General features: G+C 46.7%; 51 protein-coding genes and 2 pseudogenes (1 of these 53 running past the window's edge). 13 read left to right on the top strand and 40 right to left on the bottom strand.

What is annotated here, in order from left to right; genetic code table 11:
- The 5 genes in view from BP95_RS0112870 to BP95_RS30295 are tightly spaced (at most 24 nt apart) and all read left to right on the top strand, a layout consistent with a single transcriptional unit that may run on beyond the window.
- A protein-coding gene (locus BP95_RS0112870) for a YheC/YheD family endospore coat-associated protein (protein ID WP_028532388.1) crosses the window boundary here: on the top strand, positions 1-1,121 show its 3' portion. The gene continues 247 nt to the left of window position 1, outside the view; only the last 1,121 of its 1,368 coding nucleotides appear in the window; its start codon lies beyond the left edge, outside the window; it ends in the stop codon at positions 1,119-1,121.
- Positions 1,122-1,134: 13 nt separating this feature from the next.
- A complete protein-coding gene (locus BP95_RS0112865) occupies positions 1,135-2,301 on the top strand; it encodes a YheC/YheD family endospore coat-associated protein (protein ID WP_028532387.1) in 1,167 nt (388 codons plus the stop codon).
- Positions 2,298-3,674, top strand: coding sequence for a YheC/YheD family endospore coat-associated protein (locus tag BP95_RS0112860; protein ID WP_028532386.1), 1,377 nt, complete (start codon positions 2,298-2,300; stop codon positions 3,672-3,674). Before BP95_RS0112865 ends, BP95_RS0112860 begins: the two co-directional genes overlap by 4 nt.
- The gene (locus BP95_RS0112855; RefSeq protein ID WP_021252180.1) at positions 3,671-4,777 is read left to right on the top strand and encodes a YheC/YheD family endospore coat-associated protein; all 1,107 of its coding nucleotides are present in this window, start codon (positions 3,671-3,673) and stop codon (positions 4,775-4,777) included. Before BP95_RS0112860 ends, BP95_RS0112855 begins: the two co-directional genes overlap by 4 nt.
- A 24-nt stretch (positions 4,778-4,801) precedes the next feature.
- Entirely contained in the window at positions 4,802-5,968 is a 1,167-nt protein-coding gene (locus BP95_RS30295) for a YheC/YheD family endospore coat-associated protein (protein ID WP_051614076.1), read from the top strand.
- Positions 5,969-6,030: 62 nt separating this feature from the next.
- Here the strand turns inward: BP95_RS30295 and BP95_RS30290 are convergent, their stop codons facing one another.
- The 3 genes from BP95_RS30290 to BP95_RS0112835 all read right to left on the bottom strand — a co-directional run bounded on the left by BP95_RS30290 (position 6,031) and on the right by BP95_RS0112835 (position 8,606).
- On the bottom strand, positions 6,031-7,080 hold the full coding sequence (locus tag BP95_RS30290) for a S66 family peptidase (protein WP_021252182.1): 1,050 nt from the start codon (positions 7,078-7,080) through the stop codon (positions 6,031-6,033).
- A gap of 116 nt (positions 7,081-7,196) precedes the next feature.
- A complete protein-coding gene (locus BP95_RS0112840) occupies positions 7,197-7,748 on the bottom strand; it encodes a hypothetical protein (protein WP_021252183.1) in 552 nt (183 codons plus the stop codon).
- 147 nt (positions 7,749-7,895) lie between these two features.
- On the bottom strand, positions 7,896-8,606 hold the full coding sequence (locus BP95_RS0112835; protein WP_021252184.1) for an HAD family hydrolase: 711 nt from the start codon (positions 8,604-8,606) through the stop codon (positions 7,896-7,898).
- A gap of 215 nt (positions 8,607-8,821) precedes the next feature.
- On the opposite strand from BP95_RS0112835, the gene BP95_RS0112830 reads away from it, so the two are divergent.
- The gene (locus tag BP95_RS0112830; protein WP_028532385.1) at positions 8,822-9,802 is read left to right on the top strand and encodes a YpdA family putative bacillithiol disulfide reductase; all 981 of its coding nucleotides are present in this window, start codon (positions 8,822-8,824) and stop codon (positions 9,800-9,802) included.
- A gap of 47 nt (positions 9,803-9,849) precedes the next feature.
- Here the strand turns inward: BP95_RS0112830 and yfkAB are convergent, their stop codons facing one another.
- From yfkAB to BP95_RS0112810, 4 genes are all read right to left on the bottom strand, one after another.
- Complete coding sequence (gene yfkAB / locus BP95_RS0112825; protein ID WP_028532384.1) at positions 9,850-11,013, bottom strand: radical SAM/CxCxxxxC motif protein YfkAB; 1,164 nt, start codon at positions 11,011-11,013, stop codon at positions 9,850-9,852.
- Between the two features lie 69 nt (positions 11,014-11,082).
- Positions 11,083-13,329 carry an MMPL family transporter gene (locus tag BP95_RS0112820; protein ID WP_028532383.1) on the bottom strand — a complete coding sequence of 749 codons (2,247 nt, stop codon included), beginning with the start codon at positions 13,327-13,329 and terminating at the stop codon, positions 11,083-11,085.
- A gap of 102 nt (positions 13,330-13,431) precedes the next feature.
- Positions 13,432-14,526, bottom strand: coding sequence for an HD-GYP domain-containing protein (locus BP95_RS0112815; RefSeq protein WP_021252188.1), 1,095 nt, complete (start codon positions 14,524-14,526; stop codon positions 13,432-13,434).
- Between the two features lie 298 nt (positions 14,527-14,824).
- Positions 14,825-15,649, bottom strand: a complete 825-nt coding sequence (locus tag BP95_RS0112810) for an undecaprenyl-diphosphate phosphatase (protein ID WP_028532382.1) — start codon at positions 15,647-15,649, stop codon at positions 14,825-14,827.
- Between the two features lie 231 nt (positions 15,650-15,880).
- Here BP95_RS0112810 and BP95_RS0112805 point away from each other — a divergent pair, with 231 nt between their 5' ends.
- A complete protein-coding gene (locus BP95_RS0112805; protein ID WP_028532381.1) occupies positions 15,881-16,951 on the top strand; it encodes an HD-GYP domain-containing protein in 1,071 nt (356 codons plus the stop codon).
- A gap of 108 nt (positions 16,952-17,059) precedes the next feature.
- Here the strand turns inward: BP95_RS0112805 and BP95_RS0112800 are convergent, their stop codons facing one another.
- Both BP95_RS0112800 and BP95_RS34415 read right to left on the bottom strand, forming a co-directional pair.
- Entirely contained in the window at positions 17,060-17,770 is a 711-nt protein-coding gene (locus BP95_RS0112800) for a polysaccharide deacetylase family protein (RefSeq protein WP_051249834.1), read from the bottom strand.
- Between the two features lie 312 nt (positions 17,771-18,082).
- Positions 18,083-18,640, bottom strand: a pseudogene (locus tag BP95_RS34415) (Y-family DNA polymerase); the annotation flags it as partial.
- A 58-nt stretch (positions 18,641-18,698) separates the two neighbouring features.
- On the opposite strand from BP95_RS34415, the pseudogene BP95_RS33895 reads away from it, so the two are divergent.
- Positions 18,699-18,840, top strand: a pseudogene (locus BP95_RS33895) (IS110 family transposase); the annotation flags it as partial.
- Between the two features lie 49 nt (positions 18,841-18,889).
- On the opposite strand, the gene BP95_RS0112795 reads toward BP95_RS33895, so the two are convergent.
- The 9 genes from BP95_RS0112795 to BP95_RS0112755 all read right to left on the bottom strand — a co-directional run bounded on the left by BP95_RS0112795 (position 18,890) and on the right by BP95_RS0112755 (position 27,517).
- On the bottom strand, positions 18,890-19,753 hold the full coding sequence (locus tag BP95_RS0112795; RefSeq protein ID WP_051614075.1) for a DUF6544 family protein: 864 nt from the start codon (positions 19,751-19,753) through the stop codon (positions 18,890-18,892).
- Positions 19,731-20,195 carry a MarR family winged helix-turn-helix transcriptional regulator gene (locus BP95_RS0112790; RefSeq protein WP_051614074.1) on the bottom strand — a complete coding sequence of 155 codons (465 nt, stop codon included), beginning with the start codon at positions 20,193-20,195 and terminating at the stop codon, positions 19,731-19,733. Before BP95_RS0112790 ends, BP95_RS0112795 begins: the two co-directional genes overlap by 23 nt.
- A gap of 677 nt (positions 20,196-20,872) precedes the next feature.
- Positions 20,873-22,270 (bottom strand): Fe-S cluster assembly protein SufB, encoded by a 1,398-nt coding sequence (sufB, locus tag BP95_RS0112785; RefSeq protein ID WP_021252192.1) that lies wholly within the window; start codon positions 22,268-22,270, stop codon positions 20,873-20,875.
- Positions 22,271-22,311: 41 nt separating this feature from the next.
- Positions 22,312-22,734: a Fe-S cluster assembly sulfur transfer protein SufU gene (gene sufU / locus BP95_RS0112780; RefSeq protein WP_021252193.1), complete on the bottom strand. Its 423-nt coding sequence runs from the start codon at positions 22,732-22,734 to the stop codon at positions 22,312-22,314.
- On the bottom strand, positions 22,721-23,947 hold the full coding sequence (locus tag BP95_RS0112775) for a cysteine desulfurase (RefSeq protein ID WP_028532378.1): 1,227 nt from the start codon (positions 23,945-23,947) through the stop codon (positions 22,721-22,723). The genes sufU and BP95_RS0112775 overlap by 14 nt, the downstream gene beginning before the upstream one ends.
- Positions 23,944-25,260 carry a Fe-S cluster assembly protein SufD gene (gene sufD, locus BP95_RS0112770; RefSeq protein ID WP_028532377.1) on the bottom strand — a complete coding sequence of 439 codons (1,317 nt, stop codon included), beginning with the start codon at positions 25,258-25,260 and terminating at the stop codon, positions 23,944-23,946. The genes BP95_RS0112775 and sufD overlap by 4 nt, the downstream gene beginning before the upstream one ends.
- 40 nt (positions 25,261-25,300) lie before the next feature.
- Positions 25,301-26,083, bottom strand: coding sequence for a Fe-S cluster assembly ATPase SufC (gene sufC, locus BP95_RS0112765; protein ID WP_021254151.1), 783 nt, complete (start codon positions 26,081-26,083; stop codon positions 25,301-25,303).
- Between the two features lie 345 nt (positions 26,084-26,428).
- Complete coding sequence (locus BP95_RS0112760; RefSeq protein ID WP_028532376.1) at positions 26,429-26,872, bottom strand: Dps family protein; 444 nt, start codon at positions 26,870-26,872, stop codon at positions 26,429-26,431.
- A gap of 342 nt (positions 26,873-27,214) precedes the next feature.
- The gene (locus tag BP95_RS0112755; RefSeq protein WP_021254153.1) at positions 27,215-27,517 is read right to left on the bottom strand and encodes a YunC family protein; all 303 of its coding nucleotides are present in this window, start codon (positions 27,515-27,517) and stop codon (positions 27,215-27,217) included.
- A 177-nt stretch (positions 27,518-27,694) separates the two neighbouring features.
- Here BP95_RS0112755 and BP95_RS0112750 point away from each other — a divergent pair, with 177 nt between their 5' ends.
- Positions 27,695-28,321, top strand: coding sequence for a hypothetical protein (locus BP95_RS0112750; protein ID WP_028532375.1), 627 nt, complete (start codon positions 27,695-27,697; stop codon positions 28,319-28,321).
- 84 nt (positions 28,322-28,405) lie between these two features.
- Here BP95_RS0112750 and BP95_RS30285 read toward each other — a convergent pair whose 3' ends face one another.
- The 6 genes from BP95_RS30285 to map form a co-directional block, all read right to left on the bottom strand.
- A complete protein-coding gene (locus tag BP95_RS30285) occupies positions 28,406-30,382 on the bottom strand; it encodes a sensor domain-containing protein (protein WP_231515109.1) in 1,977 nt (658 codons plus the stop codon).
- 39 nt (positions 30,383-30,421) lie between these two features.
- A complete protein-coding gene (locus tag BP95_RS0112740; RefSeq protein ID WP_028532374.1) occupies positions 30,422-30,790 on the bottom strand; it encodes a DUF423 domain-containing protein in 369 nt (122 codons plus the stop codon).
- Positions 30,791-30,918: 128 nt separating this feature from the next.
- Complete coding sequence (locus BP95_RS31920; RefSeq protein WP_051614073.1) at positions 30,919-31,476, bottom strand: nitrous oxide-stimulated promoter family protein; 558 nt, start codon at positions 31,474-31,476, stop codon at positions 30,919-30,921.
- Positions 31,477-31,715: 239 nt separating this feature from the next.
- The gene (locus tag BP95_RS0112730) at positions 31,716-32,099 is read right to left on the bottom strand and encodes an ArsR/SmtB family transcription factor (protein ID WP_028532372.1); all 384 of its coding nucleotides are present in this window, start codon (positions 32,097-32,099) and stop codon (positions 31,716-31,718) included.
- A gap of 1 nt (position 32,100) precedes the next feature.
- A complete protein-coding gene (locus BP95_RS0112725) occupies positions 32,101-32,526 on the bottom strand; it encodes an SRPBCC family protein (RefSeq protein WP_028532371.1) in 426 nt (141 codons plus the stop codon).
- Between the two features lie 262 nt (positions 32,527-32,788).
- Positions 32,789-33,532, bottom strand: coding sequence for a type I methionyl aminopeptidase (gene map, locus BP95_RS0112720; RefSeq protein ID WP_028532370.1), 744 nt, complete (start codon positions 33,530-33,532; stop codon positions 32,789-32,791).
- A gap of 428 nt (positions 33,533-33,960) precedes the next feature.
- On the opposite strand from map, the gene yhbH reads away from it, so the two are divergent.
- From yhbH to BP95_RS0112700, 3 genes are all read left to right on the top strand, one after another.
- On the top strand, positions 33,961-35,115 hold the full coding sequence (gene yhbH / locus BP95_RS0112710; RefSeq protein ID WP_021254161.1) for a sporulation protein YhbH: 1,155 nt from the start codon (positions 33,961-33,963) through the stop codon (positions 35,113-35,115).
- Positions 35,112-36,560, top strand: coding sequence for a SpoVR family protein (locus tag BP95_RS0112705; RefSeq protein ID WP_021254162.1), 1,449 nt, complete (start codon positions 35,112-35,114; stop codon positions 36,558-36,560). Before yhbH ends, BP95_RS0112705 begins: the two co-directional genes overlap by 4 nt.
- Before the next feature lie 146 nt (positions 36,561-36,706).
- Complete coding sequence (locus BP95_RS0112700) at positions 36,707-36,901, top strand: hypothetical protein (protein ID WP_021254163.1); 195 nt, start codon at positions 36,707-36,709, stop codon at positions 36,899-36,901.
- 5 nt (positions 36,902-36,906) lie between these two features.
- On the opposite strand, the gene BP95_RS0112695 is transcribed toward BP95_RS0112700, so the two are convergent.
- Positions 36,907-37,716 (bottom strand): hypothetical protein, encoded by an 810-nt coding sequence (locus BP95_RS0112695; protein WP_028532369.1) that lies wholly within the window; start codon positions 37,714-37,716, stop codon positions 36,907-36,909.
- A gap of 250 nt (positions 37,717-37,966) precedes the next feature.
- Here BP95_RS0112695 and BP95_RS32480 point away from each other — a divergent pair.
- A protein-coding gene (locus BP95_RS32480; RefSeq protein ID WP_231515108.1) for an IS3 family transposase occupies positions 37,967-39,293 on the top strand; the annotation gives its coding sequence in 2 pieces (ribosomal slippage) (positions 37,967-38,332 and positions 38,334-39,293; 1,326 coding nt in all).
- Positions 39,294-40,110: 817 nt separating this feature from the next.
- Here BP95_RS32480 and BP95_RS33890 read toward each other — a convergent pair.
- From BP95_RS33890 to BP95_RS32475, 15 genes are all read right to left on the bottom strand, one after another.
- A complete protein-coding gene (locus BP95_RS33890) occupies positions 40,111-40,470 on the bottom strand; it encodes a Uma2 family endonuclease (protein ID WP_021254165.1) in 360 nt (119 codons plus the stop codon).
- Positions 40,461-40,601, bottom strand: a complete 141-nt coding sequence (locus BP95_RS33885) for a Uma2 family endonuclease (RefSeq protein ID WP_231515107.1) — start codon at positions 40,599-40,601, stop codon at positions 40,461-40,463. Before BP95_RS33885 ends, BP95_RS33890 begins: the two co-directional genes overlap by 10 nt.
- 157 nt (positions 40,602-40,758) lie before the next feature.
- The gene (locus BP95_RS0112670) at positions 40,759-41,511 is read right to left on the bottom strand and encodes a PIG-L deacetylase family protein (protein ID WP_028532367.1); all 753 of its coding nucleotides are present in this window, start codon (positions 41,509-41,511) and stop codon (positions 40,759-40,761) included.
- 31 nt (positions 41,512-41,542) lie between these two features.
- On the bottom strand, positions 41,543-42,535 hold the full coding sequence (locus BP95_RS0112665; protein WP_028532366.1) for an N-acetylglucosamine kinase: 993 nt from the start codon (positions 42,533-42,535) through the stop codon (positions 41,543-41,545).
- Complete coding sequence (gene argH / locus BP95_RS0112660) at positions 42,535-44,043, bottom strand: argininosuccinate lyase (RefSeq protein WP_028532365.1); 1,509 nt, start codon at positions 44,041-44,043, stop codon at positions 42,535-42,537. Before argH ends, BP95_RS0112665 begins: the two co-directional genes overlap by 1 nt.
- A gap of 3 nt (positions 44,044-44,046) precedes the next feature.
- Entirely contained in the window at positions 44,047-44,811 is a 765-nt protein-coding gene (locus BP95_RS30270) for a creatininase family protein (RefSeq protein ID WP_021254169.1), read from the bottom strand.
- 137 nt (positions 44,812-44,948) lie between these two features.
- Positions 44,949-47,489 carry an NEW3 domain-containing protein gene (locus BP95_RS0112650; protein ID WP_028532364.1) on the bottom strand — a complete coding sequence of 847 codons (2,541 nt, stop codon included), beginning with the start codon at positions 47,487-47,489 and terminating at the stop codon, positions 44,949-44,951.
- A 114-nt stretch (positions 47,490-47,603) separates the two neighbouring features.
- Entirely contained in the window at positions 47,604-49,304 is a 1,701-nt protein-coding gene (locus tag BP95_RS0112645; RefSeq protein WP_028532363.1) for an ABC transporter permease, read from the bottom strand.
- Positions 49,305-49,363: 59 nt separating this feature from the next.
- A complete protein-coding gene (locus tag BP95_RS0112640) occupies positions 49,364-50,443 on the bottom strand; it encodes an ABC transporter ATP-binding protein (protein WP_021254172.1) in 1,080 nt (359 codons plus the stop codon).
- A 70-nt stretch (positions 50,444-50,513) separates the two neighbouring features.
- The gene (locus BP95_RS0112635) at positions 50,514-51,611 is read right to left on the bottom strand and encodes an extracellular solute-binding protein (RefSeq protein WP_028532362.1); all 1,098 of its coding nucleotides are present in this window, start codon (positions 51,609-51,611) and stop codon (positions 50,514-50,516) included.
- A gap of 704 nt (positions 51,612-52,315) precedes the next feature.
- Positions 52,316-53,494, bottom strand: coding sequence for an ROK family transcriptional regulator (locus BP95_RS0112630; protein ID WP_028532361.1), 1,179 nt, complete (start codon positions 53,492-53,494; stop codon positions 52,316-52,318).
- A gap of 288 nt (positions 53,495-53,782) precedes the next feature.
- Positions 53,783-54,454 (bottom strand): hypothetical protein, encoded by a 672-nt coding sequence (locus BP95_RS0112625; protein WP_231515106.1) that lies wholly within the window; start codon positions 54,452-54,454, stop codon positions 53,783-53,785.
- A 1,051-nt stretch (positions 54,455-55,505) separates the two neighbouring features.
- Entirely contained in the window at positions 55,506-55,916 is a 411-nt protein-coding gene (locus BP95_RS0112605) for a hypothetical protein (RefSeq protein WP_028532357.1), read from the bottom strand.
- A 483-nt stretch (positions 55,917-56,399) separates the two neighbouring features.
- A complete protein-coding gene (locus BP95_RS0112600) occupies positions 56,400-56,804 on the bottom strand; it encodes a hypothetical protein (protein ID WP_021254184.1) in 405 nt (134 codons plus the stop codon).
- Positions 56,805-56,823: 19 nt separating this feature from the next.
- Positions 56,824-57,671 (bottom strand): RHS repeat-associated core domain-containing protein (locus BP95_RS32475; protein WP_197035289.1); only part of this gene is annotated, 848 nt, incomplete at its 5' end.

Genomic DNA, 57,671 nt, shown 5'->3' with positions numbered 1-57,671 from the left:
ACAAGACATCGAGCCAAATCTTGAGCCTTGGACCGCTTATTGGTGTATTAGTAAGCCGTGATTATCCGAGCATGCCGGATAAGCCATTCGGTTCTATTACCTCTTTCTGCAAGGAATTGGTTGATGCATGCCAGCTCCAAGGAGCATGGGTATGCTTCTTCACACCCGATCATATCCAAGACCTCCACAATGTCAAAGCGTGGGTCAATACCAATGGTAGCTGGCAACGGGTTACGATGCCGATACCGGATATTATCAACAACCGGTTGACGTCACGCAAGCTGGAGAACAAACCTAGCGTACAGCATTTTATGAAAGAAGTAAAATCCCGATATCAGTCCGTTGTCTTCAATGAAAAATTCTTGGATAAAACAGAAGTGTTCGAAGCACTCAGACCTCATGCAGAGCTATCCAAGTATTTGCCGGAGTCTTACTCGCTCCGTACCTTCTCCACCTTAAAAAGCATGTGCAGCCGTTATACCACTGTGTTCTTAAAGCCCGCACGCGGCAGCCTTGGCAAAGGCATTATTCGCATCACTCGGCTCCCGGATCACAGTTATCAAGCCTTATATTCCACCTTAAACGGAACAAAACGACAGCAGTTTAGCAGTCTTACTAAGGTCTTCTCCAGCCTATCTGGCAAGTTGAAGACAAACCACTACCAAATTCAGCAGGGACTGACGCTGATCGATCACAGCAAGCGTCCCGTGGATTTCCGAGCACTCGTCCAGAAAAACGCTTCTGGCAAATGGACGATCACTTCGATCGTCGCCCGCATAGCGAGCAATCAGCACTTTGTATCCAACCTGGCACGCGGCGGCTCACTCAGTACCGTGAAGGAAGCCATATTCCGCACGAACCTGCCTCCTTCGGTAAAGAATGATGTAAGTGCACGGCTGAGGCGAGCTGCACTTGATATCGCTCAAGGAGTAGACACTTATATTCCCGCTCATTTCGGTGAGCTCGGCATCGATCTTGCTGTAGATAGCTCGGGGAAGGTCTGGCTCCTCGAGGTCAATTCCAAACCATCCAAAAACGACAACACACCTTTAGGTGATCGAAAAATACGGCCCTCTGTGCGCAAAATCGTGGATTACTCTCGATTTCTAACCGGGATCTAAGGAGGTGGCAGCAATGAACATGTCAGAACCTTCCGCGCTGACGCTTGGCGTTCTGCAATGTGAAGGCACAGGAACGCTGCCATTCGCGGAGGCAGAATACTGCCGCAAACTTTGCATCGCCGGTCGCAAGCATGGTATCCGTGTTATCGTGTTCTCCCCGTTATGGATACATTGGGGTGACTGCACCGTTCATGCATTTGTATATGAGAAGTCTGGATGGGAACGGCGTACATTCCCCCTTCCCCGGATCGCTTATGACAGATGCTCCTACAGCAATCCGCAGCAATACCGTAAAACACAAGCTGCCATCATCCGTATGAAGCAGTTGGCGAATGTCACGCTTCTCGGCATTGGCTTACGAGGAAAATGGGATATCTATCGTTCAATGCGCAAGGATTTATCCCTATCCCCTATACTGCCTCCCACTCGGTTGTTCGCAGGCATCTCCAGTCTTGCTGCTCTGCTGAATCGTTATCATGGCGGCCTATTTCTGAAGCCACATGGCGGCACTCATGGAAAGTCTACACTGCATGTTCGCTACCGCGACAACGATAAGGAGAAGATTGATTCGATATCAGCTGCTCTTCCCGGCACTTTGGAACTTCGTGGAAGGGACGATGATAATCATCCCGTACAACACAGCTTCTCCCGGCCTCAGGAAGGATTCGCTTGGATCGAACAATTTGTCGGCAAGCGCAGATTTGTCATACAACCCTATTTATCATTGGTTACCCAAGAAGGAGAGCCGTTCGATGTCCGCGTTCTTATGCAAAAAAACGGAAACGGCCGTTGGGTTCTAACCGGTATGGCAGCAAGGGTCGGCCAGCCTGACAGCGTCACATCTAATCTGCACGGAGGCGGTCGCGCCGTCTCGGTCATACCATTCTTGGAAAGCCAATTCGAACCGAATCATGTTCATCGGCTTATAGAACAACTGAGTACGTACAGCGAATACATTCCACCGCTTCTGGAAGCCCAATATGGGCGAATAAGCGAGATCGGCCTCGACTACGGGATTGACCGCAAGGCTCGCCCTTGGCTGCTCGAGGTCAATTCCAAACCTGGCAGATCCGTATTCAGACACACCGGAGAATACGAAGCTGCCCTGCAATCAGTGGAAAATCCCATCTTGTACGCACGCCATGTGTTGGTTCGGTACCTTAGGAGGGTCAGTTCATGAGTTTGACGGTATGCAACGTCCATTTGACGCCAAATTCCGAAAAAATTTTATATGTATCCAACTCCTTATTAAAACAGCTCAAACTTGCCGGCAAAAGATCGGTACGGCTCAGGCTCGGAAAGACGATCATTCCTGCTTCAGTCAGACCGATCCAGAAGCCCGGCAAGCATCTCTATGTAACGGCAGGATTACGGTCAGCCGTACGCGTCCCTAAATCTGGTTCTGTATTTCTGTTGAATGAAGCTGAAGGCGACATTCACATCGGCCCTCTCATTGGCATAATGTCTGACGGAACGTCCCGCTCATCTTCAGCCCCCTTCGGCAGCCGTACAGGATTTATTAGACAGATCCTTCGCACTGGCAATAAGAAGGCATACGTGTTCGCATTCGCTCCCCGCGACATTAATTGGAATAACGATACGGTGCTTGGCTATTTTCTTGGTCCTTCGGGAGGCTGGATAAGGCGAACCGTACCGCTGCCTGATGTCGTATACAACCGCTTGCCTAGCAGACGTGCCGAAACATCCGGCTCTTACAATACGCTTCGTGAACGGTTCACTCGCAAAAAAATTCCTTTCTTCAACTGGAGCTTCTTCAATAAATCGGATGTATATGCCCTGCTTAAGAATGAATTAGAAGCCAATCAGCATGTTCCAGAATCCGTCATGAATCCTTCATCAGACACGATCCGAACCATGCTGGAACGACATCAGTTTGCTTATTATAAGCCTTCTGGAGGCAGTCTTGGCATCGGTATCTACCGGCTGACCTACTTGCCGAAGAAGGGGTTCTTCGCCCGGTATACTTCAAATGGCAAGAACGTACTCCTTCGCTTCCGCTCCTTCTCCAGTCTGATGCGCATGCTCGAAGCGAGACATGGACGCAGCCTGCGCAATTATGTGATTCAACAGGGCGTTCGCCTGATCGAGATCGACGGATGTCCAATTGATTTCCGTTTCCATATGCATAAGAACGGAGAAAACAAGTGGGCGGTGGTGGGCGTAGGGGCCAAGAAGGCCGGCAAAGGCAGTGTAACAACTCACGTCAAAAATGGCGGTAGACTCATGACCCCTTCCCAGGCGCTTCAACGTGCATTCGGAGAACGTTCAGACGAAGTGCTCGACAAGGCGAGGAAGATCGCCATCCAGTTGGCAGAAGCAATTGAGCGCAATCATCCGCATTTGATCGGAGAGCTCGGCTTCGATATTGGGATTGACCGTGATGAGCAGGTCTGGATGTTCGAGGCAAATGCGAAGCCGGGACGCTCGATATTCAAGCACCCTTCCCTTAAGAATGAAGGGCAAGCTTCCATTGAACATATTTTGGATCACTGCCTGTACCTAAGCAAATTCCGCAGGGGGGAGATCACGTGAGTGGGAACGAGCAAACGACACAAACACCTGTCATTGCAATACTAACGATGGATGATGACAGAGAGTACTTCCGCGGCAACCGAGATAATTTTGCCGATATTATCAAAAAGGGCCGAGAAATGGGGTTTACTGTTTTTCTTCTAACAGTTCGGGATTTGAAGCTTCACGCGAAGCGTGTCATCGGTTATTCCTATGAGAATAATGTGTGGAAGCAGGAGTGGTTCCCGCTTCCGCACGTTATCTATAATCGCATCCCCCTTCGTGAGGATGAAAGTCTTCCAGCGGTTCGCAGCAAGATTAAAGAGGTGCTCGCACATCCTTCGATCAAGTTGTTCAACCCATACTTTTTCAATAAATGGCACTTATTCGAATGGCTGAAAAAATCAAAAATTACGAAAAAGTATATCCCTTCAACCAGACGGCTGAAAACCTCGGCCGCATTAGGTAAAATGCTGCATAAACATCCTTACTTGTTCTTGAAGCCGGAATCCGGCAAAGCAGGCGCAGGGATTATGACTCTTCGCGTGAATCATACCAAGGCACTCAAGTACCGTCTGAAGATCCAGGAAAAAAAGAAGAGCGTATCGTATAAATGCGCTACGATCTCGAAGCTATGGAGCCGTATCCGTAAGGAAGCCGGCGCCCACGACTATATTGTGCAACAAGGCATCCCACTTGCAGCCAGCAATCGTCGCCCCTTCGATCTTCGTGTCCTGATTCAGAAGAACGGCCGGGGACAATGGGAGGTTACAGGCGTGGGCGCACGTGTCGCAGGTACAATGAGCATTACGACACATGTACCTCGCGGCGGTAGTATAGACGACCCGGAGAAGCTCTTAATCTCTGTGTTCGGTAATGAGCAATCTAAGCGCATCATGATTCGTGCCAGACATGCTTCGCTGATTATCGCAAGACAGATCGAGCGTGCATCCGGGCATCTACATGGAGAGATGTCTATGGATTTAGGTGTCGATGCTGGCGGAAGCATTTGGTTCTTCGAAGCAAATGCCAAACCGATGAAGTTCGATGAGCCTCATATCCGCCAACGTTCGCTCGAGCGTATATTTCAATACTGCCAATATCTTGCCAAATTAGGCGGTTAAGGGACGGGAAGAAGGTGATACAGCTTGAGTCAACCGACACTCGGTATATTGACGCTATACTTGAATGAACGAAAGCATCTGGAAGAGCGCCTCATCTATCAGCGCATGATCACTGCCGGCAAAAAAATAGGACTCGACGTGTATGTGTTCACACCACAGGATGTAGATGACCAACATCGACGCATTCACGCGATGTGTTATCATCCAGAAACGAGGCGCTGGACACGGAAATGGACGCGTTTTCCGAATATGATATTTGATCGATGCCGTCTCCAAAACAGCCATCGCTTCACTCAGCTTCGCCGATTCCGCAGCAAGTACAATCACCTGCTATTCTTAAATCGGCCGCTGCGCAACAAATGGACGATTCACCAGGTGCTGTTGACCGTCCCTTCGGTCAAGGGGCACTTGCCAACTACCCGCTTATATCAGTCAATGCAGGATCTGCAGAGTATGCTGCGCTCTCATTCCTTAATCTATTTGAAGCCGATAAACGGTACAGGTGGAAGGGGCATTATGCGTATCGAGCGTTCGTCTCTCAATCCCACCATCGTATTCGTACAAGGGCGTGATCATCAGCGCCGGATTATTCGTCCGCAGAAGCTCACGATTGGCCAACTAGCAAGGAAACTGGCTGCCTGGAGAGCTAGAGACCGTTATCTCGTCCAACAAGGGATTGCACTGAAGCTGCCGAACGGACGCGTGCATGATTATCGCATGCTCGTGCAAAAAAATGGCGAAGGTAAATGGGAAGTGACAGGCTGTGCAGGTCGGGTTGGAGCAAATAAAAGCATCACTTCCAACCTGCATGGCGGCGGCGAGGCGGTTCGAATGGATGAACTGCTCCGCAGATGGATTGGCGATGAGCAACGAATTGCAGAAGTGAAAGATGACGCAGAGAGAATCAGTCTCGAGATCGCACAGTTCCTAGAAGAGAAATATGGAGCCTTATGTGAATTGGCACTGGATCTCGCGATCGACCGCAAGGGGCATGTATGGCTGCTCGAAGTAAATCCGAAGCCTGCACGAGAAGTGTTCCATCGAATCGGGGATCGAGATACTTATCGGAATGCAATCGCACGACCAATGGAATATGCATCATGGCTATATCGCCAGAAGGGGAAGCGCCAAGGAGATGCGGCTATCTCCATTGTTGAAGGAGCACTCTCATCCGGTAAAGACCAGAAATAAAATAATAGCGCTCAACCCACATCGCGCGTACCTATGGATACGGTGATGTGGGTTGTTCGCATCTAGTCACGAAATGGGTTTTCGAGAAGCACTACCTCATTGGTATGAGGGCGAAGCTCCACTCTTCCGCCTAATGGCAAGATAAGCTTCGGATCCGTATGGCCGAAGTCGAAGTTCACAACAATCGGCAGATCTCCGGCACCGAATTCCCCTTCTACAATATTGACGATAATGTCGTACAATTGTTTATTTTCTTCCTCACTATAGTCCTTGGCTCTACCGAATATAATTCCCTTCACCATCTCATATACACCCTGCATCCCATAGTTGCGCAGCATGTAGCCTACATGCATCGGTGAAGGCTTCTCCTCAGAAGTTTCGAAGCAGAGAATCTTATTGTCCCAGAACGATGGATCAGGCCAGTACGTTGTCGATTTCATAAATTCCAGTACTTCGATGCAGCCGCCCCATACTTCACCCTGCTGGACAGAACTTCCTTGCAAGAACCTCCATCCATCCCCATTAGGGTAAAACTCCTGGCACTCTCCAAGCGTATCGAGGTTGCCCCAATCCTTGTATCCATTGGTCCACCGACGATATGGAACATAGTTGTAGGGAAATTGATCCGAGAATAAGAAATCACGAAGATGCTCTGAATACGCTTCAGGCAGATGCTTCAATTGGGCTATTCCCGCCAATATTGATGGGCCGTAGAAGGTGATCATTCCGAGCTGATTCAAGTACGAGAGGAACGTTGTTGCATCGGAAAATCCCATAATGAACTTTGGATTGTTCATGATGATTTCAGTATCCAAATAGGGCAATATTCGAATTGATTCATAACCGCCAATGGAACAAATGATGCCGTCAACGCTCGAATCACCGAAGCATCGGTTGATATCCTGTGCTCGCAGCTCAGGATGGCGATACAGTTCAGTCGGCTCCATCCGAGCTGTCGGCATTTCGATAATGTCAAATCCGAACATCTCCCGCAGATTGCTCAGCCCAAGCTCGAAGGTTTCTGGAAATAAGTATGGGAGTCCACTCGATGGAGATATCACCGCAAGTTTCGAGCCTTGCTTCAATCTTTTGGGTTTCATCATACGAATCATTCATCCGCCTCCCTAAAGTTTTCCACCCATCTTACCCCTACTCACCACTTGGGTCAACCCTATTTATGTTCACATACATAGCAAAGATGCCGCACAAGTGTGCGACATCTCCTCTCTTACTTCGTATACAGTTGATACATCATCGTATCCTCGTCCACGACACGAGCAAGATCATAAGCCTGCTGAACGCTTCGTTTGTTCTGGATCAGTTCATAACAGAAACGGGTGACGAACATCAACGTGCTGTTCCCATATGGATAATCATCAGGCCCAATATAAGTCTGGCAGCCACCATACAAGAATGCCTCAGCCATCTCCTTATTGCCCAGATCACATCCGTTGCAGACGACCGTCCGGCCATCGAGCTTGGCAAATTGCCGAACTGCCTCGCTGCCGAAATCACCGCGCGGCTCCCCTTCCTCATATGCCTCGTCCCCAATCTCAGGCATCACGAAGCGACCCTCGTCGCCGTGAAAGTTCAAAATGACGAGATCCGTATTCGGGAACAGATCCTTGCCGGATAATACATCGATAAAGTCATTCGGTTTTCCCACCCAATACATAAACACCCTTGCCCCAAAGTACTCCAAGGTAGCTCGAAGCGCTTGTGTCTCCATATCACAATCCGGTCCACATACGATAGCAACATTCATCTCAGGTTTACTCATTCCAATCAGCCTCCACATGTTTTAAGTAGTTACGCGCGTACGCATTTGTCCAACTACAATAAACATTGGAGGAGGTCTGGCCCACCACGGTACATGCTTACGTTACTTCTTCATTACTATCTTCCCTTCAATAATTGTTAATTGTTGTTATTGATCCGATGAAGCATACAATTCCAGCAGTTCATCGAAGTTATGGATAAGAACGTCCGAGCCCCTCAATTCCTCGTCCGCACCGAAACCTGCATATTGACAGCCGATAACCGTTTGTCCATTTCCTTTGCCGGCTTCCACGTCCGAAGAGCGATCACCAACCATCCATGCTGAGGAGATACCATGCTCCTTCAACAGAAGCTCTACAAGCTCCACCTTCGTCGAAGTCTGCCGTCCTCCAGCACTATACAGCTCCGTGAATAGCTCGGTCAATCCGTGCGCAGCAGCTACACCTTGCACATATTCTTCCAACCCATTACTTGCCACAAATAACTTTACACCAGCTTCCCGAAATTTGGCAAGTGTTTCCTCCACTTGCGGGTACAGCTCCGTTCCACCCTCTTGCAAGCCCTTCAACTCATTTTCGAGCAGCAAATCATCTGCGCGCAGTCTTGCCTCTTCGCTGGACTCTGGCATAACCCGCTCCCAAATATCTGCAAGCAGCATACCAAGAGAGCTTAAGATGCGCTCCTCCGGCGGGGTTGGCCCTTCGAACAGTCCCTCATTGCGAAGCTGGTCAAATGTTCTGTGGTACGCCGGAATCAACAACGTCTCTGTCTTGAACAGCGTTCCATCCATATCAAAAATCATCGCCTCCGGGCGCTTCAAAGTGCTCGCAGTACGAGATACGTCAGAAAATGTAGTCATTACTTTCCCTCCAATTCTATGGTTGACATTGCACAGACTATATATCATTGTACACAACATCGATCGTCGAATCATTAGTAATATTGTAAATGTTTTGTAATCAATATGTCAGGATGAGGATAGCCAATTCCCTTTACGTTCGATATGATAAGGATGTTGAATATACTAGGCACTGGATTATACAGCAACCAACTAGTCATACGGAGGCGAATCAATTGGAACAGGCGATCATCATCGGCGCGGGTCCATGTGGACTGTCCGCTGCTATAGAATTACAACGGATTGGTATGAATCCGCTTATCATTGAGAAGCACTGTGTTGTGAACTCAATATATCGTTATCCTACCCATTTGCAATTTTTCAGTACACCGGAAATGCTCGAAATCGGCGGCATGCCATTCGCCAGCCCGCACGACAAGCCCTACCGGGATGAAGCACTTGTCTACTACCGCAAAGTTGCGGAGCGATATCAGCTGCGAATTCGATCTTATGAAGAAGTGAAGCATGTTCACAAAGAGGAGGATGGCACGTTCACCGTTCATTCTACGACACGCAGCGGCTTATCCAGCTCGCACCGCGCGCGTTATGTAGTCATTGCAACAGGGTATTTTGATCATCCGAACATGCTTGGGATCCCAGGAGAGACACTTCCGCATGTATCGCACTATTTCCAAGAAGCTCACCCTTATGCTGGCATGAATGTTGTTATTATTGGCGGCAACAATTCAGCCGTTGATGCTGCACTTGAACTTATGCGAGTTGGAGCTAAAGTGGCGGTTGTATACCGCGGTGATGAGTTAACTGCTCATATTAAGCCATGGGTACGTCCCATTTTCGAGAGTATGATTGCGAAGGGACATATTGACATGCACTATCATTCTCGGGTCGTATGCATCGAACCTGATAAGGTTCATATTGAGCGTAATGAGGGGGGCACCGATGTCATCGCAAGCGACTTCGTCCTCGCCTTGACCGGATTCAGACCGGATCGAACGATGCTGACTGCTAGCGGAATTGAGCTGCAGAGCGATCGCGAGAAACCGGTATTCGATCCTGATACGATGGAGACGAATGTCCCTGGATTGTATGTAGCTGGAGTCATCTCATCAGGCCGGGATGCCAATGAGATATTTATAGAGTCTGGCCGCCATCATGGTAAGCTGATTGCGAATCATTTGGAGCAGCAATCCCGTTAAGAGCAGCGGGTGGGTACAATGAACCCACCCGCTTCCTTATGGATGAACTAAGACATCACCGCTGTCCGTTCTTTGAAATTAACACCTCGATAGTACATATCCGCAACGAGCAAGTTCGGCCCGCAGCAGGATGCTTGCGGACAATGGCAATCCACCGTTCTGGAGAGTGGATGCTCATTCAGCCAAGCATTGAATGTATCGTCAAGCTTGCCTGAGTAGATGCTGCCGAACGCCGGAATATCTGCAAAGTCCGTAACATAGATATCCCCGCTAAACAAGTTGACATTCAATCGATTGCGGCCATCCGGATCGTTGCGCACGGTCACCATTGGTTCTCTATGGAGGCGGCGGAGCAGCGCTTGATCCTCCTCATTGGAATTACAGGAGAAGAACGGCAGCGTGCCGAACAACATCCACATGTCCTTATTGCGAGTATCCAGCAACCGATGAATAGAGGTACGCAATTGTTCGATTGGAAGCACCGGCAAGTTCTCCGCGAAGGAGCTCGGGTACATCGGGTGAACCTCATGTCGCTTGCATCCCATTTCATCGATGATCTGATGAATTTCGCTTAACTTGTCATGCGTCCGATAGTTGACCATCGATTCCGCGGAAATATACATGCCTGCCTCACTCAGCTTGCGTGTATTCTCAATCATGCGCTCATACAGTCGACCTGCGGCCCCAGATTTGACTTCGTGGCTGCTGTGCGTGAAGCCGACTGCATGGAAGTCCTCCATACATGTGTAGTTGAATGAAATATGCATGACATCCAAATAGGGAGCAACCATCTCGTATCTGCGCATGTCCATCGTCAAGTTCGAGTTAATCTGGGAACGTACCCCGCGCTCACGTGCGTATTTTAACAGAGGAACGATATACTCCTTGACCGTCTTCTCGTGGAACATCGGCTCACCGCCGGTAATGCTTATCGTCTCCAAGTGCTCAACCTCTTCAAGACGTTGAAGCATTAGATCAAACGGCAGCTTGGGAGGCTCATTTGCGACGAGTGTGTGTCCTACTGCGCAGTGCTCGCAGCGCATATTGCATGCCTGGGCCACAGTCATTTCCACACTCGTCAATAGATGACGGCCATATTGCTGCAAAGAACGAATCGGATCCCATGGATCGTAGGCTGGACTAATTGTTTTAAGACCTACTGTTCCTCTTTGCTCCGTATTCGCTGCCTTCTCCGCTTGCAATTGATTCATGATTCATTCCACCTAACTTTCTAGTTGCCTGCTTACAATCTTTATTGCAGAAAATAATTGCTTACTTATTTATAGCATACTTCGCCGTTCCTTGCGTCGAAACATGCTCGGGACCCACCAATTGGCATGCCCCATCAGCTTCATAAATGCGGGAACGAGCAGAACACGTATGAGTGTTGCATCCAAAAATACAGATACTGCAAGCCCAAGCCCGATAGCCTTCATCATCTCGTTATCGGTGAAAATAAACGCACCAACAACAACAATCAAGATGAAAGCAGCACTTGTAATAATACTGCCTGTCTTCATCAGCCCTTGAGCGGTGCTGTGCTCATTGTCCTTCGTTCGATCATACTCTTCCGCAATCCGTGACAGCAAGAACACCTCATAATCCATAGATATGCCGAACACGACACAAAAAATGATGACAGGAAGCATCGCCACCACCATTCCTGTAGACGTTACATGCAATAGATCAGCTAAATAGCCATGCTGGAAGACCAGGACGACAATGCCAAGACTTGCGCCAAGGCTCAGCATATTCATGATGACCGCCTTCAGCGGCAGAAGAACCGAACGGAATGCGAGGAAGAGCACGATATAGGTCACGATAAGAATAAACGCAATCACATACGGAAGCGCAGTCGTGATGCGTTCAATGATATCATGCTGAACCGCCGGCCCTCCGGTTACATACTTCCTGCTCAATCCCGAACCTGAATCTATCTGACGCAGCTCGCCCACTACCTTGAACGCAGCATCACCCTTCATGTCAGGCCTCAGAATCACTTGCACCACAAGCATCTTGTCACGAAGCGGCATCTTCGCCTCCATCTGTGTGCGAACTTCTGGTCGGGACAACGCCGCTGCCTGCGCTTCAGCTCCTGTAATATTCAACTGAGCTAATGCATCCACATAGCTGTCAACACGCTGTACACCCTCTATAAGTTGAATACGGGATGCTAGCCCTTGAATCGCTTGTATCGTCTCGATAGAAGAATAGGGCTTGTCCGTCTCCACAACGATTTGAATTGGATTCAACGCCTGCTCATCATACGCTTCTCTCATCAATTCTGCACCGTAGCGCGATTCGTACTTCGGCGGTAGCATCTCTGCATCCGGTATCCCAATCTTCATGCTGCCTATCGGCCATGCACAAGCAGCCAATGCAGTTGTGAGCAGCAGAACGATCCCTACGGGATGCTTCATCACACCATGCGCAATACGGCTCCATAGTTCACTGCCACTCGTCTTCTCGGCACTTCTCCACCGCGCAGGAATGATAGGGAACTTGTTCACCTTATCGCCGAGTACACTTAATAGTGACAGAAGGAGCGTGTTCCCCGCTATAACTGACATCATGACGACGATAACTCCACCAATGCACAACGAGCGGAACAAGGATAAATCAATAAACAGCATAGCAATTAAGCCGATCAGCACCGCAACACCAGAAAATAAAATGGACTGGCCCGCGGTCTGCGCCGTCATGGCGACAGCCTGCTCAACAGAAAATTGCTTGGCAAGTTCCTCTCGGAACCTGCTTACAATGAAGAGCGCATAATCAATGCCAACAGCTAGTCCCAACATGGACACCATATTCGGCAAAAAATTGCTTAACGTATCTGTTAGCTGAGCAATTCCATAAATAATCCCGAGCGTAGTTGTCACACTGAACAGCCCGATAATGAGCGGAAGGAATCCCCCAAGCCATGTTCCGAAGACGAACAATAAGACGATCAGCGCGATTGGCAATCCGATTAGTTCCGACTTCACAATATCGTTCTTGCTCGCAGTCTGAATATCATAGTAGACCGGTGTCGCACCAGTCACATAGGCCTTCGCGAACGGGATATCGGAAATAAGCTTACGCAGATCGGTATATCGATCCAGCGCTTCATCCGTATCCATATTAAGACGGACATGTGCAGCAACTACATCGCTACGCACTCCCGTTCTATCCTGAGTCCGCAGCTGAACGTCACCGACGGATGAATTCTGCTTCAATTCAGTAAGGGAACGTTCAATCTGCTGTATCGATTCTTTCGTCAATAGCGACCTGCCGTCGCTGCTCTCATAGACAATATCCATCGTCGTAGAAGAGAGACCAAGCCCATCACGCAGCAGCTCATATCCTACATAAGATTCGCTTCCTGTCGGCGTAAACCCATTATCCTTAAGCATGGAAGGCACTTGTATAGCCAATATCGAAGCCATTGCAAATAGAAGCGTCCATATGATCAATACCCCATGACGCCAACGATACATCCACTTTCCCCAGTGCCACAACCAACCTGTTCTGGCTGTTTCCCTCACGTGTTGAACCCCCTGCTCACTTGTAGACTGAATAAAGGGAATATGATAATAATGAATAAGTGCTGAGCTTACTTGCTTCGTTGTGTGTTGCCTACGCGCTCATTAATCAGCTGCGTGATAGCCCACGATCATAACGTGGAGTTTCTTGGATAGATCGATCTCATGAGGGGTCTTCAATGGATTGCCATCAGCGTCGTACAGTACTCTTACAACTGGTCGTTGTGGACACTCAGCATGAATGCGGGCAACAACGCATGTCTCGCCTGTATTCAAATGAATGGACATTCCTATCGGATAGACAGCCATACGGTCTCTGAACAATTCCAGCATACCCTGCTCGTATTGTGTCCCTGATCCGGTATACAAAATTTCAAGTGCTTCATGTGGAAGCATTGCCTTACGGTATACACGATGGGTTGTCATCGCATCATATGAATCCGTAATCCCAATCCACTTCGCATATTCATGAATATCCGGCGACTTAATGCCGCGCGGATAGCCAGAACCGTTCAACCGCTCATGGTGCTGATAAGCACAGTGCGCTGCCAGAAGCGGAATGTTCGGCTCATCCTTCAACATGCGGTATCCTATCTCCGCATGCTGCTTCATATGTACAAATTCAGCATCAGACAACGAACCTGGCTTGTTCAATACTTCGAGATTAATCTGCGTCTTGCCAATGTCATGAAGGAGCGCCCCCATGCTCAATGTCCGCAGTTCATTGCGGGGATATCCGTGATGAAGTCCTAGCAGAGTCGTATATACACACACATTAAGGGAATGTCGAAACAAATAATGATCAGTTGTCTGCATATCATTCAGCATTACCATCGCCTTATGGTTGCCATACAAATCGCCAATGATGGCATCCAATACATCGAAAAACTCGCGATTCAATGTAGAATTCGAGGCAGCACGCTTCCGTGTCATGGCTTCATCAATCAATTGCTTGAATTGCTTGCGAATCGTCATATTAGCTAGCCTTCGCGTCTCATCGCTCAACACATCCGGCGCATGAATACCTTCTGTCCGATCATCTTCTACATATACGTATGATACGCCCATCGCTTCCAAGCGCTGAATATACGCGGTATTAAGCTCTACTTGCTCCTTGAGCAGCACTAGACCTTCTTCATTATATATTTGTTTTGCTAATCGCATGCCAGCTCGGCACGCTTGTATAGGTACCCATCGCAAGCAGAGTCAACCCCTGAAGTTATGATATTTACATTCACTTAAAATGCATCGAATTAATCATATCAAATTCTCGCTAGACTAGCGAGTCACTACCGTACATTCCTTTGTTTACGTAGAAAATATGGCAGATTTCACTCCCGCCCTTCTCCACCTTCCAAGTAATTTGGATGAATAAAAGCACACAACTGTTGCATACTTCTGAAATTTACTGGCATTCTAAATACCTCGAAATGATCCTATCAGAAATACTCAGAACTTCACACAGAGATATTCATGAATTTTCAATATCTAATATCTGCTACATCATGAAGTACCAGAACAATGCTGCGAGAACAAAGCGATATATCGCAAAGTGACGAAGCTTAATACGCTGAATATGCTTGAGGAAGGCAACAACAATCACATAGGCTACAACAAAGGATACTAAGAAACCAAGTACAAAAAAAGCGAAAATATCGAGTGTAAACATCTTATAATTTTGGAGCAGTTCATAGCCGCTTGCCGCACACATAATGGGAATCGCAATAAGAAAGGAAAAATCAGCAGATGCCCGGTAGCTGACACCGCTCAACATACCACCTGACATGGTAGAGCCTGATCGGGAAAACCCTGGCCACAGCACAGACAATATTTGAAAGAGTCCTATTGAAAAGGCCTGCTTATAACTAATTTCATCGATCGTGTCCGCCGAGGGTTGTCTGCGAGACCCATACCATTCTGCGAACCACATAAATGCACCGCCGACTACAAGCGCCCATAACACCGCTTCCGTGCTGTCAAATAATTGCTTAATATGGTCTTTCGCTACATAGGCCACCGCTAATGCAGGTGCTATTGCAATAATGACATGGAGCAGATTCAGACGAGGACAGATGACATGTCCTTGCTGTACGGTTCGCTTGCGCAATCCCAGCATCTCCAATATGCGATTCCAATACACAACCGTCATGGCTAAGGTCGCCCCCAGTTGAATGACAATTTCGAATGTCTTGAGCCAGTTGGCCTGCTCCTCAATCCCCATCAGCTTCGTCGTCAATATCATATGACCTGTTGATGAGACAGGTATGAATTCTGTCAGTCCCTCCACGATGCCCAGTACAATTGCAACAATGACATAGAACATGGCTAAACCCCTCATTTCCCCCATACGTAGAAATACTCAGCATGATGATTTGAATGATTGCGAGCATTACACGTTCGGACAAAGTATCTTGTTCTTTGTATACGAGCAGAGAGAACATTTCAGCACCAATTCTTCACATTTTCCTGGAAAATGTTACTGTTATCTTGTGACTGGCTTTGATATGATAAATGATACATGTAGTACAAAATGACTAGAAGGGTGAGACATTTGGTGCGGATTCATGTCACGCAAATTCACGAAGGGGACACTCTCACGAAGGATATTTTCAATGATAGAGGGCTGTTGGTTCTGTCTGCTGGAACCGTTATGAAGCATAGGGACATCGCCCTACTTATTCGTCATCACATGGATATGGTAGACATCGAAGCAAGACCACTCACCGGTGAAGAGGCTGTATCCCCATCCCAGATCAATGTGCCGCCAAGTTCAAATCATATCGTTCATGAGGAAATGCAGAAAGGCTACATGGAGGCAACTCGAAATGTGGAGAGCATCTTTCAGGATGTTATCCAGCACGGATTTCTGCAGGATGAGCTTGTACAATCGTCCATCACACCGCTTATTCAACAGATGGAGAAGCAGCGTGATGTTGTATCCCTCTTGCTTCTGCTGGACTCGAAGGATAATTATACGTACCAGCATTCCGTACAGGTCGGCATGCTGTCTTACTATTTGGCCAAGTGGATGCATTACGGAGAAGAGGATGCGGAGCGCATATGCAAGGCAGGATTTCTGCATGACATCGGCAAGAGTCGCATTCACAAGTCGATCCTACTCAAGCCTGGACAGCTGACGAGCTCGGAGTTCGAAGAGATGAAGTCGCATACTGTGATCGGCTATGAAATCATCCGTTCCTCCTATAGCGACAATTGGCTCGCGATGGCGGCCCTCCAGCATCATGAACGCTTAGATGGAAGCGGTTACCCTTATGGTGCTGCTGAGCAGGAGATCCATCCGACAGCACGTATCATCGCAGTTGCTGATGTGTATAGCTCCATGACGTCTACACGAATTTATCGGGACAAGCAGGATTTATTTACGGTTCTGAAAGAGCTTGATTCGATGAGCTACAGCGGACTTGATCCCCACATTGTCCATACCTTCATTCGCCATATGCTGCCTAACTTCATCCATAAGCAGGCACGCCTAAGCGACGGGCGAACCGGAACAATCATCATGAATCATCAGACTGAATTTTTCCGGCCGCTCGTGCAAATTGATAATCGTTTCGTTGATTTAACACAATGCCGCGATCTTCATATTGAAGAGGTGTGCATGTAACCTGCTGTGTGCCCGATGTGTGCCTGATGTGTGCTCGATGATGCGCACACTTACGGCGTTTTTCTCGCTAGGTATGAACCCTTCTAGCCTGACAGGCACAAAATGAACTTAGGAAGTCTTCGCCTTGACACGGTGCGCCATTAATTCAGAAACGGTGACAAATGAATAGCCCCGCCGCTTCAATTCGGGCAGTATTTTCTTCAGTGCCTGAATGGTCTGTGTGCTTCCTTCTACTAAGTCGTGCATCAGTACGATGTCACCGTTTCTTGCATGCCCAAGCACCTTATTGACAATTCGATCTACTCCTGGAGAACGCCAATCCTTCGTATCCTGATGCCACGACCATAAAATAACGCGGTACCCCTTCTCCCGTGCAATTTCTACAAGCCGCTCATTATAATACCCGCCAGGTGGCCGGAACAATTGAGGCGGCGTACCTGTTACCTCTTCAATCACTCGATGCGCCTTCATAATTTCCTCTTCAATTTCGGCCTTCGTTACACCCTTGCGAAAATATTTATGATGATACGTATGGTTCGCAATTTCATGTCCTTCACGAACTGTGCGCTTCACTAATTCTTGGTGCGACTTTACCCTCCATCCTACGACGAAGAAGGTAGCCTTGGCATTATACTGCTTTAACAGGTCTAAGATAACCGGAGTGCGGGTTGGATCAGGACCATCATCAAAGGTGAGTGCAATCCGCTTGCCGGCAGATGGCACTTCCCAGACGATATCTCCTCGCCCTTCATAATAGGCACGATCTCTGCGAGCTGGCGCACTCTCATGATGGGCGTCGATTTGTGATGCTACGGACATGGAATGTGCATTGGCTGGTGCAAGCAGACATACTACCATACCGCCTAATAACATCATGATACGGAATCTGTGCTTGCGACGAATATGCCGCAACTTTCGCTCCTGTTGGATAGGGTCCACCATTTCCAATCCTCCTGTTGCGTAGTGAAATAACATAGATGCGAACCCGCTGCAAGCAAGTTGAACATCAGCATAGGGATTAGTATGCCATATTTGGGGTGTACCATGCGGATGCAGTCAAAATGATGGGGGTAAACATGGAGAAAATAGCGATCGGGCATTTTCATCTGGCGTGAGAATCCTGTGGGAGCTCGCAATGTCCCCAATCGCAAGTATCCCTAATTTCGCAAAATGCTTGCACATTCGGGATCCAACACCGAACATTTTATGAACAGGTTCTTTCCACAGTAAAGCGGGAACATCGGATGCACGGTAAAAATACCGCTTTTACTTTTTTCCAGATGTCTGTTTCAGTTTTAGCTAATATTTTATTGGCGCTGATCCCTATTCGAATCCGCACTCCTGTCTGGATCATTACTCGTTTCTGGATTTCCAATGCAATGGTGATCGGATCACCGAAAATTGTTCGTCAATACTAAACACTTCAACTAAATCGTAAATTCCTCATAAATCTGAGTAATCATCAAAGAAACATCGATGTAATGTTGCATACGAGGACGCATAATAACGAGATCCGGGCATTTCCCGTTCAGCTGTCGTCGTCACGCCAAAACTTTTAGCAATCGGTCATGCGGCTAGAGTGATCCCTGAACGACGTGTAGGATCACCAGCTCCTACTACTGCTTTATTTTTATATTCTCGATGATTTTCTTTTTCTACACTTGCATATTTCGTAATCGGCCAAAAAATATTAGCCTTTCCTTCTTTGACTCACATAAAGCCCTCCAATATTTATAAATCATGTTATATGCACAATCACAGTCAGCATCTAGTGGTCGGGATCGACCTCGCTCAGCAAACACATGAACGTGCAGTTAACTTCCGTGAGATCGTAGTCAGTAATGCCCCTTTCCTTCTCGAATGATGAAGAAGGATTTCAAAACCTTGTCACCCGCGGAAGCCTCATCATGTTAAGTATGTATAAAGAAACACCTATTCCTAATCATATTCAACAGTAAAACAAGCACCGTCAAAATAAATGAGATCTCCCTGATCGTAATTCCAAACTGCCTGAAGTTGAGTTGGTTGTTTGATACCGCCAATTGTCTTGTAGTCCTTAAATATGGCCGACCATCTTACTTGCTGAATTGTTCCATCGGTAGATATAACGGATCTATCTTCTGTTGTAAAAGAAAGAAGCTCCCCATTCTCACTGAACGTAAATATCCCACTTGCTGATATATCATTGTATGATATCGTCGCTTTTGCATGGGTATCATCAACTGTCTCCCAGGTCATATAATGCTGTAAAGCAGCATTAGGCATGATAAGAGATTCTGAAAGAAAGGTTACTAGACAAGCTTTATTCATTTCTTTACCTTTGTGATTAAACAACGTAATGACTTTAGCCAGAACTCCTTTCATACTACCTTCACCATTAATATAAGAATCCAACCCTTGAAATGGTATTCCATACATTGATGTGTCAATATAAGCAAATCTTATAGGTTCACGTACAAAGTTATATTGGGTGTAGTCGATTTTTAATGGTGGCTTGTCGGGTGACATAATAAAATTAACTTCTTTAAAGGCTACCTTCATATAAGACATTTTAGGAATGCCGATGTATCCACTATATTCAAAATATTTCCTTACAGGATACGGCAATTCTTTTATATCATCGAATGTAAAGATATCATTAATGACATTAGAAATATTGATTTGTTCTGTAGCGGATTGAAGAAATTCTGTATTGGTTTTGGAATAAGGTACATTAAAAAATACAATGATACCGATTATGATAATGCCAAAGATCGAAACGATTATCCACATTGTTTTTTTACCCCTTTTCCCCGTCTTCATGAACATTCTCCATTCTGTTTACATTGTTAGCTAAATGAATGATTCCTTTATATAATCCGTTGGTCAAATTTTCATCAAGTGCGTCAAACAGAGCATTCAGAAACTGCATCTCTTTTTCGCTTCGAGCCTGGAAATAAGTGAAACATTCGGGTGTAAGGTGAATTCTAAAGATTCTAGCGTCTTGATCATCTTTTATAAGGGAGACAAAGCCCTGTTTCTCAAGTAAACCGGCCATTTTCTTAATATTTTGCCTAGAATTCCCAACCAATTTAGCCACCTCACTTATTGTTGGAGATGATCGTCCCGACTTTAAAATGACAGCTATCAACAACCACTGCTTAAGAGTTACATTCTCATCCAATTTGTCACCAAGAGCTTGTAATCGGTTGGCTAATGTAAGAATACCACCAAAGATGTAAGCCTTTTTCTCTATGTCATTCAATATTACATACCTCCGATCTGTTAAAATAAAGGTAACTAGTTACACTTATTTTACGTAACTAGTTACCTGTTGTCAAATTTGTTGATGAACCCTAGAGAATCTACGGTAACTTCCAATATGACTCGCAGGAACTTCCTCCATCATCAGTCATCGGACAGTGTTGTTTCACTTCAGATGTGTAATAAAATCCGATCTTATGCAGTCGGTTTAATGTTGGTCGAGGCGAAGGATAAGGACATATTTGATACTTAAAATAAATTACGCTAACTGGAAACGATATTAGTTTGCTATGAAGCAGCTCCAATTTAATTTATTGAAGTAACGTGCTGAATCATCCTGTAGCTTTACTTCGACGGTAAGAGGTCGATTAAAAGGTATTGCGAGTTGGCGGGTGCCGAGTACAAAGGTAGTCATGGATTCAGACATACGCACACCGTACGACTACTGAGAAGCGGGAGTAAGACTACTTTTTGTATCAAAACGACTTGGACATAAAACAATTAAAACAACCGCAGATACCGACCTTGACATCACAAAAAAATACAAGAAGACGAACTTAAAAAGTTCGCCTCCTACACGAAAAAATGAATCTTGAATCGGCATGAAATCAGCATGAGCGATTTTAAGCCAATATATAATTAGCTTACAACCCTTGATGCAACAAGGGTTGTAAGAAATTAGCCGATAGAGCCTTCCATTTCGAATTTGATCAATCTATTCATCTCAACGGCATATTCCATTGGGAGCTCCTTCGTGAACGGCTCGATGAAGCCCATAACGATCATTTGAGTCGCTTCATCTTCAGACAAGCCGCGGCTCATCAGATAGAAGAGCTGATCCTCGGATACCTTGGATACAGTCGCTTCATGCTCCAATTGGATATTGTCATTGCGAATCTCGTTGTATGGAATCGTATCGGATGTAGACTCGTTATCCAAGATCAACGTATCACATTTTACGTTTGATTTTGCACCATCAGAATCACGACCGAACGAAGTCAAGCCGCGATACGAAACCTTACCGCCATGCTTCGAGATGGATTTCGAGATGATTGTCGACGTTGTATCTGGAGCCAAGTGAATCATCTTCGCACCCGCATCCTGATGCTGGCCTTTACCTGCTACCGCAATGGACAACACAGAGCCTTTTGCCCCGCGGCCTTTCAAGATGACAGCTGGGTATTTCATAGTCAGCTTGGAGCCGATGTTGCCGTCAACCCACTCCATGTTCGCATTTTCTTCCGCAACGGCACGCTTTGTAACCAGGTTGTAGATGTTTGGCGCCCAGTTTTGGATTGTTGTATAACGAACACGCGCATTTTTCTTCACGATAATCTCAACAACCGCACTATGAAGGGAATTCGTGCTGTAGATAGGCGCTGTACAGCCTTCAACGTAGTGCACGAAGCTGTCTTCATCAGCGATAATCAGCGTACGCTCGAACTGACCCATGTTCTCGGAGTTGATACGGAAGTAAGCTTGCAACGGAATTTCACACTTCACGCCTTTAGGCACGTAGATGAAGCTTCCGCCCGACCATACTGCACTGTTCAATGCAGCGAACTTGTTGTCCGCTGGAGGAACAACAGATGCGAAGTGCTCGCGGAAAATCTCCGGATGCTCACGAAGCGCTGTGTCCGTATCCATAAAGATTACGCCCTGCTCTTCGAGATCCTTCTGCATGCTGTGATAGACAACCTCAGATTCATACTGAGCAGATACACCGGCAAGGAACTTCTGTTCCGCTTCCGGAATACCGAGCTTATCGAATGTTTCTTTAATTTCAGTCGGAACTTCTTCCCATGTCTTTCCTTGCTTCTCAGAAGGACGCACATAGTATTGAATGTCGTTGAAGTCCAGCTCATCCAAATCGCCGCCCCAACGAGGCATTGTCATTTTGTTAAATTGCTCAAGCGACTTCAAGCGGAATTCCAGCATCCAGTCAGGCTCGCCCTTAATACGGGAGATCTCGGTAACGATCTCCGGCGTCAGCCCTTTACCAGATTGGAAGACTGCTTGGTGATTATCGCGAAAGCCATACTTGTATTCTTCCATTTCAGGCATTTTCTTCGCCATTGTTGTTGTACCTCCTTCGTGCGAACCTCGCACTTTATCGCCTATTCAGGCTTCTCGATCCCTTTGCGCAGCGCGTTCCAAGCCAATGTCGCACACTTGATGCGAGCCGGGAATTTGTTCACGCCGGACAGAGCCTCGATATCTTCATATTCATCAAACGCAGCGTCCTCGCCTTTAACCAGGGCAGAGAATCGCTCAGCCAATTCATGTGCCTGCTCCAACGTCTTACCTTTAACCGCTTCTGTCATCATTGACGCACTAGACATGCTAATCGAGCAGCCTTCGCCTGTGAATCTGGCATCCTCAACAATGCCATCGTTCAGCTTCAGCTGCAGTGATATGCGATCTCCACAAGTCGGGTTATTTAGGTCAACCGTAACCGTGTCTTCCTCGAACGTGCCGCGGTTCCGTGGCTTCTTGTAGTGATCCATGATGACTCGGCGATACAGATCATCCAATTGCATCGCTGAAATACTCCTTCGTTTCCCGCAAGGCTTCCGCCAACCGGTCAATGTCTGCTTCCGTGTTGTACAAGTAGAAACTTGCGCGCGCCGTAGCACTTACTTTGAGCCAACGCATAAGCGGTTGGCAGCAGTGATGTCCGGCACGTACCGCAATCCCCTTCGCATCCAGAACAGTAGCTACATCATGAGGATGGACATCATCCAAATTGAATGTAACGAGCCCGATCCGTTCGCTGCGAGGACCGTAGATCGAGATTCCCTCAATCTCAGACAAGCGCTCGACTGCATAGGCACCCAGCTGCATTTCATGCTTATGAATATTGTCCAGCCCTACTTCGTTCAGGAAATCAATCGCAGCGCCAAGTCCAACAGCACCCGCAATGATCGGTGTTCCTGCTTCGAATCGTGCAGGAACATCCTTCCATGTCGAATGATACAACTCGACGAAGTCGATCATTTCACCACCGAATTCGATTGGTTCCATCTTCTCGAGCAGCGCCATCTTCCCATATAATGCCCCGATTCCGGTTGGCCCGCACATTTTATGCCCTGACAATGCGTAGAAGTCGCAATCCAGATCCTGAACATCAATCCGCATATGCGGTGTGCTCTGTGCGCCGTCAACTACGATTACAGCACCGTGACGATGTGCAATCTCCGCGATCTGCTTCACTGGATTCACGATTCCGAGCACATTGGATGCATAAGCAATCGATACAATCTTCGTCCGATCTGTAATCGACTGCTCCACATCAGACAGCAAGAGTGTGCCATCTTCCTGCATCGGGATAAATTTCAATGTAGCCCCTGTTGCCTTTGCGACCTGCTGCCACGGAATGAAATTACTATGGTGTTCCATTTGCGTAATTACGATTTCATCGCCTTCACCGCATACGCTGCGTCCGTAGGACGATGCAACGAGATTAAGCGCAGATGTCGTCCCGCGTGTGAACACAATTTCTTCCGTGCGTGCCGCGTTAATGAACCGGGCAACTTTCTCCCGCGCACCTTCGTAAGCGTCTGTCGCCCGGGAACCGAGCGTATGGACGCCGCGATGTACGTTCGAGTTGTCCTTCTCATAATACGCTTGTATCGCATCAATTACGGACCTCGGCTTCTGTGAGGTTGCCGCACTGTCTAAATACACCAACGGATGACCATTAATTTCCTGATCTAGGATCGGAAATTGCTCACGAAGCTCGCGTCCAATCATTGCCCCAGCTTCCTTTCGATGTAACGCTTCAGCAATTGCTGCAGATGCTCGCTTGGCAGCTCAGCTACAACTGGCGCCAAGAAGCCGCGGATAATCAAGTTCTCCGCCTCTTCACGAGCAATACCGCGCGACATCATGTAATGTACTTGCTCCTGGTTCACTTGACCAGCAGAAGCAGCATGACCCGCTGTTACATCGTCCTCATCGATTAGCAAGATTGGGTTGGCGTCACCACGAGCTTTCGGGCTCAACATGAGCACGCGCTCGGTTTGCTCACCGTTCGCTTTTGTTGCCCCCTTCTCGATCTTCGTAATCCCGTTGATGATCGAAGAAGCAGCTTCGCGCATAACCGCGCGCGTAATCATTTGGCTGTCAGAGCTCTTGCCGAAGTGTACGGCTTTCGTCGTAATGTTCAACTTTTGCTCGCCATTTCCTACGCATATTACTTTTGTATCCGATGTAGAACCATTCCCTTTCAGGATCGAGTTCGTTTCAGACGCAGCGTTACCGTTATGCATTTCGCCAACAATCCACTCGATGCGGCCATCGTTTTCAACAATGGCACGACGAATCGTGATATCCGTAGCTTTCTCATCCAAATGATGGACAGATGCGTAAGTTACTTTCGCACCGGATTTAACAAATACTTCTACTACACCATTATGAACATAAGCATCAGTGGAAGAACCGGATACGTAGTTGTCTACGTAATTAACGCGGCTATTCACATCCGCAACGATCAACACATGCGGTGCAAATGTAGCCTTCGCATTATCTGTATAGAATACAGCCTGAAGCGGAATATCCACTTCTACATTTTTCGGCACGTACAAGAATACGCCGCCATTCCATACTGCAGCATGCACAGCTGCCAATTGATGCTCATCAGCCTTCAGAGCTTGCATCAAATGAGGCTTCACCAAGTCTTCGTGCTCACGAACAGCCGTCTCCAAGTCTGTGAAGATAACACCCTTCGCTGCCAATTCAGCTTGCAGCTGACGAAAAACAACACTGGAATTGTGCTGAACCAGCACATTGTCAACCTGCTCGGAAGACTCATCCCCTGTCAAAATGTTGCGAGCTTCTGCTGGAATAGTAGCAAATGTAGATGCCAATTGACCATCTACATGTTCACCATATGCACTAAGATCCCAACGTTCAATTTTTGTTTTCTCAAATATCGGATAATCCAGTCCCGCTGCTTGATCCAACGCCTGCAAGCGCATTTCAGCAAGCCATGCTGGCTCACTCTTGCGGCTCGAAAGCGCTGCGACCGCTTCACGGCTCACTGGCAATGTCGTATTCGTGCTCATCGGTCTATCGCTCCTCCTGTCAATCGTTTGCTAGAATGAATTACTCGTCTTGTCCAACTGTTTCGTCTGTAATGCCGAGTTCTTCCTTCACCCAGTCGTAGCCTTCTGCCTCAAGGCGCTCAGCCAATTCAGGTCCGCCGGATTTCACGATGCGGCCTTGCATCATAACGTGTACGAAATCAGGCTTCACATAGTTCAGCAAACGTTGATAGTGCGTAATAACCAAGAATCCGCGCTCTTCGCTGCGCATCGCATTTACACCATTTGCAACGATCTTCAAGGCGTCGATATCCAAACCGGAGTCGATTTCATCCAATACTACGATTTTCGGATCGAGCATCATCATTTGCAAGATTTCGTTACGCTTCTTCTCCCCGCCGGAGAAGCCTTCGTTCAAGTAACGATGAGCGAACTCTTCGTTCATCTCAAGCTCTTTCATTTTGCCTTCCATTTGGCGAATGAACTTAATCAAGGAGATTTCGTTGCCTTCGCCGCGGCGTGCATTGATGGCACTGCGCAGGAAGTCGGAGTTCGTTACACCTGCGATCTCGCTTGGATATTGCATAGCAAGGAATAGGCCGGCGCGAGCGCGCTCGTCAACTTCCATCTCAAGCAAATCTTCACCGTTCAATGTAGCAGAACCTTCTGTTACTTCATATTTAGGATGGCCCATCAAAGCAGAAGCGAGTGTACTTTTACCAGTTCCGTTAGGACCCATGATAGCATGTACCTCGCCGCCTTTCATTTCAAGGTTGATTCCTTTCAGAATCTCTTTACCTTCAATGGTCGCCTTCAAACCATTAATGACGAATTGAGTTGACATTGTGTTGTAACCTCCAGATTGATGGATTTGTAGAAAAGATGTATACTGAAAGAACAAGCAATCTTTATCCACGCTATAAGATTTATCACATTATAATCATTATAAAATGATTATCATTGATTCTCAATATAATTTTAAAACAATCATTTGTATAAATCAACCAGTGCCCTGTCCTCACTCTTTATACCTCGTGCATAACAGCTCCCTATTTCTATAGAAAAGCGCCTATTTGCTAGAGCATCATCGTTTTACCAATTTATATATAATTTCAGTAAAAAGCGCACCCTTTTCAGGATGCGCTTATATGATTTTCATTTACTTATTGAGATTTGTATCCGCCATTCCTTATGCAAGGAATGCATTCAACATCCATACATGCTTCTCTAGGTCAGATTGAATGCTGATGAACAAGTCATTTGTAGGCTCGTCCCCTGCAGCTTGCGCTGCTTCTTGAGCTTCGCCGCATTCTGCAATCAATTGATTGAAGTCTTTAACAAGCTGCTTCACCATTTCTTCTGCTGTTTCGCTGCCTGTCGCTTCTTGCAATGTTGTATGCTCCAAATACTGCTTCACAGTAGCATATGGTCTGCCCCCAATTGTGAGCAAGCGTTCCGCAACATCATCCATTTTCGCTGTGATTTCATTATAGAACTCTTCGAACTTCTCATGCAGCGTGAAGAACAGAGGACCTTTTACATACCAATGGTAGTTATGAAGTTTCACATACAATACGTTCAAGTTCGCTACTTGCTGATTCAACAGAGATTGAAGTTTTTCATTATTTGCCATAATCAAAACGCCTCCTAATTGATATCAATTTCTTATTAATAATAATTCTAAATTAATATTAACTATTTTTCAAGTCTTTCTTGTACAAATGTTGATTGCCAATCTTTTCTAGCCTGTTTCTCATCGATTCCTTGCAACTTTATTCTGCTGGCCTACTATATATATGTACCCGTGTCCACGTGAAATGAATCATCGCAACACGGCGTCCCATAAGGACTAGAGGTCATAAGTGTAACGCAAGCTGCTTCAAATCAGCTATGACGCTTGATACATAAAACATCGGAATACTTCAATATTATGCGTCCCCTGCGCATTGATCATACAGCTGAATTTAGAAGTGCCTTAGAACATGAGGTTCAAAGCATCGCTGCCCTTCATGCCAACTGTAATACCGAGACGCTCAGCTTCGTGAGTGATGGATTCAAGCGGAGCTTCAAGCAACTGCTCCAGTGTCCGTACCCCGACTGCGCGTCCTGCGATGATCCCTCGATCATGCAGCTTCGTATTGAGCAGCCCTACATCAAGCGCACCGCACATAATATAGCCTTTATCGGTTGAGATCGACAGAAGTGTCGTTTTGGGCAGCAGCACTTCAACGCCTAGCACGGTTCTTTCACCAATTTCCATGGGTATTAACCGTATCACTTTGAATGCCTCCTTCTGACTTACAGGATGGTATCATCTTATGCAATCGCCGTCTTTTTGGCGCGTATGTGCCCGCAAAACAATATTTAGTTCTAAAGAACTATATTTGTCGGAATTTATACCGTATTATAATGTATTTATCTAGGCAAAATGTCCAGGTTGGAGGAATTACTGACAATGCTTTATCCTACTTCATCTCAACAATCCGTCTTCAAGTTCAATGTTGACATCCTTGTACAAGGCGAATCCAACGTGGCTGCGCTAGAAGCTTTGCTGCAATTGCTGCATCAACACCCCGACGTACTGGACGCACGCGTTCAATCCGGTAATGAGCTCGGTTCCTTGTTGGAGCTTGCCGAAGCCATGCAGCAGCGCAATATCAAGCAGTCACCGTTTGGCAAGCTGGCAGTCCGCGCAGCCCATTCAAGCTCCACAGCTGCTGATCATCGTGTGGATAATTCCTCACCGAGAACAAATAACAAGCGGGGTGCGGCCGCACATTCACCAGAATCAATGGCCACTATGAACAAGCCAGCACGCACCGCAGCTGCCGAATATACGGAGCCAAGCCAACAGCAATCCAATGATGCCCGGCTTCAAGATGTCGAGAATCAGCTCCGAAGCTACATCGAACAGAATCGTTTATTACGTTTGCGCATTAACAAAGGAAAAGGCATTACATTGAATCTCCCCTGCCGTATCCTCAATTATGACGCCTCAAATCAGCTGCTGAACGTATACCATGTTGATGAGAAGCAAGTGTACGCATTTAACCTGAATGAGATCGAAGATATGCAGCCCTAAACTCAATAACACATGAACAAACAACAACAGCCGCAATGAAGTCAGATCAGTCGACTCCTATTGCGGCTGTTGCATATCTGTTATTCACTTATGTACGAACATTGCATCGCTTCCTGATTGCAGCGAATATCTGCGGAACAGAGATTCGAACCCACTGCGTGGCAGCGGAGGGCTGAAGTAATAGCCCTGTATATTGTCACATTGATTATTTTGCAAGAAGACAAGCTGTTCCTTCGTCTCTACACCTTCTGCAATAACTTGCATATTCATATTGTGCCCGAGTGCTATAATCGCCGATACGATGGCAGCATCATTCGGATCTTGCTGCAAATCACGCACAAAGGAGCGATCAATCTTGAGGCGGTGTATCGGAAAGTTCTTCAAATAATGCAGTGAGCTGTAACCCGTTCCAAAATCATCAATACTAATCGCTACGCCCATATCTTTCAACTTGCGCAAGGTCTGTGACGCACGCGATACTTCCATCGTCATGCTCTCCGTAATTTCCAGGTCAAGGTATTGCGGTTCCAGCCCTGTTCGCTGCAGTACCTCCTGTACCGTCTCCGTCAAATTGTTCATTTCGAACTGCCTTACTGACAAATTAACGGATACCGGTATACGCTCAAGGCCTTTATCTTGCCACTGCTTATTCTGTCGGCAGGCTTCTTCCATAATCCATGTCCCGAGGGCTACAATGAAGCCATTTTCTTCAGCTAAGGAGATAAATTCTCCTGGCGGAATGAGACCTCGCTCCGGATGGTTCCAGCGTACAAGTGCCTCCATCCCGACAATCCGGCAGGTCGACATATCTACCTGCGGCTGGTAATAGAGCTCGAACTCCCCTCTTGTCAGCGCCTTGCGCATATCATGCTCCAGTGTAATACGCTCAAGCGGACGATCATTCATCTCTGGGACGAAGAATAGATATCCGTTCTTCCCCAGTTCCTTCACTCGAGACAAGGCGTAGTCCGCCTGTTGAACGGCCAGACCTGCATCATGAATGCGCATATCTTCATGAATAAGCTTCACGCCTATGCTCATCGTCACATGAACGGGGATATCGTTCAATTCGAACGGCTCCTCGAACACCGACAACAGTTGGCGTACACGCTCCTTCACTTCCTCCTCTGATCCTGCGTTCGTCATGAAGCAGATGAATTCATCTCCCTCCATGCGAGCAATGACATCATTCTCAGTCATCGAGCGCAGCAGCCTGTCGGCAATCTGCATGAGGAGCATATCGCCGAAATCAGTACCAAATGTATCGTTAATGCGCTTAAACCGATCAAGATCCATGTACAGCACCGCAATAGAAAACGAGGCATGAGCTGCCATCTCTAGCGCTTCTTCCAGCCGTTGCATGAACATTCGACGATTCGGCAAGCCGGTCATATCATCATAATAGGCCATGTAGCGAATCCGTTCTTCCATATATCGATTTGGACTCGCGTCTCGAAGACTTACTGAGAAAATGGCTTCCTCTTCTGGGCAATGAGTCAGTCCTGGAAGCTGCGTCATTCGAATGAGCCAGTCTTGCGGGAAGCCATCCTTCGAGCATCCGACCAATTCCAGCTCGATCTCGCCCTCGCTTGTTACTTGATCCATGGCCTGAATTAGCTTCGAGCAAGCTTGTTCCTCCATCCACTGACCGATAGTGATGAGCGAGCCATCGAACCCGGTTACCTCTTGGAACGCTGGGTTCATGCCGACAACCTTGCCATCTTGACGGACAAACAGCATAGGAACAGGCAGGTGATCGTAATAAGACTTCCATGTTGGCTGAACAGAGACAGCTGGCGGCTCAATCGTGCTAATCGGATTATGTGCTACTCCAAACCGTTGATAGTGTGAGGATCTAATCTTAGCAGCTGCAGCATATCCAAGCATCGCTGTAAGCAGAATCAGCACCCACAATCGCGCCAATCCCTCCAACTGCAGCACAGCCCACCCTGTACATACGATTGCCGTAATTAAAGAGACAGCCATTACATATAAAGCATATCGAATTGAGCGATCCCGCTTCTGCAATTGCCGTTCATTCTGTACCTTACGGTCACTCACTAAGTATCTTCCTTCCAGCGTTGGAGTCAGTACGAACACTCATCGACGAGCAGCAAGAGCAAGCATCAACCAACCAGCGATGAATGCCACTCCTCCAATCGGTGTAATCGCTCCTAACATTTTAATTCCTGTGAAGCACAGCAGATACAAGCTGCCAGAGAATACAATAATACCGATCCATATCAGCCGAGCTGACAATGCGACCTTCTTCTGATCCGCCAATTTATCCGCCAATATCGCAATAAGAAGCAATCCAAGCGCGTGCGCCATATGGTATTGAACAGCTGTTTCAAAAGTAGCCATCCGCTCAGGTGTCAAAAACCCCTTCATGACATGCGCTCCGAATGCACCGAGAGCGACGGATAACAGCATATTTATACTTCCTATAATCGTATAGCGTCGCAACATGATGTTCGCTCCTTCAAGCCACATTTCGGCAATTTTTAACTATATTCGATACGATTATATATTATCTGAATTATTGCTGTTTTTCCACTAACAAATATGATCCTATAGGGCATTCTGAGGTGGGGGATTTATTTACCACCCTCAGGGGCGCGAAGGTTATCCCATACATGACGGAGTGCAACAATCGGATGCTTAACCAGCATTTTAGGGCCTACTTCCCGCATGACGAGTTTGATAGCATCACGCTTGTCTTGCTTATAGCAATGAACCCCACACCGTTCACATGTCGTCTTGCGCTCTCCGAAGCGGCAATGGGTAAGACGCTTCCAAGCATAGGCAAGCAATTCAGCGCAGCTAGGGCATAAACCGTATTGCTCTGAACGGTTCTCGGAATGTGGATTCAGCTCCAGTGTATGATGATGATGACAATATATGCGGAGCATGAGCAGAACAGTCCGTTTTTCTCGTTTGATTCTTGACCCTTCCTGCTTGTGGTTCTCTTTACGGAGCGAGGGTGATGGCAGCATTTCACCTTGCCCTTGTTTTATTTCCATCTCAATCGACCTCATCATTAGGTTTTTACATCTAACTAATGATGTAATCATATCGAGAAGCAGGAATGCCGGATATGACTTTGATAACAGAACATCCAGCACAGTACCCACATCCACAAGATAACGATCCATGTAAATGAATCGCTCCCATTGGGACAAAAATAAGTGCACACCACCCCTCAAAGTCATACATTGTATATATCGGTTATTTTCAAATTTTTGTTAGAAAAAGTCTATTTTAGATTGTCAACAAAAAATAACCGCAGCATCCTGCTCGCTACTTAGCAGGTCACTGCGGTTGATGATGTTCTTTCCTTCATGCAGAAATTACTTGTAAGGAATATCCTGCATTAGCGATCTAACCAATAGTATTATTCCTCACTGCTGTCTGATCGCTCCTGTATTCCGACGTTACCTTCAGAGCGACCTGAATCACCTGAGCTTTCCACATAATGCTGGAGCATAGACAGCTTGTTATCCCAATAACGATCATAATAGGCCAGCCAACGCTTCAATTCCAGCAGTGGATCCGGATCCAGCCGATATCTAACCTCTCTGCCAATTTTCCGATCCTTAACGAGTCCCGCTTCGGCCAGAATACGCAAATGCTTGGATACGGCAGTCCGGCTCATCGGGAAATGTCCGCTAATCACCGTGACAGGAAGTTCCTGATCTGCGAGCAGCTGCAGCAGCTTGCGGCGTGTAGGATCAGCAATCGCTTGGAACACATCATGCTTCGGTGCAGATGACCCCATCTTACGCCTCGATGATGGAACGAAGCTTCTGAACCAATCCGTCCCAGCCATTGTTCATGCGCTCGCGTACAACTGTATGCGTCTCGCCGAACTCCGTAATCCCATCCGGATCCCATCCAGAATGAATGAGCGTAAATTCCGTCTTCCCATCAACTTCAGCCAAGGAAAATGTCAATGTCCAATCCTTCCCCCAGCGGAATGACAAGCGGTTCGGAGGATCGAGTTCTGTAACCTTGCATGGCGAGTTGCCAAAGGGGCCCGCATTCAGGTGAAATTCGTAGCCAAGCTCAGGCTGGAAATCATTCGGCATGAACCAGGCTGCAATGCCTTCCGAAGTAGCTACCGCATCCCATACCTTTTGGATCGGCGCTTGCAATGTAATTGTTTTTTGAATATCGAGAGATGATTGAGAAGCATGATTTGTCATAGATGTTATTCCTCCAACTATTCGATATCTGTCAGCATGTGCTAACGAGATCGACATTATTACGAAACCATTTGGTTTCATGTTAGTGTTCATTATATGACACCTATTGGTTTCATGTCAAACATGCCTTCCTTGTCCTGCTCCCCCTTTTCTTGAAAAAACACGGATTGTATCACAGTCAGGATCTACTCAACGAGTAAAAAAATACGATCCAGAACTATCGTCCTCTTACCGGACGAAAGTCTAGATCGTTCTGATGCTTCTATGCAACTGTGATAATGATCGGATCTTGCTTCGTAATAATAATCGTATGCTCGAATTGCGCAGCTACACTGCCATCAGGCGTGCTTAATGTCCAGCCGTCTGCCTGCTTCACCGCATAGTCCGCGCCTGTAGACAGGAATGGCTCGATCGTAATAACCATGCCTTCCTTCAGGATTCTTGTATCGAGTCGATTGTAAATCGGCAGAATACTTGGCTCTTCATGCACAGCTCTCCCCACACCATGGGAGCACAAGTTTTGAATTACGGTATATCCGCCTTGATCAGCAGCTTCCTCGAACATTTTCCCAATCGTGTTCAGCTTTACTCCATGCTTCAATGAAGAGATGACCTTCATCATCGTATCATGCGTGTATTGACACAGTTCCGTAATTTCCGTGCTGTGAGGAGCAAGTTGGAACGACTGGCCCGAATCCGCAACATAGCCGTTCTTTTCCGCGCATACATCTACATTAATTAAATCACCAGGCTGCAGCACTTTCTTGCCTGGAATCCCATGGGCAACCTCTGTATTCACACTGATGCAAGAATGCCCAGGAAATTTAAAAGCCTTCATCGGTGCGGATACAGCACCATGACGCTTCAGCACTTCCCCACCGATCTCATCCAGTTGCTTTGTCGTCATGCCCGCACGTGCACTCTTCTTCATCTCTTGGATGGTCAATGCTACAATCCTTCCAATCTCCTTCAGTCCTTCTACGTCTTCCTTGGAGCCTGCTGTCATCGCATGCACCTCCCTTTCTACTTCCTCAAGTTACTCATGAAATAAGAATTAAGTACCTTGTATTGTATCACATCCTGCTTGCCAGACCTCAAACCTAAATGAATCAGCCGATCCTCAATCTGCTTCCTCAGTTCAATGAGCGCGTGCATCTCTCGTTTCATTATCCCAGCAACCCGTGAATATATTGATCATAACCAGCAGCAAAGGTCATTAGAGGTTGTTCAAAAAGTCCGCTTCTGATCACGAAGCAAATCATGAAGTGGACTCGGCATCGAATCTTGAATTCAGCCGGACCTTCCGGTGCTCATGTACCCAAAACGTACGCTCCGCTCCTCAGGCCCTAGCTTCATCCAACTTTCTCGGTGCTGAAAACCGGCCTTTTTGAACACGAACTATTAGTTAATACGTCCAACAGGAGGTGTCAGCCATTGAACGAACGGACGTTCATTGTGTCCCGCGAGGACTGGTCGCTCCATCGCAAAGGCTATCAAGATCAAGCACGCCATCAGCAGAGGGTGCGTGAAGCGATAAAGCAGAATCTGCCCGATCTCGTTACTGAAGAGAACATTATTATGTCAGATGGGAAACAAATCATTAAAGTCCCTATTCGCAGTCTGGACGAATTCCGATTCGTCTATAACTTCAATAAGAAGAAGCACGTCGGTCAAGGAGACGGAGACAGTCAGGTTGGGGATGTGCTCGGCACGGACAGCAGCTCACAAGGTCAAGGCAAGGGCAAGCAGGCTGGTGATCAAGCCGGTGCCGACATCATTGAAGCGGAGATCAGTATCGAAGACCTCGAAAATCTGCTGTTCGATGAATTGGAGCTGCCCAACTTGCAGCAGAAGGATAAGGAGGAAGTCGAGGTAACCGACATTCGATTCAATGACATTCGCAAGAAGGGCATCATGTCCAACATTGACAAGAAGCGGACGATCCTCGAAAATTTGCGGCGCAACGCGCTCACTGGCAAGCCTGGCATTCATCACATTAGTCCTGACGATCTGCGGTACAAGACGTGGGAGGAAATTATTAAGCCTCAATCAAGCGCCGTTATTATTGCGATGATGGACACCTCGGGATCGATGGGCAGCTTCGAGAAATATTGTGCGCGCAGCTTCTTCTTCTGGATGACACGCTTCTTGCGCAAGCAGTATGAGAAGGTCGAACTGGTATTCATCGCTCACCATACCGAGGCTAAGGAAGTAACCGAAGACGAATTCTTTACACGCGGAGAGAGCGGCGGCACGATCTGTTCATCCGCTTATGTGAAGGCGCTTGAGATTATCGATACACGCTATCCACCGTCCAGCTATAATATTTATCCGTTCCATTTCTCAGACGGTGACAACTTGACGAGCGATAACGATCGCTGTGTGAAGCTGATTGGCCAAATATTAAAGAAGGCCAACATGTTCGGATACGGTGAGGTAAACCAATACAACCGCAGCAGCACCCTAATGTCGGCTTACCGCAATATCCAGCTGCCCAACTTTATGCACTACGTCATTAAGGAAAAGGGAGAGGTGTACCGGGCGCTGAAGCACTTTTTCAAAAAACAGCCGGGAGGTAGCCGTACATGAGTGCAAATAACATGCAGGAGCTGGAGTATGCCATCGACGAAATTACCGAAATCGCCGAAGGCTTCGGGCTCGATTTCTATCCGATGCGCTATGAAATCTGCCCGGCCGACATCATATATACCTTTGGAGCATACGGTATGCCCACACGTTTCAGCCACTGGAGCTTCGGCAAGACTTTTCACAAGATGAAAATGCAATACGACTTCGGGTTAAGCAAAATCTACGAGCTCGTCATTAATTCCAATCCGTGCTACGCCTTCCTGCTGGAAGGCAATTCACTTATCCAAAACAAGCTGATCGTAGCGCATGTGCTTGCCCACTGTGACTTCTTCAAAAATAACGCCCGGTTCTCGGCCACGAACCGCAATATGGTAGACAGCATGTCCGTCACGGCTGAACGTGTCAATCAATATGAAATGGAGTATGGTACCCAGGCAGTCGAGAGCTTCATCGACGCGGTACTCGGCATTCAGGAGCATATCGATCCAAATGTCATCAAGCCGAGAAACCTGGATAAGGAACGCTATATGGAGGCGAAGCTGCGCGAGCTGCGCGAGGCACAGCCACGCGATCCTGGACGGTACGATGACTTGTGGGAGCTAGACAGACGAAGCCAAGCCTCCAAGTCATCCAAGTTCAGCCTGCATGACATGTCAAATCGCCCCTTCCCTCCGGAACCGGAGAAGGATATCATATGGTTCATACAGCAATTCTCGCCTGTTCTTGAAGATTGGCAGCGCGATATTATGTCCATGCTGCGCGACGAGATGCTCTACTTCTGGCCGCAGATCGAGACGAAGATCATGAACGAGGGCTGGGCTTCCTATTGGCATCAGCGGATTATACGTGAGCTGGATTTAACTAGCGAAGAAACAGTCGAGTATGCAAAGCTGAACAGCTCTGTCGTACAGCCATCGCGTCATAGCTTGAACCCTTATTACCTTGGCATCAAACTGTTCGAGGATATTGAGAAGCGCTGGGATGAGCCAACGAAGGAAGAGCAAGAGCGGTATGGACGTCAACCTGGTCAGGGCCGGGCCAAAATATTTGAAGTGCGTGAACTGGAATCGGATCAGTCATTCCTTCGCAATTATTTGACGAAGAAGCTGACCGAGGAGCTGGATCTGTACATCTTCGAGAAGAAGGGGCCGGAGTGGAAAATTACCGACAAGTCATGGCAGAACATCCGCGATCAGCTCGTCTATTCACGAGTCAACGGCGGCTTCCCCTACATTACAGTTGAGGATGGCGATTACCAGCGCTCTGGCGAGCTCTATCTCGTACACCAATATGAAGCCGTGGAGCTGGATTTGAAATACGTCGAACGTACCCTGCCTTATGTATATACCCTGTGGGGCAAGCCGGTTCACGTCGAGACGACCGTCGATGACAAGCAGGTCCTGTTCACCTATGATGGCAAGAAGGTATCGCGGAAGTTTATTTAGAGGAATATAGTAACTGGTGTTCTCATTACTGGGACACCAGTTATTTTTGCTTCCAAGCTATTTTTTGTATCAGATATGAGATGTCATAATGACCGATGATGTGATAAATTGAATAGGGATTATCATTCCATATAAAAAAGGACAGGATGCTGGAAAGAAAAGAATATGAAACTGCGATAGAAGTTTTTCAAAAAGCAGCTGATGCTCAGGATACTGGTCTTCTTTTAGACATTAGAAAAACTCCCATCATTGTAGCAGTAGAAGTTTTTGCTTTTTCTACTGTCCACTATAATGGGAGCATATCATTTTTGGAGGACGGTTCTTTAAATCCATATAATTAGTTGCATTAGCCTTCGACGATACTTCTTACACTGAAACTGATACTACCGCTGCCAGCATAGTTTACTTTTAAACTTGTTGTGATAGACGCGCTCTTACTAAAACTACCCCAGTCTACTAGCCCACCGTATTTATATCCACAAGTAGCTTCAACTTCTCTTGCATTATTTGATAGAACTCTAGGTGTTCCGGGTTCGACTGTCCCTGGGAACCATGAAGCTGTACCAGTTGTGCTCGTATCAGTTATTTGTATTGCTGTGCTGTTCACCGTATATTTAGTCACCAAATGAATTTCTTGCATTTTGTGAGTGCCCCAGAAATCATGTCTTGCATCGTTAGTGAATTTTTCTCCTATAGTAGCAGAATACGTTTGCCATTTAGTATCTTGAATCACAGCATTTGTTAATAGAGGCGATTCTGGAAGCATAATATTACCATCAACATCTGTCAAAGTGTTATGTGTTACTAAAAAGCTCCCATCATTCATTCTCATGACTAATTTACCGTCTGCAGTTGTGGTAAATTCGGAGTTTGCGAGCTTTGCATTAACCTTATCCTGATTCAACACATCTAGTGTATTGATGTATTCAGCATATGCTTCTGGATTTTGTTCAAAATAATTTTTAAATTTTTTGATTGTTGGATTTGAATCAGCTTGCTCTGCTTCCCCACGTAATACCATTTCGTAAGCTTGATCCTGAGCCAATTTTAATTCAGAAACATTAAATTCTGATTTTTGAGGGCTGGCCATAACTGTCATACTCATTACCAAGGATAAAGCTAATACAAGTGTCACACTTCTAAAGAGCTTTTTCATGAATATACCTCCTAGTAATATATATTTTTGGAAACATTTGTAGATTAACCCATTAAAGTGAGTTTGTAAATATGAAAATAGGAACTTGATAAGAAAGTACTATAAAATAGATTTTTTTCGACAATATTCGTTAAAATACAAAACCCACTACATAAAATTGAACTATGACCCGAGAGATGGACACTTTAAAAAAAGTGCCTCTCTCGGGTTCTTTACGTTCATAATTGAATTTATTTATTGAGAATGGAGTATGAGCATGTGGTATAGCGAGTTACAAATCAAAAAACTTGAGGGAAACCCAAACGTATTTCGTGTATCAGAGACGAATATATCCTTCACTCCAGTCTTTAAACTTGCTGCAGTTAAAGCCTATAAAGCTGGAAAAACGCCAAACGAGATATTCCTTGAGGCTGGCTTTGATTTAGATATGTTTAGTTCACGTAAACCAAAGGAGAGTTTGAAGCGTTGGAGATCTATTTACGCCGCTCATGGCAAAGCAGGTCTTCTTGAGGAACGGCGAGGCAAAGGAAGCTCTGGAAGACCCTCCAGTAAGGGGCTTTCAATCGAGGAGAAATTAAGACGAGCTGAGGCCAAGATCAAGCTTCTGGAGATAGAAAATGAGTTTTCTAAAAAAAGCTGAAGGCACTAGAAAGGCAGGCGAAGCAAGACAAACATTAAGCACATCATTGTGCTCCGAGCTTATAAATCGAACCATTCGTCAATTTAATATAAAAACTCGTCATCTCTGCTCACTTGCTAAGGTAAGAGTTAGCGGTTATTATCGGTGGCTTTCAGCCGAAGATACCCGTCAACAAAAAGAGGAGGCCGATGAGCGCGATCTGTTGCTCATTAAGACCCACTTTGATCGTTTAAACGGAAAAGCCGGCGCGCTCGTAATCAAAATGAATCTCGAGAACGTGGATAACGTGGTGATGAACCATAAAAAAATCCGTCGACTCATGCGCAAATATAATCTCATAGCAAAAGTCCGTCGGGCTAACCCTTATCGGAAAGTCGCTCAAGCTACTCAGGAACATAAAACGTGCGCTAATTTGCTTAAGCGCCAGTTTAATCAGGCAGAGCCAGAAAAAGTGCTGCTCACAGATATAACGTATCTCAAGTACAACCATGGGCAGCAATGGGGATATCTCTCTTGTGTAAAAGACGGATCTACGAATGAGATCTTAGCACATTATTTGTCGACTTCGCTGGAACTATGGCTTGTGAATCGAACGTTAGACAAGCTACTGGAACGACTTAATGGCAATATTCATCCCGAAGCCATTCTTCACTCGGATCAAGGCATGCATTACACACATCCTGAGTTCCAAAAACATGTAGTTGAAACTGGATTTAGGCAATCCATGTCCCGAAGAGGAAATTGTTATGATAACGCACCAATGGAATCGTTTTTCGGTCATATGAAAGACCAATTAGAGTACAAAGATTGTACGAGTATTGATGAACTACGGAATCGCATTAATGAGTATATTCACTTTTACAATACCGAGCGATATCAGTGGACATTAAAGAAGATGACCCCTTACGAATATAGGAATCATCTTCTGGCAGCGTAGTGCTTTCTTTATCCTGTCCACGTTAAGGGTCATAGTTCAAATGTTCAGTAGTGGGTTCATTACTCTAACCTTTTTTTCTTTTTTTAATGGTAAAACACGCAATTCCCAGTACCAAAACACCAAACATAATATTTGTAATAAAAAAATCGAAATGGAAAGTCATAACGTTATACCCTCCTTTTTATATTTGAAGTAGTTCATATTCTAATAGCACATTACACAGTAAACAATGAATGATATTGATGTGCTTCATGAGGGAAACTTGTTTGTCTCTGATTCAACTACAGTTATATACGTATTTTATCATATGAATGTTGCGATTTATTTTGACTTAGTCTAATAATTCGAACTAGAAAAAGACATAAAGGTGAGAGTGAGTAAGATTTATCCATCCTGGCAGTGATGCGTAGCTGGTCAGTTGTTTTACTACATTTTTTCGGTAGACATTTTAACACACTACAAATATAGAATGCTGTCACTCTTTGTAAAATACGTCTAAATAAATTCATCCGCTCAATTTAAATTCACATCTTGATACAGTTGGTATTTGATGAAATGATGATACAGGTATGACGAAAGTACTAGTACATAAGCTTATTCGGCAAACTAATTATCATATGAGATCAAGAGTAATGATCATGAGTAGCAGTGTTGATGTCGAACATTTTATTAATGAACATAGCTGAAAATATCCCAGAAAATCGAGATCTAAATTAAACAATTTCTCGATGATCTTAGCTTAAAAACAATCGAGCCATCTCCTCAATGAGGGAACCAGCTTCTTTCTTCGTGTTCATCTATATGCTGAATAATTGATTTAGTGGAATCTGGAGTTCACGAAAAAGAGTAGACTGTGCCTTATCCTGCTCTGAATCGTGTTGCGAATGGAATAAATGCCTTCCTGTAGGGTGTTCACATGAACGGTACGGTTTCCAGGATCAACAATCCAATACTCTTGCACACCATATTTCTGATACAGGTTGAACTTCTCATTGAAGCCCTTCAATGCGGTCGATGAAGATAATACCTCTACAAGTAAGCTCTGAGCACCGTGACAACCCTGCTTCGATACTTGTTCCTTCGAACATACAACCGAGATGTCCGGTTGTACGACATAATCCGGGGAATCGTAATTCAAATGCTCACTAAACAAGACATCGAGCGGTGCTACGAACACATAGATTTCTGATTTTGGAAAAAGAAGCGAAGCGCATAATAGAGCACGCCGACAATAAACTGATGGGTTGAGTTGAGAGACGGCGTCATGTTGTACGCTTTGCCATTAATCAGTTCCCATGTTCCTTCCATGACAGCCAATCCTGATAGGAATAGGTACAATTATCATCAGATCTTGTCATTCCACGCAGCCTCCTTACCGTTTTATCGTCCAATGCTTCTAGATGTAATCATCGACAATCTGCATATCCCCCATACCGTCAGCCAATTTAACACTAGGACTTAGATTCTAGTCAATCAAATCCAGCATCGGCAGCTCATCCAGCGGTAGTGCCGTCTTCTTCTGTCTAGGCTGACCGTTCTCGCGAACTAACGTATAAAATTCATAATTGCAAATGACGGAATAATCATCCTCCATAACGCCTGGATAGGCGCGGTTCACAGAGTAAATCTGGCTGCGATATGCCTGCAGCGCCTTCCCTTTATGCCCGCGATAATCGCTAATATCAATCCGTGCTGAAATGGGGCACTTGTCCTTCGGACCCGAATCCTTGCAGTAATCGTAATAATGTGGGATTGACGTATAATAGAGCGATGGCTGCTTATCCACTGGATATTGCGCCTCCGCCAGTTCCGCCGCAATAAGCGTCGCTGCGGATATCGCGATATGGTCGGGATGTCCTGTGACTCCATCAGGCGGGAATGTCACGATTGCGTCTGGCCGCAGCTCCACAATCGTCGAAGCGATACGCTCCGCCATCTTCCTCGGCTCTATCTCCTGCAGTCCGCCGTCAGGATAACGATACAGCGTAATATCGGCTACACCCAAAATCGAGCAGGCACTGCGCATCTCCTGTTCTCTAAACCGGGCAAGTTCTTCGCGGGAAGAAAAATGGAATTCGCCGGATTTACCTTTGCATCCCGATGTGGCGCATGCCAAATATACCTCATGACCTGTACTGCTAAGCTTGGCAATCGTCCCACCCGCTGCGAAGGTCTCATCGTCGGGATGGGCGAAAACGAATAGCCATCTTTTCTTCATGTTCCTTCAGCCCCTTGCTGTTCAAATCTTCCTATGTTCGGGCAAGCATCTTTTTCTGCAAATAGGCAACACCCATAGAAGCTACGCCGTCAATAGGCTCATTGCATGCTTCATGAAAGGATACCTTCGGTGCATATGCTTCTATCTTATGCATAAGGCGATTGCGAACGTGTCCCTCATGTCGCAGAACACCACCCTGTAGAATCATTGTAAACGGAGTATCCACCAAGGACAAGTGGTTCATGACTGCTGCTGCACCATGAAATAATTCATCACCTGCCGCTACGAGAATTCGTGACGCTTCCCGATTGCCGGCAATGGCAGCACGGGTTACAACTTCAGCCAGTCCACTTACCCTATCAACGGAATACTCTTCGCCGTACGTCCAATTATACAGTTCTTCTTCATTGCTCAATCCAAGATGAAGCAGAATCCATTCCCCGAGTCTCGTTCGTTCTTCTCTGCCATCATACCCCTTCATGATTGCTCGCAATGCTTCCTTGCCGATCCAGTACCCGCTTCCTTCGTCCCCAATTCGGTGGCCCCAGCCCCCAGCTCTTGCGGTCAGTCCGTAAGCATTCATTCCGAATATTATGGAGCCTGTCCCGGCAATCACCAGCAACCCTGGCTGCCCTCCTGTCGCTCCGAGCAGAGCAGCATATCCATCGTTCTCCACAATGACATGTTCTGCATCGATGTGAAGATGCTTCAATACCTCGTGTACAAGGCCCGTGATGATATGACGGTCATGCTCCGTATCTAATCCAGCAAGTGCAAATACGGCACATTCGATTGCAATTGCCTCATAAGTCGCACTACACTCCTGCTTGCGGCAGTAGTCACGCAACGCCGCTTCAATCCCTTGTGACAGCGCTCGTACAACTTCATCCACACCGACTCCCTGATAGTTCGAAGATCCTCCCTTTCCCTCCCCAAGCGTAGTTCCTTCACTATCGAGCAGCCTAACGAGACATTTCGTACCTCCACCATCAACCGCAAGCAGAGGAATGCTGTAGGTTCCCATCAACACCCGCTCCACTCTGTTATGACTTGATCCAGATGCTTCATTGCTGCCTGTATGCTGCCTTCCGCTTGTCCCAGCCAGCTCGCAAATCCGCTGTGATCCTTCATTCGCACTTCGATCATGCGGCTGATCTCCTTCGGACTCGGCCCGCCCGGCAAGGAACGAATCTCGACGAAATGCACCGGGTCTAGCGCTTCACGCAGCGTCTGCTCTGTGAGCGATGTAACCCTACCAATATGTTGACGGGCGCTCTCATTGACAATAGACAGTGTGATCTCATTGGCCGCCAACCCTTGCGCCAAGGAATGCTTCACGACATCGCTGACAATATGATGAGCCTTGCGGAAGGATAAGCCATCGACTCGAGCAAGTGTATCCGCAAGCTCCGTTACGGTTGCGAAGCTGCCCTGCGTCCGTTCACGCAGCATCTCCTTGTTGACGTCCATTGTACCGATGACCGCAGCGAACAAGCGGTACATTTTATCCATAATCGCAAGACTTCTCCACGCATAAGGCTGCATATCATCTTCCGTATCGACAATGTCTCCGAACGGCGTATTATGTATCATCGACAGCACCGTATTCGTATTGCCTACACAGCTCGACAATAGTGCCCGCATATGCTCGAACGACACGGGATTGCGCTTCTGCGGCATGATAGAGCTAATCTGTACATAAGGTGCAGCTACCTTAAGCGCGCCGAACTCTTGTGTGCACCACAGCAGCATATCCTGAACGACACGACCCAGATTGATCGCCGCGAGCTGGATAGCTGTCGCCACTTCGCCCAAGTAGTCAGCTCCACCGATTGCATCATAGGAGTTATCGATAAGCTCGTCGAATGCGAGCAGCTCCATCATCTGCTCCCTGCTAACCGCGAAGCCCGATGTCGTAAGCGCCGCAGCCCCCATGCTGCTCCGATTGCAGTTCTTGTAGGCCGCAATCATTCGCCGAATATCGCGGTTAAGCGAATCGACGACGGCCATGAAGTAATGTGCGAGTGTCGTTGGCTGCGCCTGCTGCGTATGTGTATAGCCGATCATGAGCGTATCCTGATGCTCTTTCGCGAACAGAAGCAGCTGTTCATTAAGCTGGAGTGCCGAAGATAACGTGACGATCAGCTTCTCCCGCAGCACCATTCGATAGATTGCAATCCCCATATCATTGCGGCTGCGGGCCAAGTGCAGGTTGCCTGCGATGTCGCCGGCATGCTCTAGCAGCTGATGCTCCACCTGAAAAAACAAATCTTCAAACAGACCGGTATAGCTTGCTTGCTTAAGCGCTTCAAGGTCAAGAGCACGGATGGCTTGTGCAATCGTCTCCGCTTGCTCATGTGTAATAAGCTCCTGCTTCTCCAGCATGATTAGATGTGCCTTATTGATTGCCATCATCGGGCCGAGCAGATGAGTCTTCGCTTCATTAAATGCAGGCTCAAGCACAACCTCCGTATAGGTCTTGCCGGGGAAAGTAGTTCCTTCCGTTTCCATCCATTTCTCACGATATCCCATAGCTTAGTAAGCCTCCTTGTTCGACTTCATTCTCATATGCAGCCATTCTTGAATGAGCTGGTTCATATTCCGGCTTGCTTCCTCAACGATCAACTGCCCCGCTTCCATGGAGGTCTGACGAATATGTCCGGTATATCCATCCCATCCCTGAGGGAATCCTTCCACAAGTACATATGGCAGCGAAGATAAAGGAGGGCACGAATCTAATTCCAAGTCCGTATCCTGCACCGATACCAGGTCTGGGCGCAGCGCCTTCACGGCTGACATCTCATAAGGCCCGCCATGCCCTCTTCCAGCCTGCCTCCCGAATAAGCCGTTCTGCTGCGTGAACTCAACACTCGCCATCTGCCACCAATTAATAAGAAGGAAGCTGGCGTCCGTGTAGGCTCCGGTCACGGATTCAGCAACGGTTCGGGAAGGCCCCATATTGGCATCATGAGCGTTCAGCAGGACAATATTGCGAATCCCAAGCCTACATATCCCCAGAACAACATCGGTAAGATAATCGATATAAATGGAAGGACGAACCGAGATCGTTCCAGGATAATGCTGTGTCTTCCCCGGGCATGCTGAGAACGGAACTGCTGGATACACGAGCGGCTGAAGGGAGGGTTCAATCCTCCAAGCGAAGCCTTCCGCCAATATGATATCTGTCCCGAGTGGAGAATGTGGGCCATGGTATTCGACTGATCCGAGAGGGACAACGGCGAACTGTGTATTCCCGATCACTTGATCTAGCTCCCGTCCGTGAACTCCGATTACATTCATATACTCCTTATACCTCCGCTTCTCCATCGATTGGGGAGACGTCCCGAAGGAGCCCCCCACCGATGTTCTGATGTGCAAGGCACTTGATGAATCTAGATGAATCTATCCAACTGAACAATTGCGACTAAGTAATGCCATTATTGATGCTGACTGATCATGTTCACGAACATGCGGATCGATCCCGGAACCAATGCCGGAATCTCGCGATACCATACGAGTGAACTGTACGTATATACACCCTTGCCGTAGTTCGCAGTCAGGAAGGTGCCTGTGAACTCCTTCTCGCCCGGATCGCCGTTGGAAATGAGCTCCGTATACTCCTTGCCCCACTCCGAAGGGTTATAAGCCGAACGATCTTGAATCCAATTGTTCCAATCCTGATCTGTAATCTTATTCGGAGCGTTGAACATTGGATGCTCCGGTGCAAGTGTTGTGACTTTGGAATTCTCGTCCGTTACCCGCCATTGAATGAGCGGCGAGCCAATCTTAATTGGATACGGCGCGAGTTCCGGCGACCATTTATCCTCTGGCTTATGATACTGAACGACCAGATTGCCGCCGTTCTTCACATAATTCAATAAACGCTGGTTGCTCGGAATCAATTCTGGACGGAACGCATAGGCACGAATGCCAAGCACAATTGCGTTGTACTGAGAGAGATCTCCCGACTCAATTTCCTTCGCATCCAAATTGACCACGTTGACGCCTACTTGACGCAAATATTGATCGATATTATCAAAGCCGCTAGACACATAGCCGACCTTCCACTTCTCTGGTGTCTTCAAGTCGAAAGCTTGAATCTGAAGCTCTGCCGGCTGCACGATGTAGGTCTTCCCGATGTGCGGGTATTGAATAACCTGCGTCCCGTGCGTGCTCTGTACATCGCCGTTCTTCGCAACCGCTGTCACCGTGAACTTGCCTGGGCTTACGTTAGACGCTGCCTTAACAGAGAAAGCAACAGACTTTGTCTCCCCCTTCGCTGCAAAGCTAATCTCCTCTGCTGCAGGCTCGGCTGTCCAGCCCTGTGGAACTTGCAATGCAATCGACGCCTTGGATGCTCCTGGCGTATAATTCTTCACCGTTACTTTCACCGGAATTGGCTCGCCTGGCTTGAGCGTATTCAGAATCGTAGCGCTCGGACTGAGCGTCATCGAGTAAGGAGGCAGTACCGCCACTGCATTTTGCGGTGTCTCCTGCAAGGACGTCACAGTACGGAATGCCTCGTATACTACCTTCGCGTTGAATACCGAAGCTTCGTATGGCTTGAATAACGGTGCATCTGCCGGAACCTTGACCTCGAATACAGCTGAAGCTGTCTCGTTATAGCCAAGCTGCCCAAAGCTTGTCGCGCCCACAGGCGCCGCTGTCCAGCCCGCAGGCACGTTCAGGCTAAGCTTCACGTTGTCTAATTTCGTAGAACCGCCATTAAATGCCGTTACGGTTACCTTCGTCGGCTGTCCAGCCACAAGTTCATTGGCATCTGGCTTAACCTTCACCACAACAGATGCCGCTTCCATACTCGCCTTGTTTAACTGCTCTTCCTTCACGTGCAGGCGATGGAGCAAATCGTCCTTCGTTGCTGCATCCAAGCTGGACTTCTTGACATTATCGAGTGCAGTCTGAACGTCTGCCTTCATACCGTGGACTTCCTTCAAGACATTGGCGAAGCTTGGGTAAGCCGCTACAATCCTGTCTGCATCCTGCTGCAGAGCTTGCAAATCCTTCGCAATCTTATCGTCCTTGCCCTTCACACTAATTTCCTTCGCCAAATCTGCAAAGGTGAATGCGATGCCGTCGAAGAGGTCTTGCTCCTTCTCCTTCGTCTTTACCGTGCTCAGGTCTAGCTTATAGTAGCTGTCCCCCTGAGCAGGCCCTTCGTCAACCACTCTTCCCATCCCTTGGCTCTTGTGCATGAAGCGCGACTCTTCCCCAAGCTGCAGGTAAGAGGCCCCATAGATGGAGTTGTACTCCCCAATTGGCGCTCTCACGGTGTAATCCTTGTTATTCGCCGGCAAATATAATTTCTTGATCTGCCATGGCTGAAGCCCCTGCTTCAGGTGCTCAGGATATACTTCAGGATTCGCTGCGTCCTTGAACGCACGCACCGTAAGCACGTTAATCGTCCGATGATGACCATGTGTAGAGTTTTCATTCAAGAATGCAGGAATGATGACATCTGGGCGAAGCTCGCGTATTTTGCGAATTAAGCGCTCGTACGCAACAGATTCCCCCCATTTCTCCAGCGTTTCCTCTACACTCTTCGAGAACCCGAAGTCGAAGATTGGATCATTCAGATGCTCGCCGAGCATCCCCAATGTCACATTCGTGATCTTGGATGCTTCCTGCAGTTCCCGAGTTCGTATGACCCCAAGGCCCGCTCCGAGCTCACTTCCAATCTCGTTCTGTCCGCCTTCTCCTCTCACAGCGATCACGCTTGATGTATTGACTCCTCTTCCCAGGGAAAGGTACGCCAAGGTCGCGCTGTGCTCATCATCAGGGTGAGCTCCCGTGTTCATCGCACTTGCGATCGTCGTCAGCGGCTTGATCGACTTCCATAAATCAACAATTCCCCGATCCGCTGATACGGTCTCGGCTTGCGTGGACAGCAGTACACTGCTTGCCAATACAACGCTTAATACGATGGAACAGATCTTTGAGGCCGACTTACCTTTGATCATCAAATCCCTCCTCGAATGGTGGAATAGTTATTCAGCTGGAAATGGCCATTTCCCAGCTGTATATCATAACGTGGTTGATGAACCCCTAGGCGGTTCCCACGCAATGACCAATGATTATATAGCCGTGTTGTCGCCCGTTATTTTGCGGGATACGAACAGTACGATGATGATCAATGCAATTTGAAGAACACCATATGCACAAGCCGTGCCGAATTCGAATGAATACATCCGTTGGAAGATTTCGACCGACAGCGGCGTGCTCTTGGCAGTAAAGAGCAGAATGGAGGATACGAATTCCCCAATCCCCTGCACAAAGGCGAGCAGCGTACCCGCCAATATCCCGCTTAATGCCATCGGGAACACAACTCTGCGGAAGCTGTACCACCACGATGCGCCTAGATTGCGTGCCGCCTCCTCCACAGATGCATCCATCTGCACCAAGGTTGCCGAAGTAGAACGGAACACGAGCGGCAGGTGGCGCACGAAGTAAGCTAGAGGCAAAATCCAGAAACTGCCGATCAGCACTTGATTGAAGCTGAATACATTGGGCTCGCTGAAGGCCGCAATCAAGTTGACCGCAACGACAGTACCCGGCAGCGCCCATGGGAGCATAATTAAGACATCAAGCAGCGTCTTCCCTTTAAACTTCAAGCGAACCATCGCATAAGCAGCTGCCACGCCGAAGATGACATTCCCAATTGTTGCGACGAAGCTCATCTGGAAGCTGTTTATAATAGGCCGCCATGTTTTGCTGTCCGTGAACAGCTTGATATAATGCTCAAATGTATATTCAGGCGGCAATACTTGCGTCGTCCAAGTGCCGTTCGTTGACAATGAAATCAACACCAGCACGAAGATGGGAAGCAGCAAAATAATGACGCCGATAATAGACAAAATCATTGCAACATATTTGCCGACCGCACTCTTGACCTCTGTGCGATGGACACTGATGCCCTTGCTCATGTTCTGGTAGTTGCGCAGCCCTTGATACCAGCGCATCACGAGCAAGAATACAATCGACACAACGGATAGGATCGTCGATTGCGCAGCAGCCATATCCAAATTGCCATTCGTACGCGACAAATAAATCTGCATCGTCATCGTCCGTTCGATGCCGAAGATAAGCGGAGCCGTATATGATGCCATCGCAATCATGAATACAAGCAGTGACGAGGCCACAAGCGCTGGAGTCAGCATCGGCAGAATTACTCGCCGCCAAATGTACAATCTGCCTGCTCCTAAACTTGCGGCTGCTTCTTCAAGCGAAGGATCGAGACCCCGAATCGCAGACGACGCCGTCATATAGAAATAGGTATACATCGTAAATGTATGTACGACCAGAACGCCCCAGATCCCTTTTAAATAAAAAGGTACTTGTTCGAGATGAAGCAGTTCCTTAAGCGCCCGTGGAATGATACCGCTCTCGCCATACAAGAACGTGAACGACAGTACGCCAACAAGTGGAGGCAGTGCCATTGGAACGAGAACGAGGACAGCAAGCACCTTCCTGCCGGGAAATTCGTAGCGTTCCAACAGAAACGCCATGGCTACACCCACGATTGCACACGTGATCACACTTAAGACGGAAATATAAATGCTGGTCCACAGTGCTTCCAGATTAGATGTATGCTCTAGGCTGAAAAATCGCGCATAGTTCGTAAGCGAGAATTGATCCTCGACTTGAATACTTTGTACGAATGTTTGAAATAGTGGATAAACGACATATGCCAACAGTATGAGAAAAAGCGGCGCTACGAGCACATAGACGAAGTAAGGCGATTGCGTAATGGGCCCCGAGCGGCGGGGCAAGCGCATGCGTGGCTTCGATGGCCGTGGCGCGTTAGGTGTGTTCGTTATCATCATTCATCCCCTCTCTATCCTAAGAAGTAAATGCTTTCTTTCGGAATGAACAGGGAGATTGCTTCCCCTCGTCCGCGAACCCGATGCCCTTGATTGACGAACATCGCCTTCAACTGCTGATCCGCCACCTGCGACACATAGTTCACGCTAACTCCTGTAAATTCAGAAATGACTACACTGCCTGTAACGATATTGTCCCCCGTCTCTTCTCCACCAGCCTCCCGAATCGATTCAGGACGTATCGACAGTGATACCTTCTTGCCTGCTTCCAGTGAACAGTTGGCAGAAGCATTCGCTGTCAGCCCTCTTAGACGGAGATCTGGAGCTACGCGAATGACGGCTTCGCCGTCTTCGATTCGTTCCACCGTTCCTTCCCACAGGTTCGACTCGCCAATGAAGGAGGCGACAAATCGATTAACGGGTCGATTATATATTTCTTCAGGACTTCCAATCTGCTGTACAACCCCACCCTGCATGACCATAATGCGGTCAGACATCGCCATCGCCTCTGCCTGATCATGGGTGACGTATATCGTTGTAATTCCCAGCTCTAATTGAAGTCTCTTAATTTCGATCCTTGTCTCCTCGCGGAGCTTCGCATCCAGATTGGACAACGGCTCATCGAGAAGCAGTATTTTCGGCTCTATCACGAGTGCACGAGCCAAGGCAACCCGCTGCTGCTGTCCGCCGGACAATTGGTCAATTCTACGGCTTCCATACCCATCCAAATGAACCTGCTTCAACGCGCGATGGGCGCGCTCTATCATTTCTGACTTTGGAACCTTGCGCACCTGTAAACCAAATGCAACATTTTCAAATACGGTCATGTGCGGAAATAAAGCATAATTCTGAAAAACCATGCCGGTATTGCGCTTATTCGGTGGGAGTGTCGTGACATCTTGATCGCCGAACACGATTCGGCCTTCGCTTGGAAAATAAAATCCTGCAATCATCCGCAGTGTCGTCGTTTTGCCGCAGCCGCTAGGGCCGAGGAAGGTGAAGAATTCACCCGGTTGAATCCGGATGTTTACGTCGGTAACTCCCTTGACGTTCCCGAATTGCTTGCTAACATGATCTAATGCTACCTCTATCAAGCGGGCTCCCTCCTGCCTCTGAAATGATCATAATCAGGCGAAGAGCATAGCCTCCGCCTGAACGAACCTATTATTTTGCGCCTTTTCCCTTGATGTTCTCATCCCAATGCTGCATCCACTCTTTTTCCTTCTGCGCCATTACCGTCCAATCAATGTCAAGCGGCTTCAGCTCCAACCCCTTCAGCCAAGCAGGAAGCGTATCCTTGCTGATATCTGTCCGTGTTGGAATCTGGAACAGCTTATCCGCGAGCTCTACACGCAAATTAGAGTCAAAGAGGAATTCATAGAACTTCATTGCCGACTCCTTATTTTTCGCACCCTTCACGACACCGACGCCATCAACTAGGATTGGCGCTCCGCTGGCCGGATAGATGAAGTCGAACGGTTGCTTCTGCAATTCCTTCTGAATCATAATGTCCTGCAGGTTCCACAGGGACAATGTGCCTTCCTCACGAGCCAGCTTCAAATACAGGTTAGTCGGATCCTGTGCGTATTCCTTCGTGTTGGCATCCAGCTTCTTCAGCCAGTCGAAGCCCTTCGTTGGATCACTTGCATCCTGCTTATAAATCATGGAAGAATAGATCGTTCTCATCGTTCCGGAAGCAAGCACCCCGCGAATGATGATTTTGTCCTTGTATTTCGGATCAAGGAGATCGTCCCAATCTTTCGGTGCATCTTCTTGTTTCAGCGCGTGAGAATTGTACATAATGACCTCAGGCAGCAGCATTTCCCCATACCAGCGGTCTTGACTGTCTTTGTACAATGCCGGAATGCTGTCCGCGAAGCTTGGCTTCACGCTTTCCAGCAGGTCTTCATCTGCCGCAGTCATCAGTGACGACTGTGTGCCTCCCCACCAGAAGTCCGCTTGTGGATTCGCCTTCTCCCCACGTACGCGCTCCAAGATTTGCTGTGCGCCCATCGTGAGCACTTCGACTTCCATGTTCGGGTATTTCGCCTCGAATTTCGGGATAATCTCATCGACGACGTTCTTGTCTCTCGCTGTGTAGATAACCAGCTTTTCTTTACCCGATGATGATTTCTCCCCGGATTGCTGTCCGCCCTCAGATGCAGTCCCACCGCCGCCTCCACAAGCAGTCACTGCCAGCATCGCAAGGACAAGCATAGAGCTCATCAACCATGTTTTTGCTTTCCCCTTTACCTGTTTCATGACGTTCCCCCTACTATAAATTTTTGATTCGTGTTTCGCGCTGTATCGGATGAATTCATCTTCAAAAGACGAAATGAATCTGAGTTGATATGTTCCTATGCAGCATCCCGCAAAAACGTAGTAGTCCTTCAACAACAGCCCGTTCGTTGGTTATATGGATCAAAGCTATGCTGACGTTCAGAACAATAGCCCTTACTTAGACCAACTAAACATCCGTATATACTTGGTCATTGTGTTGCAGGAAATCGTTATGCTATGTACGGTTTGCCACTATGGAATTGCATACAGTTCTATATCGTTCTGAGATGATATCGTGAAAAAAAATTAGCTATGATTCGTTCTGTGGTGCTATGGTGAAATGATTAGCTGTGAGATCGTTCTGTGCTGCTATAGTGAAATGATTAACATTTTACTATCTGATGAGTGTGGTATGAGTGTAAGTGTGATTGTGATTGTCGTACGATTTTGAGTATATTCGTTGTATTTGATGTGAAAGATGTGTAGGTTGAATTTGTCGTGTGAGTATCAATCGTGAGTAGTAGAACTTCATAATTGATGTCGTATGTGTGAGCAGCTGCATCTATGTTGTTGGATTCTGCGCTGTAGAAGAATTGACCTGACGGTATTGTGCTGGTTGCGAATATAGGCACATCCGTAGTTGTCATTGTCTGAGAAGCAATTCATGCTGGAGAAAAAATCATTGTTTACCTTTGAAATTTAGCCGTGGAGGGGAAAGCCTCCAATGTACAGTGAATGGCTCCTATCAAGCCCGCCTGATCGCCAAGTGTGGCCATCTTAATGATGGGTACAGATGGAACCCATTCATTCAGCCAATATTGTATTTTGCGAATGCCTTCGTCCCCGATATGCAGCATTTCACCGCTAAGGATGAGCAGCGCCGGATCCATGACGCTCGTGACATTGGCGATCCCATAAGTCCAGTGCCGGCATATATCGTCGAATAGCCTTTGAGCCTCGTCGCTGCCGACGTTGGCCAGCTCAACAATCTGCTGAATAATGCTTCTGTCTGGGCCAATGGATGGGAGAATGCGAATGGCTTTCTCGTAGATGGCTCTCACCGAGTAGTTGCGCTCGAACACCCCATACTCGCCTTTGGCCTGATTGCCGATTGGGCCAATCATCATATAGCCGATCTCACCGCTTGCCTCATTGGCTCCCCGATACAGCTGTCCGTCAATAATCATGCCTGCGCCGATTCCTGTTCCCGCGTACATGTAGACGAGATTGGAGTGGCCGACGCCGATGCCTTTATGAAATTCGCCCAGCGTCATCAGATTCACGTCGTTCTCGATAACGACTGGCAATCCCAGTGCTTCTTCAATTTCCTTCTGTACCGGCAGACCCATCCACCCTGTGCTGGGAGCGTAGCTGACCGTTCCTGCGCTGCGCTGTGTAATTCCGGGAAGTCCCAAACCCATGCCAAGCAGCCGTTCCTTCGGAAACCCGCTGGCAGTGAGAAGAGTGTCCAATCCCTGTTCAATGCTGCGAATTGCCATCTCGCCATCCATAGGATGCGGCAAATTCGTCGTGCGCGAGACGAGCAGCTCCCCCTTCAGGTTCGCAATCGCCAATTGCAAAGTGCTTCCTTCGAATACTGCGCCAATGACACCATACGCATCAAAGTTATATTCCAGAAGAATCGGCTTCCTGCCGCCCTTCGATTCACCGTATCCGACCTCGCTGATCAAGCCTTCCATAATCATCTCATCGACGAGCGCTGAGACGCATGGCCGGCTTAACTCTGTTAACTTCGCCAAATCGGCTCTCGAAACCCGAGGATTATCGCGCAATTGATGGAGGATTCCCTCACGGTTAATATGCTTCACCAATTTAGCGTTTCCCGTCTGGCCTCTGCCAATCAATCCGTCATCCTCCCCCCACAATCTAAGTTAGTTAAAATTATTAACAAAGTCTTGTTGGAGATAGTTTATTGTATACGCTTACAAATTGTCAATATGAAAATTATTGCCCTCCCAATGATGATATTCATTCTGGAATATAAATAAGAGCTTGCCCCTTATAGATTGCTAGATCTATAGGGGAAGCCCCTTGTTAATCAATATTATTGATATCAGCAGCAAATCTAACCCTGCCGGATTGGGAGCTCTAACGGGTTAACATTGACTGCTGAAAACGAAATGATCACGGTTTTACCGATATGTATAGGTATAGTCTTCCCCGTTGCATGAGATGATGACCTTAATCGGCTTTTTATCCTTTGCGACCCCTGCAGGAACCTCCGCAATATAGTGCAATGTGCCCGACTTCAAAGGTTCAATCTCCGTAATATTCGTATACGTGAAGTCGCTTCCGCCGTTTTTCTCAATCGTTGTGAACGGATCATATTCATACTTATCGTCATACACTACCTTCACGGAAACAAACTCGTTCGATCTCTTGCCGGTTGTCAGCAAGCTCTTCACCTTAATGACAACGTCGAAATATGTATTTGCGGTATCCTTCACTTCATAGTAAGTGTAAAAGCTATCTGGTTTTGAGGGTACAATTTTGTTGGCAAATTTAGCGCCTGTAATTGTCAGCTCAGCAAAGCCATCAATCGTTTTCGCTTTGTTCACTTCAATCGTTTGGTTTGCTGCTTCAGGTGCTTTGTCCGCTTTGTCGGCAGGCTCACTCTGTTCCTTTGCAGTTTCCCCGTCCGCCTTCAATTTTTCTTTAAGCTCGGTGTTCTCTTTCTCCAATGCAGCAATCTTCTTCTCTAGTTCCTGAGTAGATGGATTAGATTCGTTACTGCCGCTGCATCCTGTAATCGTAAATGCTAATAGGCCCGACAGCACTAGAACTACAATTGATTTCATCTTCATCCTCAATTTCCCTCCTCTATTATATCGTCTAAATATACCACCATATGAGTCTTTTGACCATTTGATCAGATGATTAAATATAACAATATACCTATAATTCTGTCTTCCAGGAGGGAAAATAGTCGAGTTTTCCTTGGTGAGAGAAGACCTACTTTAGTCTCTATTTTCATATCTATTGAATTGTTTGTTATTGCGAAGATACTCTTCATTCGGGCATTTATTAGTCCATTCCATAAGATCATAGAGATCTCTAAAATAGACTGTTCCTTCATTTACTTTAATCCCCAACCTCAGCACATAATCTGAAGAGTCAAGTATCGCTTCATTTGGATACCCACTTCTGATTTTCAATATATAGGTTCCCGGGGATCCAGTGCCTAAACCTACAATTGTCCCAGAATTAACATGTTCTGAAACCTGTTTTGCAGTGAGATACTTCATTAAGAGACAAAGTAGGGCGACAGCCTGAAATGTTCTACGATCGTTGTTGTTCCCTGAATTCTTGTTTCATTAAACTCTCAAATCTCACGAGATAGGAATCGGTCACAATGGCGAACGCTTCGCTTCTTCAGAATCATTGCCATCTCAAGTACTTCCCTAATCTTTAAGACATTCATTTAGATGATGTTTTAAAGCTTCTGCTTCCCAACTTAACTTCGGTGATATTCTTTTTTCTGTTAGATATATTAACCCTTTCTTGGATTTAATTTTTCCAAGTGCGATCCATGCATGTACAAAAATATTATCCAATTTGTAGTCTTGGAGTATTAATAATTTTTCCTCAATTGTAAGCAGTAAATTCTCCTGAAAGTTCGAAATCCAGTAAGAAGCCGTCATTGAGGCGTCACTAGAATAATCGTCTAATATCAAAGTCAACTAGGATATCTAATAATGCCTTATCATTCAGTCTCTCCTGAAAAAAAGTGTTCGCCTCTTGTATACTGTGTGTGGAGTCTATTAAAAGATCTCTGATTAAATCTTTATCATACATTGTTTCTTTCCTCCAGTTCCAAATCAAAATTATATTATCGTCCCTAATGCTCTATGGATTCTACTTGTTTCTAAACCACTCCGCCGCTTCCTGAACTTCGTCATTTTCTGATAATAATCCACGATCAATTAATCCATCTAATAATTCTGGCACTGCTTCTCGCACCAATTCTAGTAATCTAAGGTACTCCCATTCATCATCAAAATCAACGCTTCCATTGGCGACTTCAAGAAAGTATTGTGTCAACCATTTTAAAGGTATTTTCTTTAATTGCTCCCTTGCTAACGTAATTAAAACTATGTTCTGACTCATGCAAGCATATTCAATAAGAATCTTAAGTAAATTTAGACCCGTTTCTAGTGGAAGCTTCTCAACTTTTTCAATACTGTCATAAGCATTGGGCAATACTTTATCAAGATCTTCACGTATTCGTAATTCATATGGGTGAACAATGTTATTATCACTATTCACTATTTTTCACCCCATTTATTGTCAATAATATTTTCCCCATACCCCTATCTGCTTCTCATTATTGTGCATGTGGAGCGTATCGCTATCGATTGGCCTCTTACCCCCAACATGATGATGAAGTAACGGTGCTTGTCTTATGCCCCGATCCTTTGCAAAAGGGATAGCAGTCGGTTCCGGCTTTCATACAAATAGCTTGTCGTCTTCCCGTCTAGGATGCGGCTAGGATTGCCCAGTGATTCGTTCTATGCCACCATGATGCTGATCGCCTGTCCTCTTTAATTTTGAACAAGAATAAAAGGCTTATTCTCCCTCGTTGTTCAAGTGGAATAAGCCTTTGAAAGTTGGACTAAGCGTATTTGTCAAGTTATTTATGTTGTTTGGCTTGTTGGTTGTATTGTATGATCTTGCTTCTAGGAAGCAAACCTGAATGTACACTTTTACTTGAAAGAACACCTTTATAGCCTCAAATATAAATTTCCTAGCTTATTTCCACCCTCTCCATTTCCATACATTATACTGTGCTACCCAGGGTGATCTCTGTACAATAAAATTATCGATATTAATCTTCCCTTTTGTCCAGAAACCAGAAAAACCTGAACCTTGGGGAGATAAATCTTGTGAAAACACAGCTTCGACTTGAAATTTTAGTTGATTAGCATTAAATGTTGGTCTGAATCTTACTCGTATTGGTTGTGCGATTCCACTAGAAGTGTTTATTTCAGAAAAATCCAATACTTGAGAACTCATTTCCTGATCATCAATATAAATAGAACATCTATACTTAAGTTTCCCAATGTCATTTTCTAGTTGCTTAAGAATAGGGTAAATCGAATTTTTTAATACAGCTTCAATTATCTCGTTAGAAGGAAGTAACTCTTCTGAACTCATTAAGAACAACCTCTTTTCATTACGGCAATCTAATGTCAAATATCGGTATATCCCCAAAGTATTCTTGGTATTTAGTTATCACCGAAGGTTTTGTTGGATTCAATGTAATATCAAATCCCGAAACAACGGTTTTATATTTCCCTTGATACTTAGTAGGAGAATTCGCTATTTGAGAAAGATCAACTATACCTGCATCTAATCGCCTTGAACCACGATATGGTACCCACTTATTCTTCCCTATCCAGAAGCCAGCTGGGATACGAAGTCCCCCTTGTACAGCCGCAGGTTGAATTTCAACACCATACTCACTATTCACGTTGCGTAACCGATTTTCAACAGTTTGCAAGTATTTTTCAAATAACGCTTCAGACTTTCTCCAGTTTCCTCCTGAATTCTTTAACGCCCTTAATCCTAATTTTACTATTGTATCGTTAATATCATCAAGATTACTGCCCCAGTTAACGTAACGAGAATTTAGTTCGTTAGGTTTACCCGTCTGCTCGTACGGCCCTTCCTTCTTGCCGCCGCCACCACAGCTAATCGGCTGGCTGCTATAACCGCTCGGATCCACATAATTAATCGGATTGTTCCCGACATACGCGTACAGGTTGAGACCATCACCACGGTACTCATCCTCTTGCGTAAAGCGGGCAATGACCGGGTTGTAGAACCTTGCACGCAGGTAGTACTGCTGCGTGATCGCATCGAACTGCTCGCCTGCGTAGCGGAAGCGGTTCGGAATGCCCTCTGTGGCAGATACCGTCTGGCCGAAGGCGTCGTACTCATAGCTGTTCAGGATGCTGCCGAGACGGTTCGTGATGCGCACGACATCTCCGTGCTCATTGTTCAGGTAGTAGTAGGAATCCC

The sequence above is a fragment of the Paenibacillus sp. UNC217MF genome (assembly GCF_000686865.1).
GTDB lineage: Bacteria > Bacillota > Bacilli > Paenibacillales > Paenibacillaceae > Paenibacillus_B > Paenibacillus_B suaedae.
This window is presented reverse-complemented; position numbering and strand designations above follow the sequence as displayed.

Bases quoted from the DNA above. Each gene is read 5' to 3' on its own strand.
- BP95_RS0112865 (WP_028532387.1), top strand. From the start codon at position 1,135: ATGAACATGTCAGAACCTTCCGCGCTGACGCTTGGCGTTCTGCAATGT.
- BP95_RS0112860 (WP_028532386.1), top strand. From the start codon at position 2,298: ATGAGTTTGACGGTATGCAACGTCCATTTGACGCCAAATTCCGAAAAA.
- BP95_RS30290 (WP_021252182.1), bottom strand. From the start codon at position 7,080: ATGATTCGTATGATGAAACCCAAAAGATTGAAGCAAGGCTCGAAACTT.
- BP95_RS0112840 (WP_021252183.1), bottom strand. From the start codon at position 7,748: ATGAGTAAACCTGAGATGAATGTTGCTATCGTATGTGGACCGGATTGT.
- BP95_RS0112835 (WP_021252184.1), bottom strand. From the start codon at position 8,606: ATGACTACATTTTCTGACGTATCTCGTACTGCGAGCACTTTGAAGCGC.
- yfkAB (WP_028532384.1), bottom strand. From the start codon at position 11,013: ATGAATCAATTGCAAGCGGAGAAGGCAGCGAATACGGAGCAAAGAGGA.
- BP95_RS0112810 (WP_028532382.1), bottom strand. From the start codon at position 15,649: ATGTTCTATGTCATTGTTGCAATTGTACTGGGCATCGTGGAGGGACTG.
- BP95_RS0112800 (WP_051249834.1), bottom strand. From the start codon at position 17,770: ATGTCCGTAGCATCACAAATCGACGCCCATCATGAGAGTGCGCCAGCT.
- BP95_RS0112795 (WP_051614075.1), bottom strand. From the start codon at position 19,753: ATGAAGACGGGGAAAAGGGGTAAAAAAACAATGTGGATAATCGTTTCG.
- sufB (WP_021252192.1), bottom strand. From the start codon at position 22,270: ATGGCGAAGAAAATGCCTGAAATGGAAGAATACAAGTATGGCTTTCGC.
- sufU (WP_021252193.1), bottom strand. From the start codon at position 22,734: ATGCAATTGGATGATCTGTATCGCCGAGTCATCATGGATCACTACAAG.
- BP95_RS0112775 (WP_028532378.1), bottom strand. From the start codon at position 23,947: ATGATTGGACGCGAGCTTCGTGAGCAATTTCCGATCCTAGATCAGGAA.
- sufD (WP_028532377.1), bottom strand. From the start codon at position 25,260: ATGAGCACGAATACGACATTGCCAGTGAGCCGTGAAGCGGTCGCAGCG.
- sufC (WP_021254151.1), bottom strand. From the start codon at position 26,083: ATGTCAACTCAATTCGTCATTAATGGTTTGAAGGCGACCATTGAAGGT.
- BP95_RS0112760 (WP_028532376.1), bottom strand. From the start codon at position 26,872: ATGGCAAATAATGAAAAACTTCAATCTCTGTTGAATCAGCAAGTAGCG.
- BP95_RS0112750 (WP_028532375.1), top strand. From the start codon at position 27,695: ATGCTTTATCCTACTTCATCTCAACAATCCGTCTTCAAGTTCAATGTT.
- BP95_RS0112740 (WP_028532374.1), bottom strand. From the start codon at position 30,790: ATGTTGCGACGCTATACGATTATAGGAAGTATAAATATGCTGTTATCC.
- BP95_RS31920 (WP_051614073.1), bottom strand. From the start codon at position 31,476: ATGGATCGTTATCTTGTGGATGTGGGTACTGTGCTGGATGTTCTGTTA.
- BP95_RS0112730 (WP_028532372.1), bottom strand. From the start codon at position 32,099: ATGGGGTCATCTGCACCGAAGCATGATGTGTTCCAAGCGATTGCTGAT.
- BP95_RS0112725 (WP_028532371.1), bottom strand. From the start codon at position 32,526: ATGACAAATCATGCTTCTCAATCATCTCTCGATATTCAAAAAACAATT.
- map (WP_028532370.1), bottom strand. From the start codon at position 33,532: ATGACAGCAGGCTCCAAGGAAGACGTAGAAGGACTGAAGGAGATTGGA.
- BP95_RS0112705 (WP_021254162.1), top strand. From the start codon at position 35,112: ATGAGTGCAAATAACATGCAGGAGCTGGAGTATGCCATCGACGAAATT.
- BP95_RS0112700 (WP_021254163.1), top strand. From the start codon at position 36,707: ATGCTGGAAAGAAAAGAATATGAAACTGCGATAGAAGTTTTTCAAAAA.
- BP95_RS0112695 (WP_028532369.1), bottom strand. From the start codon at position 37,716: ATGAAAAAGCTCTTTAGAAGTGTGACACTTGTATTAGCTTTATCCTTG.
- BP95_RS33885 (WP_231515107.1), bottom strand. From the start codon at position 40,601: ATGGAAGGAACATGGGAACTGATTAATGGCAAAGCGTACAACATGACG.
- BP95_RS0112670 (WP_028532367.1), bottom strand. From the start codon at position 41,511: ATGAAGAAAAGATGGCTATTCGTTTTCGCCCATCCCGACGATGAGACC.
- BP95_RS0112665 (WP_028532366.1), bottom strand. From the start codon at position 42,535: ATGGGAACCTACAGCATTCCTCTGCTTGCGGTTGATGGTGGAGGTACG.
- argH (WP_028532365.1), bottom strand. From the start codon at position 44,043: ATGGGATATCGTGAGAAATGGATGGAAACGGAAGGAACTACTTTCCCC.
- BP95_RS30270 (WP_021254169.1), bottom strand. From the start codon at position 44,811: ATGAATGTAATCGGAGTTCACGGACGGGAGCTAGATCAAGTGATCGGG.
- BP95_RS0112650 (WP_028532364.1), bottom strand. From the start codon at position 47,489: ATGATCAAAGGTAAGTCGGCCTCAAAGATCTGTTCCATCGTATTAAGC.
- BP95_RS0112645 (WP_028532363.1), bottom strand. From the start codon at position 49,304: ATGCGCTTGCCCCGCCGCTCGGGGCCCATTACGCAATCGCCTTACTTC.
- BP95_RS0112635 (WP_028532362.1), bottom strand. From the start codon at position 51,611: ATGAAACAGGTAAAGGGGAAAGCAAAAACATGGTTGATGAGCTCTATG.
- BP95_RS0112625 (WP_231515106.1), bottom strand. From the start codon at position 54,454: ATGAAGATGAAATCAATTGTAGTTCTAGTGCTGTCGGGCCTATTAGCA.
- BP95_RS0112600 (WP_021254184.1), bottom strand. From the start codon at position 56,804: ATGAGTTCAGAAGAGTTACTTCCTTCTAACGAGATAATTGAAGCTGTA.